This is a genomic window from Streptomyces sp. ASQP_92, from assembly GCF_025399895.1.
Classification (GTDB): Bacteria; Actinomycetota; Actinomycetes; order Streptomycetales; family Streptomycetaceae; genus Streptomyces.
The window spans coordinates 1-57,671 of the sequence record NZ_JAODUA010000027.1 but is presented as its reverse complement, the minus strand read 5'-3'; the positions used below and the strand labels follow the sequence as shown (position 1 = coordinate 57,671).

Sequence of the window (57,671 nt, the reverse complement as noted above, 5' to 3'; positions counted from 1 at the left end):
TGCTCCCGGCTGCTCCGCGCCGTGGACCTGCGCGGACGCACCATTCGTCAGCGCACCACCCTGCTCGCCCACACGCCACTGCCGGGTGCGACCCTCCAGCGGTACGGGTACGAACTCGCCGTGGCAGGCGAGACGTTCTACACGGGAGAGGCTGTCCACGGCTTCTTCACCGAGCCGGTCCTCGCTCGCCAGCAGGGACTGGACGGCGGCCGCCTGGTGCCGCCCTGGCTGAAGCTCCAAACGCCCCAACCCGTGGCCCGGCCCCTGGATCCGGCCACCGGTTGTTCGGCGGCCTCGGGGCGCCTCGCCTTCCTGGCCAGAGCCACCACGGAGTTCGTCGAAAACGGGGGACGGTACGGGCTGGGCTATCTCCTCTGCGAAATGCCCATCGACCCTGCTGACTGGTTCTTCGACCAGCACTTCCTGCACGATCCGGTCATGCCCGGATCGTGCGGGGTCGAACTGCTCGTACAGATGACCCGGGCCTGCGTTCGCTCCGCCGGCCTCATCGCCACTCACGAGCCGCAACCGCAGCCGCTGCTGGGTGCCGAACTGCGCTGGACCTATCGCGGCCAGATTCAGCCCCACCACCAGCGGATCCAAGCCGAGGTACATGTGCGCGAAGTCGTCGACGAAGCAAGCGGACGGGCCGTCACGGCGGAAGGCAGCGTCTGGCGGGACGGGCTGCGCATTTACGCCGTCGACAACATCGCCCTGCACGTTCCCGCGCTCTCCTCGGCGAGGGGGACTTCATGAGCGTACGTTTCGACGCCGCCGGGGTGCGCTCCGTGCTGGCCGACCTTGAAGGGCCCTGTTACGTGGTGACGGCCGAGGGGCGGACCGGAGTCTGCGACGAGCGACCCGGACGCGGCGCACGCGTGGTGGCTATGGCGGCCCCCGTCAGCGTGCGGCACTTGGGCGCGCCCGCCTTTCTCGACCGCCACGGGGCGCGCTTCCCCTACATGGCGGGCTCGATGGCCGGAGGCATCTCCTCCGTGGAACTGGTATCGGCCATGGCCCGGGACGGCTACCTCGCGTCCTTCGGGGCGGCGGGGCTGTCCGACGATCGCGTCGATGAGGCCCTGGGCCGGCTGCACCGCGATCTGGCCGGTCTGCCGTGGGCGAGCAACCTGATCCACAACCCGGCCGATCCCGCCGCCGAACGCCGGTGCGTCGATCTGTATCTGCGGCACAGAGTGCCGTGCGTCGAGGTGTCCGCTTTCCTCCAGCCCACCATCGACCTGGTCCGTTACCGTGCGACCGGAGTGCGCCGCGATCCCGACGGTGACGTGCGCACCGCGCACCGGGTCATCGCCAAGGTCTCTCAGGCGGCAACGGCAGCCTTCTTCCTGCGCCCCGCCCCAAGTGAGCTGTTGGCGCAGCTCGTCCGCGACGGCGACCTCACCCCCGATCAGGCCGAGCTGGCCGGCCGGGTACCACTGGCCGACGACATCACCGTCGAGGCCGACTCGGCGGGGCACACCGACCGGCGTCCTCTCGTCACCCAGCTCCCCCTCCTGCTGGCACTGCGCGACCGAGAACGCCGCGACGGAGACCCCGGCGGTCGCGTCGCGATCGGAGCGGCGGGAGGAATCGGCACCCCCCAAGCCGCCTTCGCCGCCTTCTCGTTGGGCGCCGAATACCTCGTGACCGGTTCTGTCAACCAGTCCTGTGTCGAGGCGGCCACGTCCTGGCGGGTCAAGGAGATGCTGGCGTCCGCCGATATCGCCGACTGCGCCATGGCTCCGGCAGCCGACATGTTCGAATTGGGCGCGGATGTCCAAGTACTGCGGCGCGGAACCCTGTTCGCCGGAAGAGCTGCCTGGCTGTACCGCCTCTATCGGGCCCACGACGGCCTCGACGACCTCTCACCGCCGGACCGCCTGCGGCTCGAACGACAGGTTCTGGGCCGTCCAATCGACGAGGTCTGGTCCGAGGTGGTCACCTATCTGCGCGAGCACCGGCCCGAGCAGGCGGAGCACGCCGCCCGCGACCCGAAAGTGCACATGGCTCTGCTGTTCCGCTGGTATCTGGGGCTTTCCTCCCGCTGGGCGACCGCGGGTGAGCCCTCACGGGCCGGCGACTACCAGATCTGGTGCGGCCCGGCGATGGGCGCGTTCAACGCCTGGGCTCACGGGTCCCCCTGGCAGGACCCCCGCAACCGATGCGCCCCCGCCCTCGCGAAGGCGTTCCTCGACGGGGCCGCCTACCACGCTCGACTGGCACAACTGCGCTTCTCCGGAGTGCGCTTGCCGACGTGGTGCAGCACCTATGAACCACCCGGAGCGACCCCGCACCCGGCGCAGTCGGCCTCCCCACTGCCACGCCTCCCGTCACCCGTAGCCACCAAGCCCTGCGGCCAAGCGATGGTCCCTCACCCGTCTCCCGCAGAAGAAGTCAGGTCCTCATGGTCGAAGTAGATGCCTTCTGGGCCTACGCGATCGGAGCGGGCTGCGCCCTGTCGACGGCCGAGCAGCTCCAGCCGCCTATGCGCCCGGGCAGCCATCGGGCAGTACGAGACCGGCAGTTGGCCGCGACGCTGCTCTTCATGGGCCTGCTCTTCGCCCCGATGGGCATCTGGCTCGCCGTCCGCTTCCCCGGCTGGGAAACCATGTATCTCATCCGGGAACTCCCGCCGTGGGGAATGGGCTTGTTCAATGCCGGGATCACGCTGTGCGCCGCACTCGGCCACCTGTGCACGCACCGGCTGCTGGTGAGCGGCAGAACCTGGGCAGCGGTCCTTCAACTCCTCATGGCGTACACCGGCGTGTTCTTCGTGCTCATCCATGGTTGGGACGGCACCGGCCTCCACAGGTTCCTGGCCCCCGCACCGCAGGCGGAGTACTCCAAAGCGCCACTCCCCTCGTGGGCCGAGCTCGCAACCTGGCTGCGCTCCCCGGTAGCCCCCACACTCCTGGTCATGGGGGTCGTGCTCGTACCGTCGCTGCTCTGGCTGAACACGCGGTCCTACACCCAGGGACTCCGCCGTCTCGCCCCCGCGACGCTGCCCCGACGCCGACCCGGTCTGTTGGCCGTCAGCCGGATACTCCTCGTCATTCTCGGACCGTGTCCGGCCCTGGCCCTCGCGGCCGGACTGGCCATCACGGAAGGGGGCGTCGTGCTCGGAGGGGTCCTCTGGGCCGCTTGCGCGGCCGTCCTGTTCCGACCTCAGGGGGCCTTGGCCGCCCACTGCCGTCGCCTCGTCCTCCCGTCCGTTTACGGGCCACGCACGGCAGAGGGGCTCCCCGCCTCGACGGCCGTCGCGAACACCCCAGCACCTGCTCCCCGATCCTGACCCGTGGACAGCAAGCAACCAGCGCCTGGAGCAGCACCATGTCTCCGCTTCCTTACACCTACGAGGAGTTGCTCGGCCCCACGATGGCGCAAGCACTCTCGGCGGAAACCAGCCCGTCCACATTCACCGCACACGCCACCGTGCGCAGCCTCCTGTCGGGTCGTCCGCTGCCACCCCTCGCGCTGTGTACGGCGGCCGGTGCCCGCCAATCCATCGACCACGGCCGTGAGGCCCAGGGTGCGTGGCAGGCGACCGGACGGGCAGCCCGGCACACGGTAGTCATCCGGCTGCGCAGGGAAGTCACCGCCCGCCGGGCCGCCTTCGCGGAGGTGCTGCGCCACACTGCGGGCCTCGGCGCCACGGACACGGCTGAGGAGTGCCGGGACGCCGAACGAGTGCTGCGCCACAGCACAGCGAGCTCCCGCCATGGGGCTCGATGGTGGCGTTCACCTCTCGCACTCTCACCTTTGACGCGCCCCTCATGCGAGCCGCCTGGCTCCGTCCCCGCGGTCACGGTCTCCTACGGCGATGATGCCCGCCCCCTGGCAGCCCTGTTCGAGGGCGCGCTGCCCTCCCTCCTCAACGGCGGGGCGGTGATCACCGAGGTGAGTACCCGCAATGCGCCCGTCGCTCTCGCGGCAGCCGCTCTGGCCCGTGAGGCGGGCCTCCCCCCAGGTGTGTGGCAGGTCGTGGTGAGGGGGGAAGCGGTCGGCACGTCAGCTTCCGGCCTGCGCGCCGTCCTGGCCGAACACGCCGACGCTCTCGCCCCGTTGTGCTGCCCCCCAGGCATGGGCACGCCGGAGCGGACACGCTCACGACCCCCGTGTCTGCTTGTGCTGCGGCACGACGGCGACGCGCATGCTGCCGCGCGCGCGGCAGCACGTGCGTGCTTCGCGCGTGCGGGCCGAAGTTGCGCCGCCACACCGCTCATCGCCGTCCACGCCGCCCGGGCCACGGACTTCCTGGAGGCTCTCATCCGCGAAGCCCAGGGGGTCACGGTCACCACAGCACTTCCGGACGAACTACACCTGCGCCGCCTCACGACATGGGCCGAGGGCCTCATCGCAGGCGGCGCCCATTCCTGCCTTCCGCACTGGCGCCCTCCCACGCATCCCGTCGAGTTGGTGCCGCAAACGCCGAGACCACTTCTTTTGGTGGATCCCGGCGCCTTGAGCGATCCGCGTCCAGAGATCCCGCTGGGGCCGGTCGCTCTCGTGACCCGGTTCACCCACTGGGCGGAAATCCTGGAGCACGCCCACTACACGGGGCATCACCTCAGCGTCTTCACCCGCGCACCACTGTCCCAACTGGCCCCGCAGTTCGCCGGCCTGCCCGGCCGCCGTATCCACCTCAATCAACCGCCCCGGGCGGGGTTGCTCCCCTGAGCACACCACTCCGACGAGACACAGCTCTGACAAGGCTCCGAAAGGGACCCCCATGCGTTTTCCTCGCTTCAACCGCGCACCAGCTCAAGACCTCGGGGCGGGCGGCAGACCGGCATCCGGTGACATCCCCCTCGTGGAGCCCCCCACACAACCCCCACGAGGAACGGACTGGCGGCGCTTCGCCATCGTCGCGTCGATCGCCGCCGTCCTGGGTCTTGCCGTGGCGAGCACCACCACGGCGATCGCCCTGCCGGTGTCGTTCGCCGTCGCAGGCCGGTCCTTCCAGGTGTCCGCAGAGCGGCTGCACGGCAAGGGCGCCGTACAGTTCGCCGCGTTCACACAGGACGCCGCGGGCTCCCCCCGCCCTGTCGCGATCGTCGGCATCAACACCGCACGGATCACCGGGCTGTGCCAGTCATCCGTGGTTCACACCCCCTTCGGGGCCGTCACCCTGACCATTCGGTCGGACGACGACGAACCCGTGACGGGCAGCAACCTTGTGCTGGACCTCGACCACCTCGACGGGGACTTGCGCTTCGGCCACGCCCAACTGGGCCGTGACGCGGCGACGTTGGATGCCGTGCCCGGCGTGCACGGCATGCCCGGTGCCTACGGACAGCAGGCCCAAACCCTGGACATCGAACGGATGCAGCTCACCTCGTGGTCCGTGACCGCGGGCTCCTTCGACCTGCACGGGGCGCACATGGCTGTACAGAAGGGCGACCACTCATGTTTTTGAAAGGGCTTCTTGGCCGCCGACCTGCCGGCGCCGCACTCATCGTGCTCGCCTCCGCCCTCGAAATGGCCGCGTTCCCTCTCGGCAGACCCGCCTACCTCACCCTCCAAGGAGCCAGCGGCGCCGTCGCCATCGCGGTCGCCACGGCCCTGGCCGGGTGTGCCACACACATGTGGTTCGTCCCCGACCGCGCCACACGTAGCGGGTGGGCAGCCGTCACGCTCGGCGCGCTCTCCTACCCTCTGGCCAACCTCGGTGGGTTCCTGGTGGGTATGGTCCTTGCCATGCTGGGCGGCACGCTGGCCGTGGCATGGCGGACGAATCCCTCGCACGCCGTCCAGCAGCGATGAGCACCATTCGATCACGCGGGAAACGATGGCTGCCCCTCATCCTCGGAGCTCAGCTCATTCTGACCTGCACCATGCCGCCACCCCTGGCAGCGGCCGAACCCACAATCCCCCGGGGGGCCTTCGGCACGGGCGGCGTGACCTTGTACGCCGAGTCCCTCACCGTCCGAGGCATGCTCTGCCTTCCTGCGCCGCTGCGTCTCGGTTCCCCCGCCTCCTGCACGGCCGCGTCCATGGACGTCCGACGCCCACTCCTGATCGTCAACGACGACACGGGCAGGGTGTGTGTTCACGCAACGCAGGTGCTGCTCAGCGGTGGCGTCCGCTTTCACGCCGACGTCCTGAGCGGGCGACTCCTGGGTGTACTCCCCCTTGCCCTGCCCACCAGCGCGATCCCGCCTCTTCCGATCCCGTCCCTCACACTCGAAGCCGTCGAGGCGCACGGGGTGCAACTCACCGCTATGGACGTCTCATTGACTCGGCTGGGCATGACCACCCACGAACGATGCGATGCCCGACAGGACCCGAGGGTCCCTGAACTCGACCGCGTGCCCAGAACCACGGTGTCCTGAGTAGCGCTTTTCGCGGTGGCGGACAGAGAAGCGGACCACGTAGTAACTGATCGTTTCGTATCGTGGCACCGAGTACATCGCCACCGCAGGCAGAGATTCGGATGCCTTGGGCTCGACCGACGTCTGACGTCCTTCGCCGACTCCTCACCCGTGTCGCGGGGGCGCCCACGGCGTCAATCCAGTGCCGGCCCCCTTACTGACGGCAGGCACGCGTTGCATCTCGGCATGGGCGGCCAGGTATCGCGCGTATGTCTCCTGCTTGGCCTTGCGGCCTTGCGGTGTTCGACTCGTTCTCCTCTACGGTCGCGCCGATGTTCGACCAAGAGAGCTGAGGTGAGGGCGATGGCGGCCCCCGCGAGAGTCCCGAGCAGCGGCAACCACGTCATGTGCCGCGAGTAGGGCCGCAGACACTCTGGCCACTCGCTCCTCTATAGGAGGCTGACCGGAGCTCGGCGTCCACGATCAAGGGGAAGCTTCAGGCCGGCCCGAGACCCTGACCTCCCCACAGGGCCGCGTCGCGACCGCCGCGAGCACGAGCAGCGAACCACCGGCCGGCCCGCTGCGGGGAAAGCGGCGGCGTCCGAGCCGGGGGGAGGCGTGCCCGGCCCCGTCCTTCTCTCAGGCCGGCGCCTTGGTGCGACGCCGCACTTCTCCGTCGCCGAAGGAGCTGTGCAAATTGATGCCGACGGAGCATGGAATCGCCTGGAAAGGGCGGGGCTCGGGGAGTGTGGCTGATCCGGTGGACCGCAGGGCTTCGACCAGGGCCTCGCAGTGCCGCGGGTCGAGGACCACCTCGACGTGCTCACGGCTCTCGGCCGCCAGGCGGCCCATTTTGATCTGGATCCGCAAGGAGATGCTGCCGTCGGCATCCGTCTGTGCCGTGATGAGACCGTCCACGACACCCGGCACCGCCGGCAGGCTCGCCGACTGAACCGACGGAACCGGCTGACCGGACTGGACCGGCTGGACCGGCTGGTCGAGCCGGGCGACCCTCTTCATGGGCGTCCGATGCTGTTCTCTCATGTGGTTCCTAATTCGTGTGTAGGCGGTTCCAGATCAGCTCGTGGGTGAGCTGCTGGACTGTTGAAGCGGGTTGGGTTCGTAGCGGCCACGTGGGCACCGGGCAGACTCCTGTCGGTTCCCGGTCCATCGAGGCCTTATGAGAGAACGGTGGCGCCCGGTGTCTTCGGGCCGCTGCGGAACCCAGCCTGGCCTCCCGCACGTAGATCGTTGTGGTGTGAGCCCGTCGCAGGGCGCCCTCTTCGCTTCCTCCCGAGCCGCCGAGCTCTTCGTAAGACAGAGGCCCCTGCGGTGCGCTGGTGCCGCGAACGGCTAGTGAGATGGCGGACCGAAGAGTCCTGGAATTAGGTCGCCGCGTGGCCCGCACAGGCTCACCACCTGCGCACACAGCAAGAGAATGGAGAACCGTGTGACCGTGTTCTGCGGGATCGACTGGGCCGAGGACCACCACGACGTGGCGCTGGTCGACGACACCGGACACCTGCTGGCCAAGCGCCGCATCACCGACGACGCGGCCGGCTATCAGCTGCTGCTGAACCTGCTCGCCGAGTACGGCGACACCGCGGACACACCGATCCCGGTGGCCATCGAGACCGGACGCGGCCTGCTCGTCGCCGCCCTGAACACCGGAACACGGCCGATCTACGCGATCAATCCCCTCGCCGCGGCCCGCTACCGCGACCGTCACAGTGTCTCGCGCAAGAAGTCCGACCCCGGCGATGCCCTGGTCCTGGCGAACATCCTGCGAACCGACAGACACGCGCACCGCCAGCTGCCCGCCGACACCGACCTCGCACGGGCGATCACTGTCCTCGCCCGTGCCCAGCAAGACGCGGTCTGGGCGCGTCAGCAGCTGGTCAACCAGGTCCGCTCGCTGCTGCGGGAGTTCTTCCCTGCCGCCCTGGACGCCTTTCTGGGCAAGCAGTACGGCCTGGCCCGCCCCGAGGCTCGCGCGGTGCTGACCTCGGCACCGACCCCGGCCAGGGCCGCCAGACTCACCCCGGCCCAGCTGCGGGCGGCACTCAAACGCGCGGGCCGCACCCGAGGCATCGACGCCGAGGCCGATCGCCTGCGAACCATCTTCCGCGCTGACTACGCCCACCAGCCGCAGGCTGTCGAGGACGCCATGGGGCATCAACTTCTGGCACTGATACGCCAGTTGGATGCGGCCTGCACGGCCGCCGAAGACCTCGCGACGGCGGTAGGGGAGCATTTTCGCCGGCACCCGGACGCTGAGATCCTCCTCAGCTTCCCCGGCCTGGGAGTACAGCTCGCCGCCCGGGTGCTCGCCGAGATCGGAGACGACCGCACACGCTTCACCGACGCCCGCGCGCTGAAGGCCTACGCGGGATCGGCCCCCATCACCCGGGCCTCGGGCAAGAAACGCTACGTCGGACGGCGTTTCATCAAGAATGACCGGCTGATCACCGCCGGATTCCTCTGGGCCTTCTCCTCGCTGAGAGCTTCCTCTGGAGCTGACACGCACTACCGCCGACGACGCGAGCGCGGGGACTGGCATGCCCAGGCCCAGCGGCACCTGTTCAACCGCATGATCGGCCAGCTCCACCACTGCTTGCAGACCGGACAACTCTTCGACGAACAGCATGCTTTCACCTCCTCAGCTGCAGACCTGGCCGTCACGGCTTGACTTCTTAGACACGTGAGATGTCTCTCATGAGTGGCGACCGCGAAAGGCCGCGGCCGCCACTGCCGCGCGGCCCCCGCCTGTCCGCGGCCCTCGTCAAGACCGACGCCCCGACCATCACTCCTGCTGTCCTCACCCCATCCTCGAAGCATCCTCAGCCACAGCCCCGCACCGCGCGCCCCGCACACAGCACAGGAACCGCCGACGCACGGACATGGGCCTCAACAAGCTTCCGTGGGACGGCAGTTCCGGGACTCGGGACAACCTCCTGTGCGCGGGACAGACACCGAAGACGCGCTCCCGCGTCCCCTTCAGGCGCGGGCGGTCAGATCGCCTTCCATGCGGCGGCCAACTCCTCGGGGGCGTGCGGCGCCTCCACCCCCGCAAGGACATGGGCCAGAACGCCGTAGCAGGACACGTCCGCCGCGCCGACGGTCTCACTCTTGGCCAGGTTCTTCTGGAGGCGGTAGAGCTGGGTGAACGCCTGCTTGAGATCCTGGCGTTCCAGCAGCCCCTTGATCTGGCCGGCCGCCTTGGCGGTCTCCTGAGAGAGGTCCTGCCCGGCCACGCGCTCCCGCGCGGAGAGGCCTTCGTGCGCCTTGAGGAAGCGTTCGCACGGCTCGATGTGCTGCGGCTTGACCGACAGCGTGTCCAGCGGGCCGGCGCTGACGAGAAGAGCCAGGCCAAGGACGTCGTCCGGCACATCCGCGCCGACGCCCTTGGCGAGTTGCGCGTTGCTGACCACGACGACCTCGGGCGCGTTCTTGACGGCGGGCTCCAGCTCCGGTTCGGCGAGGAGGAGGCGCAGCGCGAGCAGGTCGTCCTCCACCCGGGTGGACGGCGTGACAACCGTGAGTTCGGACGACCGCACGTGCTGCTCCGCGCCCCGCAGGACGGGGGACAGCGTCACCGCGATCGAGTCGCCCCCGTCGCCTCGGGCGGCGAGCGTACGGCGCCGGGAGTCCCAGGCGAGGTCGACATCGCCCTCCGCGCCGATCGTGGCGATCGGGAACGTGCCCATACCGGAATCGGTGTACTCCTCCACCAGACCCCGCTCGGCGATGGCCGCGAAGTACCTGGTCTTGGCCTCGCTGAACGGCAGTCCGTCCGTGGCGCCGGTGCGGAAGGCGTAACCCGACTTGATGAAGGGAGGCTTCGGCCAGTCCGTCGGCGCGCCGTCGTAGTCCTTGGGCGCGAGCGAGAAGCGAACGGGGAGCCCGACCTTGCGGCTGAACTCCAAGTCGGCCGCGTTGTGGCCCGGGTTGATCAGAACCGCGCCCGTTCCGAACTCCGGCTTCACCCAGTCGGCGACCCAGATCGGCAGCAGGTCGCCGGTGAGAGGGTGCCGACAGAAGCGACCGGTGAACGCGGCCTGCTCCTCCGGTCCGAGACCGGTGCTCAGGGGGTGCCCTGGGTGCACCGCGATCGCACAGGAGCTCGGAAGTCCGGTCCAGTCGGTGACGAACGTCGTCAGGGACGCGGGGGTGTCGCTGTCCTGCCCCTCGGTCTCGAGGGGGAACTGGAAGACGGCACCGACGGAACGACGCGCCTGCTTGCGGTGACGGGAGACCAGGGCCGGCGCCCAGGCTCCGTCGTCGTCCGCCACGACCCGGTCGCGGGCGGCGCGGGTGGGCACGTAACGGACGTGCCCCTCGCCGCCGACAAGGCCGGCCGCCTCGGCGACCTGGGTCACCGTCTCGGACGACCGCGCGGCCCCCTCGATCAGCGTGACGTCCTTGCCCTCGACTCCACTCATGCGGCCCAGATATGAGCCCAGAGCGTCGCATCGAAGGTTCACCTCACGTGATTCCGGATCACGCAGGATCAGGACGGTTGTGCTGCTCACTCATGCCTCCAAGGCGCTTGATACATACGGAGGTTGACCCGCCACGCAGTGCCCGGGGCGGGCCGCGTGGAGTCTAACCTGGTCAATCCAGAGCGAAGTGCGCCAATGCCCACAACGACCCGCATTCCAGGCACAGTTGGCGTCAGTGGATGCGAAGACGTCAGCCACCGGTGCAGGCCACTGTCGCCCGAACCGGGCCACGGGCCGATAACTCCCGTAGCGCCTCGACCACTTGACCTGCCGGACGACGGTCGGCAAGCCGCGTCGCCACAGCGCGATCGTGCCCGCCGTCCGCCGCGTCCGTGACATCGGCGGCTTCCGCGAGCTGCGTGGCGTACGCATGGAGCAGTTCGTGGATGCGGTACCGGCCGGGGCCCGTCGCCTCGATCAGGTGAGCGTCCACCAGCGATTCGAGGAGTTGATCGACGCGCGCCGCCGAAAGACCGGTCAGCCTTGCCACTGCATGAGGCTTGATGTTGTCACTGGGCAGACGGCCAAGTACGCGGAAGACGAGCTGCTGACGGTAGGTCAGCCCGTCGTAGGACTGCTGGAACACCTGCGTGAGGCGGCCGTCCTCGTCATCGAGCACGGACAGTCGCCGTCCTTCGTCGGCGAGCCGGGAAGCCAGGTAGGAGACGGTCCAGGAAGGCCGGTGGCACAGCTTGGCCGCGGCTATCCGAATCGCGAGGGGAAGCCCCCCGCACAGTGCGACGATGTCGTCGACGGCCGCACGCTCCCGCCAGGCACGTTTCTCCCCGGCGATCCGGCTGAACATCTCCCCGCCCTCGGCCGGCGACATCTCCTGGAGGGTGAGCTGACAGGTGGACATGAATTCGGTGAGCCGATTGCGGCTCGTCACGATGGTGAGGGAGCCGGGCGCGCCGGTCAGCAACAGAAGGATCTGCTGCGTGTCCGCCACGTCGTCGAGCACGATCAGCGCGCGCCGGTCGGCCATCATCCGCCGCCACGTGGTCGCCCGCTGCTCCAGGCTTGTTGGAATACCGCGTGGCGGCACTCCGAGGCCGGACAGGAGAATGCCCAGGGCCGCCCACGCGGTCAGAGGGTGTTTGCCCGCCGAACAGGCGGACATGTCTACGTAGAGCTGGGCGTCCGGGTAGGAGTCCGCCAGCTGGTACGCGGCGTGGACGGCCAGGGTTGTCTTGCCGACCCCGGCCATGCCGTCGATGGCCACCACCGCGGGAACGCTCCCTGCCCCGCCCCGGTCGGCACCTGCGGCCCGCGCCGCCTTCTCGATGAGTCGCTGTTCGGGAATCCGGCCGGTGAAGTTTCCGCTTCTGGCCGGAAGATTGTTGTGCCGAAGGGACGGGGCACCAAACCCCGACCTGCGAGCGCCGTTCACCAGAATGTACTGATGAACCTCCTGCAATTCCGCTCCCGGATCGACGCCGAGTTCCTCTTTGAGTCTCTGACGGGCCTGTTCGTAAACGGTCAGGGCCCGAGCCTGGGAGCCGGAACGGAACAGGGCGAGCATCAACTGGGAAATCAGGCGTTCCCGCAGGGGATGCTCGGCCACCCATAGAGCGAGGTCGCCGACGATGGATTTGTGCTCTCCCTCGGCCAGCTCCAGTTCAAAGCATTCTTCCAACACGCTGAGGCGCAATTCGTTGAGCCCGTCCACCTGAGCCTGCAGGGCGGGCCTGTCAAGTCCGGCGAGCGCGGAGCCGCGCCAGAGGGAGAGGGCGGATCTGAATTCCTCCAGCGCCGCGGCGGCGAGCCCCTCCTTGACCAGGCGGCGGGCGCGGGTGACGCCGTGCGAGAAGACCTTCGCGTCCAGCCGGTCCTCATCGATCCTCAACTGGTAGCCGTCTCCCGCCATGAGGAGCTGTTCACCGATCTCCGGGTGGCTCCTGCGCAGGTCGGAGGCCGCGTTGCGGATCTGCTTGACCGCGGTGGCGGGAGCATGGTGACCCCACACCGTGTCGATCAACTGCGCGAGTGACACCGGCATACCGCCGGCGAGCAACAGAGCGCCGAGGAAGGCTTGCCGCTTACTCCCGGATAATCTGACCTGCCCCGAGGTGGTCCATATTTCGAGCGGCCCCAGGATGCGATAATTCAGCACTTTGACCCCCGTGTTGAAAGATGCTGACCACTGGCGCGTGAAGGTGGTCGTGAATTCCGCCGAGAAGGGTATCCAGGCCCACCGCGAGTCGATAGGGGCCATCCACTCCTTGGGACAGCCTGGGCCGGGATCGCCGAGCGGGCCTGCCCATGGGGGCGCAACCGGATCATTCCAGCGGGCATATGCGCGCTGCACATCGATCACGGAATCTGGCTGATTTTCGCCGTAGTAGGCGGAGACTGCACCAGAAGCGGAGCGAATTGGTCCGGTTATCTCGGCGCAACGGACGGCGAGGATGCTTCGAGGATGGGGCGAGGACAGCGGAAGTGAGGGTCGGGGCGTTGGTTCCGTGGGATCCGTAGAGAGGCGGTTGGTGTGTCCGAGACTATGGCGAATCCGGTGGGTGGGGTGCGGGCGCCACAGGGGCCGCGGCGCGAGGGGCAGCCGTGGTGGAACGCCCAGCGGGCATCGTCGATGCCGATTCATCGGTACGAGCGCGTGCCGGACCGGGTGCCGGCCGGGTCCGGAGCCCGGGGCTGGCCCGAGCGCGATATCAGGCATGCGCCGCTGTGGGCCTCGGTGGACCTGCGGGACGGCAACCAGGCGCTGGCCGTGCCGATGGACGCAGGCCGCAAGGGGCGGATGTTCGACCTGCTGGTGGGCATGGGCTTCAAGGAGATCGAGGTCGGCTATCCGGCGGCCAGCCGGGCGGAGTTCGACTTCGTACGGGAGCTGATCGAGCAGGACCGGGTGCCCGACGATGTGACCATCGTGGTGTTCACCCCGGCCCGCCCGGAGCTGATCGAGCGCACCTTCGAGGCGTTGCGCGGTGCCCGCCGGGCCGTGGTGCACCTCTGCCTGGCGACCGCGTGCCTGTGGCGGGAGACGGTCTTCCACCTGTCGGCCGACGAGATGCGGGACTTCACCCTGCGGGCCGTGGACAAGGTGGCACGGCTCGCGGAGACCATGCCGGGCACGCAGCTGCGGTACGAGTTCTCCCCCGAGACGTTCAACGTCACCGAGCCGGACTACGCACTGGAGCTGTGCAATGCGGTGCTGACGCACTGGGACGCCTCTCCCGACCGGCCGGTCACCCTCAATCTGCCCACCACCGTGGAGATGGACACGCCCAACGTCTTCGCCGACCAGATCGAGTGGATGCACCGCAATCTGGACCGCCGGGGCTCCGTGATCCTCTCCGTGCACCCCCACAACGACCGCGGTACCGCCGTGGCCTCGGCCGAACTGGCCCTGATGGCGGGTGCCGACCGCATCGAGGGCACCCTGTTCGGCAACGGCGAGCGCACCGGGAACGTCTGCCTGGCAACCCTGGCGATGAACCTCTTCAGCCATGGCATCGACCCCCAGCTCGACTTCTCCGACATCGACGCCGTGCGCCGCACGGTGGAGTCCTGCAACCAGATGCCGGTTCCCGCTCGCCATCCCTACGCCGGAGAGCTGGTCTACACGGCGTTCTCCGGAACCCACCAGGACGCCATCGCCAAGGGCCTGGCCGCCCTGGACGAGACGGCCCGCCGACAGGGCACCGGCCCCGGCGCCCAGCGCTGGCAGGTCCCGTACCTCCCCATCGACCCGAGGGACGTCGGCCGCACCTACGAATCCGTCGTACGTGTCAACTCCCAGTCGGGCAAGGGCGGCATCGCCCAGATCCTCAAGGCCGACCACCACCTCGACCTGCCGCGCGAGCTGCGCGTCGACTTCGCCCGCACCGTCCAGCAGATCACCGACCGCTCCGGTGCCGAGCTCACCTCGCAGGACCTGTGGAAGGCGTTCGCGGAGACCTACCTCGAACCGCGCCCCTGGCTCCTGCTCAAGGAGTGCCGTCAGGAGGAGACCGCCCCCGGCGCCGTCACCCTCCGCGTCACCCTCGCCGATGCCGACGGGCGCGAAGTCGACACCACAGGTACCGGCCGTACCGCTCAGGACGCCGCGGCCGACGCCCTGACCCGGGCCGGCCACCCCGTAACGCTCCTGCACCAGCACAGCCACCCCCACCCCGACCACGGCACCGTCGCCTACACCCACCTCACCCACGACAACACCGCCACACACGGTGCCGCGCTGCACCACGACCCCGCCACCGCGGCCACCGCCGCCGTCCTGAACGCGGTCAACCGCAACCACGCCGCCTCCTGACCGACGAGCTCGGCTTCCCGCGCGTACGCGCGCATCCACCCACGGTCCAAGGAGTGACGGCCATATGGCCCTGATCGGCAACCGCGTCCCGCTGCCCGCCGAACGCCTCACCCACCGCGTCTTCGAGGAACATGCCAGGACACATCCGGAACGACTCGCCCTGACCTGTGGCGAGGAACGCCTCACGTACGGCGAGATGAACGCCCGCGCGAACCGGCTCGCGCACCACTTGATGGCACGCGGCATCAGCAACGGCGCCATCGTCGGGGTGTGCGTCGACCGGTCGCCCGAGCTCGTGTCCAGCATCCTGGCCATCCTCAAGGCCGGTGCCACCTACGTACCACTCGACCCCACGTACCCCGCGGAGCGGCTGCGGCTCATGCTGTCCCAACTCCCGCAGATGACAGCGGTGTTGGCGGCGAAAGACACGCTCTCCCTGGTGGAGGGGTGCCACGGCGACATCGTCGACGTGAACGACCCCGAGCTCCGACTGGAGTCGCGCCCCACCACGGATCCCCAGGTCGAGATCGGCCCGGACGACCTCTGCTACGTGGTCTTCACCTCCGGATCCACCGGAACGCCGAAGGCCACGGCGGTGCGGCACGAAGGCTGGTACAACCTCCTCAACTGGCTGCGCCTGGAGTACGAACTGGACCACGGCTCCAGCAACATGCTCCTCAGTTCGTTCGGCTTCGACATCAGTCAGCGCAGCATCATGGCTCCCTTGTTCATGGGGGCCGCCCTGCACCTGCTGCCCAGCCGCAGCTTCGACATCAGTCTGGCCTACCGCCTCATAGGGGAGCTCGGCGTCCGGACGCTCCACTGCGCGCCCAGCACGCTGTATCTGCTGGTGGACCGGGAGATGGACCGGGGCACAGAAGTCCTGACCGGCCTGCACTACGTCTTCATCGGCGGCGAACCCATGTCGGCGGCCAGGGTGGCCGACTGGGCCACCCGCGAGGGCAACAGGTGTGTGCTGCTGCACCAGTACGGTGTCGCCGAGTGCACGGACGTCGCGTCGTCACACCGCATGGTGGACTACCCGGGGTACGCGAACAGCCGTATGCCCGCCGGGGCTCCGGTGTACAACACCGAGATCCGGATCCTGGACGACGCCCTGGAAGAGGTCGCCGACGGAGAGGTGGGGGAGATCTGCATCACCGGCACCAGTGTCGGGGCCGGCTATCTCAACGCCGACCCCGCGCGGCAGAGCAACTTCGTGACGACGGAGCGCGACGGCCGGCCGGTGCGTTTCTACCGGACCGGGGACCAGGGGTACGCGACACCGTCGGGCGAACTCGTCGTCGTGGGCCGGGTGGACCACCAGGTGAAGGTCCGGGGCATGCGGATCGACCTCGGCGATGTCGAACACGCCGTGCGCCGCCACAAGAAGGTGCGCGACGTCGTCGTCCTCCCCGTGTCCGACGGCGAGCAGGATGCCCGGCTCGTCGCCGTGGTGATCGCGGCGGCGGAGCCCATCGACGAGCGGTCGCTCCGCCAGGATCTGCTCGAAACGCTACCGCGCAACATGGTGCCGCAGGAGTTCGTCGAGGTGTCGGCCTTTCCGCTCAACCCCAACGGCAAGATCGACCGCAGGGCACTGGCCGAAAGTGTGCGATCCGGCGCCTCGCCCCAGGAAGGCCGCGCGCGTTAGGCGTCCCCCCGCTTCCGCGGGATCGACGGCACATGACCGCTCACCACCTCTGGGAGAGACGGAACGTTGGAACTACATCGTTTGGCATCCGGGTCCACCGAAGCAGTGACCGAACACGTCCTGGTCTCTTTGGCCGTCATCCTCGGCGCGGCCTATGTCTTCGCCCGGCTGGCCCGGCGAGTGCGGCAGCCGGTCGTCGTCGGAGAGATCATCGCCGGCATCGCCCTGGGACCGAGTGTGCTCGGCCTGGTGCCCGGCAACCCGGTCGACGTGATCTTCCCTCCGGAAGTCCGCCCCTACCTCCAGGTTCTTTCGCAACTGGGCCTGGTGCTCTTCATGTTCGGCATCGGCTACGAGTTCGACGGTTCCCATCTGCGGGGACACGGCCGTCAAGTGACCGCCGTGTCCCTCAGCTCGGTCGCCCTGCCGTTCGCCCTCGGTGTCGGGCTGCTCTGCGTCCTGCATCCCTGGCTCACCGACACGGGCACCACCGTGCCGGGCCGGCTCGTCCCGGCCCTCTTCCTGGGCGCGGCCATGTCCATCACCGCGTTCCCGGTCCTGGCGCGCATCATCTCCGAGCGCGGTCTCCAGAAAGACCGGATCGGAGTCATGGCCGTGGCCTGCGCGGCCATCCAGGACTTCCTCGCCTGGGTGGTGCTCGCCGTGGTCGTGGCCCTGGCGCAGAGCACGGGCGGCTGGCCGCTGGCGCGCATGGGCCTGATCTCCGTGGGGCTGCTGCTGTTCCTGTGGTACGCCGTGCGGCCGGGACTGATGTGGCTCTTCGCGCCGGGCCGCCGGTGGTCCAATCGCGCGCTCATCCACGCCGTGCTGGTCGTGGGTCTCCTGCTCTGCGCCTGGGCCACCCAGGCGCTGGGACTGCACGCGGTGTTCGGGGCCTTCGCCTTCGGCGTGATCGTCCCGCGCGCCGCCATCGACAGGACGGCTCCCGAGGTTCCCGAGCGCATCGAACAGACGAGTCTCTTCCTGTTGCCGGTGTTCTTCATGGTGACCGGCCTGTCGGTGAACCTCGGGGCGCTCGGCGGGCAGGGCCTGCTCATCCTGCTGGCGGTGCTCGTCACGGCCTGCTTCGGCAAGTTCGCGGGCGCGGCCGGAGCGGCGCGGCTGACCGGTGCGACCGGCCCGGAGGCGGCGGCCCTCGGTGTGCTGCTCAATGCCCGCGGGCTCACCGAACTGGTGATCCTCAACGTCGGTCTGTCCCTGGGCGTTCTGGACAGCCGCCTGTTCACGGCCATGGTCGTGATGGCGGTGGCCACCACGGTCATGACCGGTCCGCTGCTCGATCGCTTCCACCGTGCCGCGCCGCCGCGTTCGGTGCCGAGTGACAACGCGGAGCAGCGGCGCGAGGGGCAGGACCTGGTGGCGGTGCGGGAGGAGACGTCGTAAGGCCCGCGCGACGCGACAGGGTGCGCCACGTGGAGACACCCACGTGGCGCACCCTGTCGCCGGCCCGGCCCCGCGTCACCGCGTCGCAGGACCCGCTTCCCGTACCGACTTCGTGCCGGGCTCCTGCGCCCGGGTGTCGTCGGGCGTCCGCGCGGCGACGCCCGCGGGCCGCTCGGGGTCCTGCGGCGCGTCCGCCGGAACCGGCTGCTCGGCGCCGGCGGGTTCGGTGGCGGATTCGGTGGCGGGTTTGCGTCCCGTGATGACGGCGAGGAACGCGCCGCCCACCATGATCACCGCAGCCGCTCCCTGGGACCAGGTGAAGGATTCACCGAGGGAGATGAAGGAGAAGATCGTGCCGAAGAGAGGAACGGCGAACATCATGACCGAGGCCGCGGACGCGCCGACGTCCCGGATGCCCCGCACATACAGGATGTACGCCACGGCGGTCGGCCCGATCGCGAGGTAGACGGCGTTGATCCAGAACCCGGTCGACAGGGAGCCCCAGGCGACGTCACCGAAGTGCGGGGTCGCCATGGCACCGAGGGCGATGGAGCCGGCGACCGTGGAGTAGGTGACGGCCTGCACGGGGTCCATGCCCGCCACCAGACGGCGGTTCAGCAGGGTGTAGGTGGACCACACGGCGGCGCCGACGAGGAAGATCGTGTCGCCCATCAGCCGGGTCGAGCCCGGGGCTCCGTGCGCGTTGGTGGTGAAGAAGAACAGGGCGGCGCCGCCGACGCCGAGGACCAGACCCATGACGCGGGCCGGCCTGGCCGTCTCACGGTGGCTCAGGATGAGGACGACCGCGGTGATGACGGGAGTGAGCGCGGGGAAGATGACGCTGCCGTCACTGGCCGGGGCCAGCGTGACGCCCCAGAAGAACAGCGAGTTGTAGCCGCAGACGCCGATCAGTCCGGCCACGCACGCGCCCACGATGTCCTTGAGTTTCGGGGACTGCTGCGGCCGCCGGAAGAACGTGATGATCAGAAGGACGACGGCGCCTCCACCGAAGCGGAACAGGACGGCTATCGCATGGGGTACGTGCTCGGTGGCGTACTTGGAGGAGGGAAAGGCGCTGCCCCAGAGGATCATGGTGAACAGCAGCCAGCCGAAGGCACCGAGGGGCTTGGTCTTCATCGCGCATCACACTCATTCGTCTTTCGCTGCCGCTGGGCAAAGGTCGGGACGTTCTTGGTCGGTGGGGCTTCCTGAAGGGGATGCCGGGGCCGGCGGCACGGGGGTCGCCGCCGGCCCTGACCCCCCGTCACGCGGTCCGCAGCGCCTCGGCGATGGCGCGGTGCACGGCGGACGCGTGCGTGAAGAGGGCGAAGTGGTCACCCTCCAGCGGGTGGAGGGTGAATCTGCCGGTGGTCTGCTGTTCCCAGGCGGCCAGTTGGGCCGTCGTCGCCCGGGGGTCGTCGCTCGCGGCGAACGCGGAGATCGGCAGGTCGAGCGGGGGCTCGGGGGTGTAGGCGTACTCCTCGCTGACGGCGAAGTCGGCGGTGAGCAGCGGATGCAGCATGCGCAGCATGGCCGGGTCGTTGAGGACCCAGTCGGGCGTGCCGCCATGCCGGCGCAGCACATCCGCCAGCTCGTCCAGGGTCAGCTCATCGAGGCGCGAGGAGTGCTCCTCGACCTGGGGTGCGCGGCGCCCGGCTATGAAGAGGTGGACCGGCTGGGGTGCGCCGATCCTGCGCAGCTCCCGGCACAGTTCGAAGGCGCAGATCGCACCGGTGCTGTGCCCGAGCACGGCGTAGGGCCCCTCGACGGTCGCCACGATGTCCCGTGCGAGCGCCGAGACGAGGGGGCCGACCTCGCTGAACGGCGTTTCCTGCCGGCGGGTTTCACGCCCCGGCGGCTGGACCGGGCACACGCCGATCCAGTCGGGCAGGTCCGCCCCCCAGGCCCGATAGGCCGAGGCGCCCGCACCCGAGTGCGGCAGGCATAACAGCCTGACGTCCGCCGCGTCGGCCGGACCGAAGGGCAGCCAGGGGGTCGTGGTGCTGTGCATGCGCATGGGCTTCTTTCCTCGCGTGTGTACGTGGGGGCACGCCCAGGACTCGATGAGGTGGTGGGGTGCGGCCGGTCCGGCGGGTGACCGGTCAGACGGGGGACGTCCGCGATGGGCCAAGCTGTCCGTCGACACCGTGGTCCGTGGGTATTGCCGACCGCTGGATGAAGTGTGGCAAGGGTTTCAGCTCCTCTGCAAGGACTCCGAAATAGCTTCGCTAGACTGGGAGTTGTGGCGAATTTTGACGAGATCAATCGAGGGTTGTTACTGGAGCTCCAGAAAAACGCGCGCCGCTCCAACCGTGAGTTGGCGCGCGCGCTGGGCATCGCGGACTCGACGTGTCTGGAGCGGGTGCGTGGTCTGCAGCAGAACGAGGTGATCCTCGGGTACACGGCCGAGGTGAATCTGGACGCCATGGGGCGCGGGCTGCGGGCGATGATCGCCGTACGCATCCACCCCAAGAGCCGCGACGCGGTCGAGTCGTTCCGGGAGTTCGTCCTCACCCTGACGGAGGTGCTGGACGTCTTCGTGGTGTCCGGAAGCAACGACTTCCAGGTACTGGTGGCCGTGCAGGACGCGCAGCACCTGGAGGACTTCGTCCTGGACCACATCGCGCAGTACCCGTCGGTCGCGGATCTGAGCGCCTCGCTCGTCTACGAGCACCTACGCCGGCGGCCCGTCGACATTCTTCAGAAGCGGCCCCCGCGGCGCCGCCGGTCGGAGCCGCCTTCCTGAGGCCGGGCCGCCGGGCCGCGCCTCAGCGGCGTCACACCGGGGCTCTGTCCTCCAGGGCGAACGCCGCCAGGGTGGCGGCCGTCTCCGCCGGGTCGTTGAAGAGGGCGTAGTGGCCCCCCGATCCCGCCACGTGCAGCCGCGCCCCCTCGACGAGCCCGGCGGCCCGTCGTGAGTTGCGGTGCCCCACCATCGCGTCGTCCTCGCGGGCGACGAACAACGCCGGCACGGAGAGCCGGGCGCAGGCCGCGACCGGATCGTAGGCGCAGGTCGCGGAGATCCCCCAGGCGAAGCGCGTGAGTTCTTCACGGCCCTGGCGGTAGGGGAGCGTCAGCATGCGCACCAGCGCTTCGTCCTGGACCCCCAGCGCGGCGCCCTCGTTGCCCCGGGGCCGTACGACGTCATGGAAGTACGCGGCGCGGTCGGTGTCGGCGGCGATCTGCGCACACATGTCGAACACCGCGTTGCCCACCGGCGCTCCGGGCACCCCGTCGAACAGGAGGGCACCGTCGATCGAGGTGAACGACAGGGCGCGCTCCCCCAGCGCGTGCGTGACGAAGAGCGCGATGGAGGCGCCGGTGCACCAGCCCGCCACATGGACCCGGGTGAGCCCGAGGGCGTCGACCACGGCCAGCGCGTCCTGGGTGTGCTCCCCCAGACTCACCTGCCGCGCGGGAGAGGGGCCGGGGCTCCCCCGCAGCTCCCAGGTGACGAGGTTCATCCCTGAGCGCAGGAACTGCTCCGCCAAGCCCTCCAGGAGGCGGTTCTCCATACCGACGGCGTTGACGAAGAGCACCGTGGGCAGGTCTTCCCGGCCGGCGACGGCCACGTCGAGGGTGATGTCACCGTTGCGCACCCGTTCACTTCGCACCGCGCATCTCCTCCAGGGCTTCCGCGAGCCGGGCGATGCCCTCGGCGATGACCGTCTCGTCCGGGCTCAGGCTCAGCCTCACGCAGCGCGTCGCGTGCTCCGCCAGGAAGGGCGAGGCGAACGGCTCGACGAAGAAGTGGCGGCCCGGCACAACGAAGACCTTCTTGCGCTTGAGGGCTTCGTAGAGCACCAGGTCGGAGAACCAGGCGTGGTCGATCCACAGCCAGCAGAACATTCCGCCGTCCGTGCTGTGCAGCCGCCAGTCGAGGGCGTCGGGCAGGAGGTCGTGCAGCAGCTTCTCGGCCGCACGGCGTTTGTCGCGGTAGTAGGGGCGGATCACCTCGTTGGTGAGCGTGTCGATCGCTCCGCCGTTCAGGGCGAGCGCCGCCGTCGCCTGGATCAACTGCGGTGCGTGCAGATGGGAGTTGGCGGTGAAGGACAGCATCGCGTCGATCGCCTCCCGTGGCCCGATCGCGAAACCGAGACGCTCTCCGGGCAGGCCGGCCTTGGAGAAGGTGAAGCAGTTGATGACGTTCGGATGCAGCGGCGGGTCCACCGCACCCTGCGCGACGCCGGGGAACGGATCGCCGTACGCGTGGTCGAGCACCAGCGGGATCTCGCGTTCCTCGGCGATCTCCATGAGGCCGGACAGATCGTCCCGCAGGAGGGTGCGGCCGGTCGGGTTGCCCGGACTCGACAGCAGCATCATCCCCACCGAGGACTGGGCGCGCACGGCTTCGAGGTCGAAGCTGTACCGGAAGTAGCGTCCGTCCTCGAACTCCACACCGGGCTCGACTCCGACGATGCCACCCGCGTCCAGACCGAGTCCCTGGTAGCCGGTGTAGTCGGGGACGGACGGCAGCACCAGCCGGCGCGGCCCGTCGTCGCACGGCCCGGTGAAGACGGTCGTCGCCATGAAGGCGAGCATCTGGCAGCCCGCGCCGACCAGGATGTTCCGCGGTCCGATCCCCCAGCCGTAACGGGCGTTGAAGTACCGCACGATCGCCTCGACCAGTACGTCGGAGCCGCGCGAGGGTCCGTAGCGGCCGCTGAACTCGGCGAAGCCGCTCGCCACGGCTTCATCGTGCAGCCGGCGCCAGGTGTCGGTGACCTGAGGGATGGCGGCAGGATTTCCCGGACTCAGGTTGAGCCATGTGTCGCCCGAGGTGTCGGTCGCGGCCAGCGCGATGTCCTCCATGATGCTGCGGATTCCCGACAGGGCACTCATCTTCGTGCCCCTGGAGGAGAGTCGCACCGGAGTTCCTTCCGTAGCGAGGACGCGTCGTCGTCCCATGGTTGTCGGTCGTGCGGCGGACGCGCGGCGGTTGCCGGAGCCTGCCGCGACAGCTCAGCGGCGGGGGCACCGGGGTGTGCCCGGTGCCCCCGGACGCGGTGGCGCGAGGCGCGGCTCGCCGCCCGTGCCGTCATCCGGCGGACGGGAGCGAACCACGCGGGATCAGGACACCGCGAGGCGCGACTCGGCGTAGGCGGAGATGCTGCGCACCGTGGGGTGCCGGAACAGCTCGTCCATCGGGATCTCGATCCCGATCTCGTCGTGGATCGCCGTCTGCACCGTCGCCATGATCAGCGAGTGGCCGCCGAGGGCGAAGAAATCGTCGTCGTCGGAGATGTCTTCGAGCTTGAGGGCCCGTCCCCAGATCTGGTTGATCTTCTGCTGGATCACGCTTGCGTCCTCTCTGCCCTTCGTCGTCCGGAATCCCGGTTCATGGACGAAGTGAGTCAGTGGGTGTTCTTGACGGCGAAGGGCTCGCCGTGAGCGTTGGTGGTACGGATCCGGTTGTGCCCGAAGGTGTCCCGGCCCGAGACCACGACGGTGCCGTAGTCCTTCAGGTCGAAGTCCTGCCCGTGCGCGGTGTACGCGTCCTGGTCCGGGTAGACCCGGACGTGCGTCGGCACGTAGCGCGAGGTGATGGCGAACCGGGTGTCACGCTCGGTGATGTTGGGCAGTGCGCCGTGGACGCAGGAGGCCGTGAAGATGAGCGCTTCGCCGGGCTGCATCTCGACGTCCACCACGTCCTCCGGACGCGGCTCCCAGTTCGGGTCCACGGCGAAGTCGGAGAAGTCGTACCCGTAGAACCCGGTGTCCTTCGTGAACGTCGTCTCGTGGTCGTTCTCGTAACGGCTCTCGCGGCCACGGGCGGGCGACTTGCTCTCGTCGAAGATGCGGTCGCGGTGCGAACCACGGACGAAGCGCATGCAGCCCGTCTTCTTCGTCGCCGGGGTGAACGTCGTCCACACCGTGATGTCGATGTAGGCGTTCCAGTCCGACTTCGTCGGCAGCAACTGGGGCTTGCCGGTGGCGTAGCTGTAGTCACGGACCTGGTGCCACTCGGTGCCGCGGGAACCCGGGAACTTGGCGAAGAACTCCGTACGCCACGACAGCACGTCCGGGCCGAGGATGGCGTTCAGGTACTTGAGGATCGTGGGGTGGGTGACATGGCGTGACAGCTCAGGGATATCGAGGTGCCGGTCGTAGTTCATGCTGTTGTGGAACACCGAGTGCGTGGTGTCCTGATTCTTGACGCGGACCTCGCGCAGGATCTCGGCCGCCTCGTCGGGCTCGTAGAGCTTGATGGGGCCGATGAAACCGTCCTGCATGAACTGATCGATTTCACCCTTGATGTCCTCGGGCACGATCGCGTTGTCGGCGATCGCGATGTCGGACCCGCTGGGACCGATATGGGTTTCGGTCATCGTGAGGTCACGTCCTTTCGCTGCAATATCGAATCGGTCCGTAGCTGCCGAAGCCTGCGTACGGTCGAAAGGCGCGGGCCGCCCGTGAGTCGACTGTCACTTTCACTGTCACCCTGAAACCACTCGACGGGCCGGTGGCGCCTTCCGGAATCATCGTCAGCGGTGTGGTCCTCGCCGGATCCTCGTCATGTCCTCGCCCGGGATCACGGGGCGGGGCGGCCGCTCCCGTCGCACGTCCGGGGCGCGTGGGCAGCAAATCCCCGCGCGTGGACGGGACTTGACAGGACGTGAGGGGCCTTTGATGCTGTGACGGTTTGAGCGGCCCCGATTCCGCTCCCGCTCCCGTCGGATCGCGCATTCTCCAACGCCACCGACCGCGGGGTTGCGGCACGGCAGGGGGCCGTGACGCGCGGATATCAGGAGGAACAATGGCCAGACCCGACATGCCCGTGAACGTCACCGAGAAACTCTCCAAAGTCACCGAGTACTGGTCGCCGAAGACGATTCTCGAGGCCAATGGCTACGAGATGAAGGCGGTGAAGGTCAAGGGAGAATTCGTCTGGCACGATCACCCCGAGGGCGACGAGCTGTTCATCGTGGTCAAGGGGGAGCTGACCATCGATCTGCGTGACCGGGAGAGCGTCACGCTGGCCGCCGGAGACATGTTCGTCGTGCCACGGGGCGTACAGCACCGCCCGGTAGCGCCGGAGGAGTGTGAGGTCTTGATCATGGATGCGGCCGGGGTGGTCAACACCGGTGCTGTATCAAGCGAGTTGACCGCTCAGGACGAGTGGATCTGACGGACAAAACCCCCGCGCCGACAAGGCCCGCGCGGACCGGCGAGGGTTCACAGTCCTGGCAGCCGCCGGGATCAACGGGTGGCCCTGATCCTGGGTTTCGAATCCTCCGCCGGGCTCGGCCGGCGCGAAGACGATGCTGTTCCTCCTCGGCACCTTCTACCTGGCCATGGACCTTGCCGGATACATCGTGGAGTTCGCCTTCGGAGGACTCGGCCTGATCCCCGACCAGGCCGGCGCGAAGATCCCTATGGAGGGCATCTCCTGGAACTACACGACTTGGCTCAACATCGCCTTCCTGATGCTGGCGCTCGCACTGGTCGTGCGCTTCTTCCGGACCGGTGGGACGGACATGCTGAAGATGATGGGCGGGGCGCCCGGCAACAGCCACGACCACCACGGCCACGGCCCGGACGGCCCAGGTCGGACACGGACACATGCATGACCCTTCACAGCGCAGCCCTGGCGACATGAGCCCCCGGCCACATGAGGGAAACCACTGACCCCGGGGGTTCTCCACCCGGGGGTGCACATCGCGCTCCACCCCCGGGCCGATCCATCCCGCCCTCCACCCATGCTCAACTGGCAGACGTGAACGCCACGTTGTTGCCTCGCACACTGCCCAGTCCGGACGGCAAGCCCCTCCCGCCCAACGAATCAGCGGGCCTCTTCCAGGCCTTTGCCCGCGATCTGGCCGCAGGCCGGCGCCCCTGGACACCCGAGGCAGCCCGCTTCCTCTCCGACCTGTTCGACCAACTCGCCGCCTCCTGGGACACCGACCAGGCCACCGGCCGCGACGACCCGCTGCGCGACGCCCTGACCCGAGGCGGCCCCATGCCGGACGGCCCCTGCCTGGAACTCGGCTCCGGCACCGGCCTGTTCACCCCCGTCCTCGCCGCCGCACTCCCCACCGTGATCAGCATCGACCTGTCGGAACAGATGCTCCGCCAAGCCGCCGGACGATCACCGGCCCGCGTCCGCGCCGACGCCGGCGCCCTGCCCGCCGCCAACGCCTCGGCGGCCGTCATTGCCGCCGTCGACATGCTCCTGTTCCCCGACGAGATCGCCCGCGTCCTAGCGGCGGACGGCGTACTGCTGTGGATCAACCAACTCGGCACCTGCCGGCCGAAGAGGTCGCCGCCACCCTCCCCGGTCAGTGGACCTCGGTCGAGGCCCCCGCGGGTTGGGGAAGCTGGGCCGCACTACGGCGTATCCGCTGATCTCACCGAGCAGAGCATGGGCGAGAGCGGGACCAGCGGCACCCGCCCGCACCCCTGGTGGGCTTCAGGCGCCGGCGATCTCAGCTGAGGTCGGACAGCAAGAGGTCCAGCTCCCTCTCCTCCTCGACGCGTACGCCGAGTTCCGCGACGGCAGCCGCGAGCGCGGGTTCCCAGGGGGTCTCGGTCGGGGTGCCGACGAGCGGTGACGGCAGGGGTGAGGCGTTGCGGGACACGGCGGCGCGGTAGTCCGCAACCGTGTAGCGCCAGGGCCGCCAGGGGACGCGGCGGTGAAGGACGCCGGCGATCCGGAGCCCGCCCCAATCGAAGTCACCGTGGTAGCGCAGGGTCGCTCCGTGTTCGTGCAGCCCTCGGAGCAGGGTGAGGGCAGCGGCGGAGGGCTGCCCCTGGAGACAGACCAGGGGTGGGCACGCGGGGCCGAGGGTGTCGGCCGCCGCCGCGAGGACGGTCGGGTTCTCGCAGATCCACACCGCCGGCGGGGCGATGTTCGGTGGCCGGCGGGTGAGCTGACGCAGGGTGAGGGCGAACGGTTCGCCCTCTTCGGCCATCCGGTCCAGGGCCGGGGTGCCACGCAGGTTCAAAGTCAGGACGGTCGAGGACAGCTCGTCGCGGAGCAGTCCCGCCGAGGCCCACGCCTCACGTCGCCATTCGGCGCCCTGACCGTCGGGGAAACCGGTCAGCGCTCGGGCCCCGGACAGGGTGAGCGTGGCCAGCGGTGTCCCGTCGTCAAGGGCGTGCGCCGAGCCGAGGACCTGGGCGGCGAAGGCGGACAGCGAGACGGCCGGATCGGCGGGTAGTACCCGCAGAGCGGCGCACGCCCCGGCGAGCAGGGTGCGCGTGCTGTCGGGGGCACGGCCGAGCCGTCGCGCGAGGCCGTCGGCCCGTACCCGGGCGGCCCAGCCCGCCAGCCGAGGGACCGACGCGGTGAGCTCGTCGAGCGGGGCGTGCGCCCGCTCCCATGCCGCTTCCTCCTCGTGTCGGGCCTGGGCAAGCGGCGTGACGGGGCCGGTGAGCGCTTCGACGGCGACGGCGAGGCCGTCAGGGCTGACGCCCGAGCGGCGCAGTACGGCGTCGACCGCATCCAGCCGTACGGTCAGAGACCTGCCGCCACCGGGGGCTCGGGCGAGAAGCCGTTCGGCCGCCGCCCGCTGGGCCGGAGTGGGATCGCCCAGAGACACGGATCCGGTCAGCGGCTGCCCGTTCACCAGACGTCGGCGCGCTCGTTCGACGAGCCAGGCGAGGTCCGGTGTGCCGAGCAGCCGGGCAAGACGCGGGCCGTCGATCGCTCCGTTCTCGGGCTCAGCCCCGTGCGTCAGTTCCACTGCGGCTCGGGCTCCTTTACGCCGGGCATGTCCTGGGGCACGTCCCGTACGGGGTCCTCGCGGCGCTGCCGTCGCGTACCGTCCCACTCCCAGCGGGTGACGAGGACCGCCGCCACCTCGTCGATCCGGGACAACTGGGCGATGGCGATGCCGGGCACCTGCGGGTAGCAGGCCCACTCCCGTTCGCTGGTCATCACCACGTCGAGGTCGAAGGCGCTCAGCAGGCCGAGGCATTTGGCGCGGGAGTCGTCGTCCACGCCGGCGAACGCCTCGTCGAGGGTGACCAGGCGGGGCGCGTACGGGCTGCCCGCGCTCGCGTAGTGCGAGGAGGCGGCGGCGAACAGCGGTACGGAGACGGCGAGGACGCGTTCGCCGCCGGAGGCGGGGCCGGTGGCCGGGACCCACCGTCCGTGCTGGTGGCGTTCGACACCGAACTCGTGCCAGGAGCGGTAGTCGAGCGCCGCGGTGAGGTGTTCGAGCCAGCTGCCCGAGCCGTCGTCGGACTGCTGGCGGGCGATCTGGGCCTGGAGGAACTCGCCGACCGCCGTGCGGTCCTCGGCCGTCCAGGCGTCGGCGGACTGGCGCAGCCGGTCACGGGCCTGGGCGAGTCCGGGCGGGGCCTTGCGTGAGGCCCGCCACACCAGGCGGAGCTTCATGCCGGTGGAGGTGGGGCGCTCCTCCAGTTCGGTGTTCATGTCCCGCACCTGCCGTTCAGCGGTGCCGATGAGTTCCTGGAGGGTTCCGGCGACCTCGGTGATCAGGTGGGTTTCGAGGATCTCGCGTTCGTGCGCGGACAGGATGCGGGTGAGCTCGCCGACCTCCGTGGCGAGCGCGTCGGCGAGTTCGGGTACGGCCCGCTCGCGGCCCTGGTAGACGATGTCGACGACCATGCCGTCCTCGACCATGCGGGCGGATGCGCTGTGCCCGTGCCGGGACAGGGTGTCCTGCAGGGTCTTGAGTTCCTCGCCGAGCCGTCGCTGGACGCGTTCCCAGGCGGCATCCGTGTCGTCGGTGGCCGACAGACCGGAGTCGATGGCGCGGGCGAGCGCGATGGCCGGGGTGGCGGCCCAGGGGCCGTCGTCCGAGCCGGGGATGGTGAGCTCCGGCAGCGCGACCGCGACGAGTCCGGTGGCCGTGAAGCGCTGGAGCGCGGCGATGGCCTCCGCACGTGCGTCGACGGCTTCGGCAAGGTCCTTATCCAGTTGCTCGATCCGCCCCTCGGCCCGCCCGACCTCCCGGTCCGCCTCGGTGTGACGCCGTCGGGCGTTCTTCTGGTCGGTCTGGCAGGTCCGCTGCGCCTCGGTGGTCTCGGCGAGTCGTCGTTCGAGTTCGGCGACGGCGGCGCCGACGGTGGAGCGCAGGGTCCGGTGGCGCTCGTCGGCCGCCGCCGCCTCGCGCGCCGCGTCCTCGGCCCGCTCGGCGAGGTCGATGAACCGCTGCTCCGCCTCGGCCGCCTCGGCACGTTCGTCGTCCGCCTGCCGTGCGGCCTCACCTCGTTCGCGTAGCGCGGGCCACAGAGCGGCCAGCGTGGCGGCGAGGGAGCCGAGGGCGTGACGCACGGCGGTGAGTCCGGCCCGGTCGGCGGGCAGCCCCAGATCAGCGGCGACCTCGGCGAGTTCGGCGGCGGCCCTCTCGGCCCGCCCGCCTGCCTCGATGACCTCGCCAGCCCGCTCCTCGTACCGCGTGCGGGCCTTGCGTACGGTCTCGGCGGCGGCGCTCACGAGCGCGTGTGCCCTGGTCAGCGATGACTCGTCGGGGACGTCGGCGAGCTCGGCGTCGAGTGTGCGACGGCGTGCCGCGATCATCTCGGACCGAGCCGCGAGCGTGTCCAACTCCTCGCGCAGGGAGGCGAGTTCGACGCCGAGCACAGCGGCGCGGGCCCGGCGCGCCGCCTCGCGCGCGCCCTCGCCGATGTACGTGGCGGCGGGCTTGGCCCATGTGCCGGTGAGCGCACCGACCCTGAAGCGCCCGTCGGGTGCCACCCATGTCCCGGCCACTCCCCCGCCGTCGAGGCCGACGGCGGCGAGCAGTCGGGTCACCGTCGAATCGTCCAGGGCAGCGGCCTGCCCGCCGCTGTGGTCCACGGCCGGGCACAGCACGTCTGCCAGCGAGGGACCGCTGACCGGTCCGTTCGACGGGGAGAGCAGGACGTCGTGCCCATCGACGGCGAGGGCGGAACCGTCGGGCAGCACCCAGGCGTCGAGGAGACCGGACGCTTCGAGTGCCGCTTCGAGCCCGGCACGCTCTGGCTCGGGCAGACCGTCACGGAAGTCGACCAGGCGCCAGAGCGGCGCGCCCGGCATCTGTTGCCGAAGCCCGGGGGTACGCGTCGCCGGGGGCTGAGGCTCGCGTCCGCCGCCGGCTTCCAGCGCGGCGAGCTCCCGCCGTACCTCGTCGGTGCGCGCCGCCAGATCGGAGGTCCTGCGGGCGGCTTCAGCCGCCTGGTCGGCGAGGTCCGCCGAGCGGGCAGTGTGGGCCCGGGCGGCATGGACCCGCGCCGGGTAGGGACCGTCGAGGTGACGGGTCCATTCCTGGAGTTCGTCCAGGAGACCGGTCTCGTCGGAGTAGGCCAGCTCCTTCCAGGCGCGGGCGCGTTCGCGTACGGCGTCCAGGAGGGTCCGGCCTGCCCGCGCCGCACTTTCCTCCGCCTCCCCGTGTGTCTCAGCGGCCAGCGCGAGGTCGGTCTGCGCCTCGTCGAGACGGCCCGAAGCGCGGCGGTGCGCGTCGGTGGCCCGCTCGGAGGCTTCGAGGAGGCCCTCGACGTGGACAAGGGCTCGCTGGGCGCGGGTCGCGGCGTCCTCGACGACGCGCCGCAGTTCGGGCTCGGGCAGCCGGTCGTCCCCCGGCAGGACGACGCGGGCGGCGGCCGCCTGCTCCCGCGCGTGGACGAAGGTCTCCTCGGCCCGGAGCCGCGTGGCACGCAGCCGGTTCTCGGCGGCGCCGAGCCGCCTGAGCGCCTTGGTGTGGAGGGCATCCGCCTGCTCCCGGTCCCCTTGTGCCCGGTCCGCCGCCTGCGCCGTTCGCGTCACGGCCTGCGCGGCGTGCTCAAGCTCGCGGGCGTCGCGCATCTCAGGCGCCTCGCGCAAGGCTGTCTCCTGGGCCCGCAGGCGTTCCCCGGTCTCAGCCAGGGAGCCGATCTCCTCGTCGGCTGCCGCTCGCTCCTCCTCCGCGCGGGTACGCCGCTCCTGCGCCTCGACCAGATCTCGCTGCACGCGCTCGTAGCGGGAGTGCTCAGCGCGCGGAAGCCGGGCACGGCGCCGACTGGCGATCCGGGCGTACCGTCGGTAGTGCTCCAGGAAGGCGGAGGCGGCCCGCTCGGCGGCGGACGCGGCAGCCAACTCGTCCTTCTCCTCGTCCAGGGAGCGGAACGCCTCGGCCACATCGGCGATGACGGCCTGGTCCATGGGCGGCAGCGCCTCGGTAAGTGCGCGGGAGAGAGCCGCCTCGTTGGGCCGCTTGGACAACTGGGGCTGGCGCAGCTGGATGAGCAGGTCGACGAGGGCGGCGTACCGCTGCTCGCCGAGGCCGAAGAGGGCTTCGTCGACTGCCCTGCGGTACGTCTTGGCCTGGTCGTACACCATGCCGTGCCCGGCGACGGCTTCGGCGAGGCGGTCCCGGGACAGGGCCGTGCCGGTGGCGTCGAGCAGCCGGAAGGTCTCCTCCGTGCGTTCGATGGACCCGTGGTCGACGCGCTGGCGGGTGACGGCGTACCAGTGCCGGGCGATGCCCCGCCCGCTGACGGCCTTGAGCCCGCACAGCAGCGTAAGGAAGTGCTGCTCGCCGGTCGTGTCGTCGAGCCTGCCGAACTCGACCCAGGTGTATCCGAGCCGTTCGGAGTGCGGGTGCTCGCCACCGAGGAGCAGGTTCCACTCCATCCGCTTGCCCGGGTCGCCGTCGGGTTCGACACGGCGCGGGCTGAGGTCACCGTCGAGCAGGAACGGCAGGGTCAGGGCGAGCACCTTGGACTTGCCGGTGCCATTGTTGCCACGCAACAGCAGGCGCCCGTCCCGGAAGTGGAACTCCTCCACGTCGTAGTGGAACAGGTCGACGAGCCCGACGCGCAGGGGCTGCCAGCGGGAACGCCGCGGGGTGGGGAGGCGGGTCACGAGGTGGCCTTTCGCTGCGGAGGCACGGGGGCGGAGCCGGGTTCGCGGATGACGGTCTCGCCGACCGCGTACCGGGCGAGGGCGGGGCGGGCCGCGACAGCGTCCGGGGTACGGGAGGCCAGACCGAGCGCGCTGAGCCGGGCGACGGCCTGTTCGACGAGCTCGCTCTCCATGCCCGGCTCCCGGGCGGACTTGGACCAGAAGCTGCCGTGCTGGGCGGCGAGTTCACGGACCCGGAGGGCTAGCTCGTCGAGGGTGACCGGCCTGCCGGCGCCGGCCAGGTGCTCGGCGAGCAGCAGGGTGACGTGGCCGTGGGTGCCCTGTTCGGGCATGCGGAGGTCGGTGAGGTCGTCATCGGGGTCGACCATGGCCATCCCCTCGGCCCGCACCTCCGCGACCATTCCGGTCAGCTCGGTGATCCGGGCGGTGAGGAAGCCGCGCTGCCGGGTGAGGTAGCCGAGTTCGGCATCGGTCAGGTCGTCGTAGTACACCACCGGGTCGTCGAGCAGCCTGCGGGTGAGCGAGCGGCGCATCGCTCGGAAGCGCAGTTCGTCGCTGTCCAGGGCGGTTTCGGCGACGAGTTCGGCGAGGCGGTCGTCGAGGGTTTCGGCATGGACGGTGGAGGGGCCGCGGCGGGAGGCCAGTAGTCCGGCGAGGACCCGGCGTTCGACGTCGTACAGGACGTCGCCCGCCCCGCTGACGTACGCCTCCTCCTCGCCCGCCACCCGACGCAGCACGCCGAGGTCGAGCAGAAGCCTGACGACGGCGGCGAGGTCGAGGCGCTCGTCGCGGCGCTCCAGGGCGAACTCGATCCCCGTCGCGGCGAGTCGGGGATCGGCGGCGTCGAGGACGATCTGGTCGGCGAGGCGCCCGAGGGCGATCTGGGCCTCGCCGCGTTCGAGGGCGGCGAGCGCGAGGCAGAGCAGAACGTAGCGGCGACGGGTGAAGGGGGTGCTACCGCGGCTCGCCTCGCGGGCCGGATGCGTGGGGTCGGTAAGGACGCCGGGTATCTTGCGCAGCCGAGCCGTCTCGGCGTCCACGTGGAGGGACCAGCCGGTGTTGCGGTCGAACCACTCACGGAGTTCGGGCGCGTGCCGGCGGACGAGGCGGAACTCGTCGGCGTGCCGGCCGCGCGCCAGGAGGAGGGGGTGTCTCAGCAGGGCGCGCGCTGCCTTGCGCAGGTCGGCGGCGTGCTGGCCGTCCAGCAATTCGGCGAGGGGGGTGGTCATCGGCCGGGGGTCCTGTCCGTCAGGTCGTCACTGTCCGTCAGGTCGACGATCTCGATGAGGTGGTCCGGGCCGCTGAAGACTCCGCCGAGCGTACGGACCTCTGCGGTGGTGCCGTCGGCGAGCGCGGTGAGCCGGATCTCCATGGAGCCGTCGTTGCTGGTGGCCACGGTGTGCCTCATCCCTGGGCGCCATGTGGCCAGCGCGTCGCCGAGAAGTCGGAGGAACAGGCCGAAGGAGGCCGGGTCGAGCTCGCCGAGTTCGGACAGGCGCGTGACGCCGTCGGTGACGAGCCGGACGCGGGCGGCGGCGGTCTCCGCAGCCTCCTTGGAGGCCGCCTCAGCCAGAGCGCGCCGCCTGGCCTCACGGTCCTCCACCTTGCGTGGCTTGCCACGCCGCTCGTAACTCCCGGTGCGGCGCAGTTGGGGGCTGATCCGCAACGGCTCCGCCCCGGCCCAGGGTGTGGCTGCCGACACGGGCTTCGCCGCCCGGGCGGCGAGGGTGTCGGCGTCGACGGTGAGGTGCCGGGCCGGGTAGAGGCCGAAAGCCGTTCGCCACAGCCTGTGCCGGGCGTCATCGTCGGGTGCCTCGGCGAACCAGCGGGCCAGGGTCCGGAAGTCGGCGGACCGGTCCGAACGCCCTGCCCTGCGCTCGTTCAGCGCCCGTACGACCGCCAACAGCTGCGGAATCGCCCCCAGTGCCCTGCCGCGCAGGAGCCGGGCCTGCGACTCACGTCCGTCCCTGCTGATGAACCACGCCCCGAGCCCCTCCCAGCGCGCGGCCCACCGCTCGTACACCTCCCGCTCGGCTTCGGCGGCCTCCTCCGGCGAGGCGTCGGCGGCCTCGCGTCCGGCGGCGGCCCTCAACAGCGGACCCACCCTGCCGCTCTGCTCCAGTTCCAGGATCAGCCGCGCGATCCGCCCGCCCAGCGTGATCAGGTCCTGGATGAACCGCTCCAGATACTGGATGAGCCGGTCCTTGTACGCGAGGAAGATCTCCTCCTCGACGTCGTGCAGATCGATGGTCCTCTGGAGCGATCCCATGAAGGCCCGGGCGTTGTCGGCGAGCGCGGCGAAGCGGCTGGCCAGCGTGTCGAGTACCAGGTGTGTCTTGGCCGGGTCGGGCTCGTCCTCGGCGGCCAGGACGAGCAGCGCGCGCAGCTGGGTGACGATGTCGTGCAGCGCGACTGCCTGAAGAGCGCCGCGGCGGCCGAGCGCCTCGTCGTAGGCGGACAGCGCCGCCTCGGCTGCCTCCCCCGCGCGCGTGAGCTGGTAGATGAACCGCTTGCGGTAGAAGTCCTCGACGGCTGTGACCCGCGCGGTGTCCGGATCGGCCCGCAGATTGCCCCAGACGACGAGCTTGTCGAGCGCGGCGACGACCGCTTCCGGCTCGGCAGGGCGGATGTCCGCCGGCAGGGCGGCGTGCACCTCCTCGGGGCGTAGATGGACGGCGAACCGCTCCTTGGCCACGAGGAACACCCGCATCACCTGGCGGTAGAGCGGGGTATTCGGCACGGTGAGGTGGGCGAAGGGGCCGAATCCCTCCGGCTCGGAAGCCGGATCGGCCGAGGTGGTGACGGTCATCGCCCCCATTGTCGCGCACCCGGGGCAGCCGCCGGCAGGGACGAACGCACCTGTCCGATTCCTGCGAAAGTGACCGGATCAATGCGGTTCTCGTCGTCCACATCCACCGGGCCGACCACGAGGCGCGCCCGGCCTCCCGTCGATGACGCCACCCAACAGATGGGGGGTGGCACGGATGGGGGTGGCACGGAAGCCCTCTGCCAGGCTCGTCCTCAAGGAGAGCCACGACTTTGCAGCGCCACGGCAGCATGGCGGCTCCTGAGGGCATCAGCGGACGACGGGGCCACTCGCGTTATACGTCACCCCAGCTCCTTCGAGCGAATCCCGTCGCACAGCGCCCGTCGTCGACTGCCAAGGCTGCCAGCATCCGTTCGTCGAACGTCAACCACCAGTCGAACAAGTAGCATTGGAGCGGCAGGTCAACCAACGTCAGCTTGCGGTGCCGCAGTGGGTGGGGACGCCGGGGGCCGGATCGTCGAGAGCGGCAGGGGTCCGGTCTCCGTGAACTGGCCGTCCCGCATCGCCGCGGCGCGCAGATCCGGAAGGATCCCGAAGACGAGGGAGTCGTACGAGGGCTGGTGCCGTGACGGGTACGAGATCAACCTCGTCGACATCCCCCTGGCGCCTCGCCAGACCCGTCCTCTCCCGGCTCACCCGCCCGCACACCGTGGTCCGGACCATGCAGAACGCACCCGAACCGCTGGGCCTGACCAAGTCGGTCCAAGGACGCGCCTTGCGGCTCGGTCCAGGCACTGATCACCGCTGAGGTCGTCCGGCCCCGACGCTGCCGACCATGCGCTGGATTGGTTGCGTCCGGAGACTGCGGCGGATCACAGCGCCGAGGCGTACTCACTTCACTCAGCGTCGAACCTCGGTACGCAGTCCGGTGAGCAGCGTAGTGAGGGACGAGTACCTCCCCCTGGTTCACGCTGGGAGGCACATGAGGAGGATCCCAGCGCGCCCTTTCCATGATCAAGATACAACGCACAGGGGGGCTTGCGGCAAGGCCCCGGGGTTGCCGCAGAATCGCCCAGGTAACCCTGAACGACGAGGCCAGGCCGTCCTGTTGGCGCAATCTGATGTGCACTCACATCCCCTGTGGGCAGCGAGTCGCCTTGCGCCACCTGACCTGCGTTGGTCGCTGCCGCTGACAGCTAGGCCGGCCCCCGCCAGGCCGAGCCTGGAAACCCATGAAATGAGACTTACATGCGCGTGCTGCTGATGGCCTACGGGTCGCGCGGAGACGTCGAACCGCTCGTAGCGGTTGCCGTGCAGCTACGGGAGCTCGGAGTGGAGGTGCGGATGTGCACGCCTCCGGACTTCGCGGAGCTGTTCGACTCCGTCGGCTTGCCGCTGGTGCCGATCGGCGAGCCGGTGCGCCCCTTCGTCAAGGGGGTACTCACCGGGAAGACGAAGGCTCCCGCCGAGGGGCTGCCCGCACGCGCGGCGGCGATGACCGCCACGACATACGAGGCGGTGGTGACCGCCGCCGAGGGATGCGACGTGGTCGTGGCGACCGGTCTGCTCCCCGCCGCGGCCGGCGCCAGGACGGCAGCCGAGTTCCTGGGCCTCCCGTACGTGTTCGTCGCCTATTTCCCCGCCTACCTGCCCTCGCCGCACCACCCGCCGTTCGAGCGGCCGGGCCGACCGTTCCCGCCCGGTGTGACCGACAACCGAATACTGTGGGACCTGGACACCGAGACCATGAACGTGCTGTTCGGGACCGGTCTCAACACCCACCGGGAGTCGATCGGTCTGGCCCCGGTCGGCCACTTCCGCGACTACGTCCTCACCGACCGCCCCTGGCTGGCCACCGACCCGGTCCTCAGTCCGTGGCAGGAGCCGGCGGACCTCGACGTGGTGCAGACCGGCGCGTGGTTCCGGACGGACGACCGTCCGTTGCCCGCCGACGTCGAGGCGTTCCTCCGCGCCGGCGAACCGCCGGTGTACGTGGGGTTCGGCAGCATTCCCATGCGCGACGCGGACGAGGTGGCCCGGGCGGCCGTCGAAGCGGTGCGGGCGCAGGGCCGCCGGGTGCTCCTCTCCCGCGGTTGGGCCGACCTGGCCGTGACCGATGACCAGGACGACTGCTTCGCCGTCGGCGAGGTCAACCACCACGCTCTGTTCCCGCGTGTCGCTGCCGTCGTCCACCACGGCGGCGCGGGCACCACGACCACGGCGGCCCGGGCCGGTGTGCCTCAGGTGGTCGTACCCCAGATGGCGGACCAGCCGTACTGGGCAGGGCGCGTGGCCGACCTCGGGATCGGCGCGGCACACGACGGCCCGAACCCGACCTCCGAGTCCCTGTCGGCCGCGCTCGGTGTCGCGCTGACTCCCGAGACCCGGGCTCGGGCAGCCGCTGTGGCCGACACCATCCACACCGACGGCGCGACGGTGGCCGCGAAGCTGCTGCTGGAGAAGGTCGTCTGAGATCGGCGCCCGCCAACGTACGGTGCTCCGCCCCCGTCGAACCCGCCGCCCCGCACGGCGAGGGTTTCCGTGTCACCGCGCACGGCCTTGACCGAAGGTTCGACGCCGCCGTCCTGGCCTTGGACACGAGCGGTCTCCAAGCACTCGCCACGGACAGTCCGGCGATCGCCGACGCTCCTTGGCACCAGCGCGTCGCCCGGCTGAGAACCGCTCCCCCCTTCCTCGTCTCCCGGCTGTGGCTGGACCGCTCCGTACGGTCCGGTCGGCCGGGCTTCGTGGGCACCAGCGGCTTCGGCAGCCTGGACAACGTGAGCGTGCTCGAGCGCTGGGAGCGGGAAGCCCTGCGCTGGTCACGCCGGACCGGGGGGCGGTGGTCGAACTGCACGCCCCCAAACCTCGACGCCGCAGGACAGTTTCATCCTCATGACGCCGAGCCCGTAGAGAGACTGTAAGACGTTCGGTGTAACTCCCGATCATGGAAGATGCATCGATGACCAGTGAGAACGTGTCTGCGTCCGAAGCCGTCGAGCCCACGAAGGCTTCATCGACGAAGGCCGTGGACGACCAGTTGATCGACGAGTTGGTCGGCCGGGCTCAGGCAGAGGGACTGCAGCTGACCGGCGAGGGCGGGCTGCTGCAGCTGCTGACCAAGCGGCTGCTGGAGTCCGCCCTGGAAGGCGAGCTCACCGACCACCTCGGCTAAGACAAGCACGATGCGGCCGGGAAGAACGGCGGCAACTCCCGCAACGGCAGACGCTCCAAGACGGTCCTGACCGATGTCGGTCCGGTGGAAATCACCATGCCCCGCGACCGTGACGGCTCCTTCGAACCGAAGATCGTCAAGAAGAGGCAGAAGCGCCTGACCGGCGTCGACGAGATGGCCATCTCGCTGGCCGAGAAGAGCCTGACCACGGGCGAGGTGAGGGGACGTGACGCCCCGGATGTGATGCTCGCTGTCCCGTCGCAAATGATCTGCCTCTAGAGCCGGGCTTTGACCTGCGGCGACCAGTCCAGTTTAGATATTGGGATGCCGGACGTCTCTGGTAAGGCGGGCCTGGGCGGGTGAATACCGAGTGCTGTCTCAGCAACCCTGGCAGGCATAAAACTGAGCAAGTGGGTTCCTCTGTCCCCCAGAGAGGAGGAGACTCCAGCCATGGGGGGTACATCGTCTTCCGGGCACGAAGGTCCACTGGCAGAGTTCACCGCTCTGCGTCAAGAGATTGAGCGGCGCAGCACCGCGTCTCATGCTCTTCTAGGGCTGCAACTCACCACAGCCGCCGCCGTCTTCGGCTTCGCAGCGGCTTCCCCCAGCAGACTGGGGCTGTTGGTGATCATCCCCTTCAGTTCCTATCTCTTGGGTACTCGGTATGCCGCTCAACTGCACTTCTCCTTCCTTGCCGCGCAATACATCGCGACCGAACTCAGCCCGCGAGTCCCAGGGGGCCTGGGCTGGGAACCATGGTTGGGTGACAGGGCGAGCCAGCACCGCGGCCAGAAGGCCGTACGGTTGACGGGGCTGTGGCTGGCCTTCCCCGCTGTCGCCAGCGCCGCCGTCATCTGGTCAGCCATGTACTTCTACGGCAACGGTCAGCTCGGGGGAACTCGGCTCGTCGTAGTCACCGTCCTGTGGCTCTTCGCCTTGGCCGCAGTTCCAGCGACCGGATGGGTTCTGTGGCGGCTGGTGTATGTGATCTGTGGCCACCCCGCGAGCACGACATCGAATCTGCCGGATTGACCCAGCAGCCGACGGTGCGAACGACGTCGCTCGGCGAACCAGATGGTGGGACTTCGCCGGGCAGCTCCCCGGCGCGACGCCACCGCAGACCTGAAGCGCGACGGGGTCGGCCCTTCGCGATGATCCGAGTGATGTCGCAGGAGGGCACTTCCTCAGCCAGCCGGAGCGGCGGCTCCAGGACGCCTTCGTACACCGGGTCGGTGTGGGGCGGACCGTGCTGAGTCAGCAGGCAGCCGGCGGCTTCGTCCTTGGTCCGCAGGTGCGCCGCGTCCTCGTCGGCGGAGAACTCCAGGACCAGGTCCATCCCATCGTCCACGCCGTCGCGCACCTTGGCCCACGGACGCGCTGTGTCCTCGCGGCCGTTCGGGATGCCACTGCGGTGCGCGCGCTCGGGCAGGAGGTCAGCCACCGGGACCGACAGGGCTTCGAGCAGCCGTCCCAGGGTCGGCTCCTGACAGAGCTCATCTCCCGCCGTGGCCATCAGGGGCGGATTCGCCTCCGCGACGCGCTGCAGCACGGCCACGCCCAGGACGAGCGCGGCGGCCCCGTACCGCCTGGCGGTCCACGGCACCTGCCACTCGTACGCGGCCGCACCGTTCGCAACCTCGTCGACGGCGTCCTCCAAGAACAGGAACGCCGTCTGCGCTGTGCGGAGTCCGGTGATGGCGCTGGCGTTGAGGAGGCAGTCCCACATGGCGCATGCCGTCTGCCACTCGTAGCGCGAGGGTCAGGAACGCCGCGTTCAGCGATAGCAGCGCCTCCACCTCGGTCGTCGTCGGCGTGCCGCGCTCGTCGAACTGTGGAAACCGCATCGCCACTCGCCACCCCGGGGCCGGATCAGTCCCCGGCAGGCTACCCGGCGCTGCGGCACCGGGTGACGACTGCGAGCGGCGGATACGCGCTGCTACCCGGGTGGTAACTGGTGGATACGGCCACTCGGGCCGCGCGTTCGCGGCACACTCGGCCCATAGTGCGTGGACAAGGAGCAGTGCGATGCCCGTCAAGATCACCTCCAACGACGTGTACGACGACGCGAGCGCCACCCTGCGGGTTGGGCGGCACGACCTGGAGCGGCTACTGCTGGAGTTCCCTGAGCTACTCCGGGAGCAGCAGCCGGGCATCTGGAGCGACATGCAGGACTACGACCTGTCCTTCGAGCGCCTGGCCGACCCCGTCGACGTTGCCACCGAGGCCCGGCGAGCCGCTTGCCTGACTGCCACGAGTGCCGCAGCGAGGTCCAGCTCGGTGCCGCGGCCGCTCGTGACTACCGGGCGGCAACGCGTTGGCTACCGGTGGATACGGCCGTGGCCACGATCGGAGACAGCCAGTTACGATGCCGGGGTCAGGGGCGTTGTCTGCTGACTGAGCGCTGGAGTTGGCTATTTCGGCATCGGCAGCTTCTCCTGAGGATCCGTCTATCGGCTGGGGCCGCTTCGTTTCACCACCATCAGGGCTGGTTCTTCGCCCCCTGGGCAGGACACGAAAGCGGGGGCACCGCAGCGCGTGAGTATCAGCGCTGCTCGCGGCTGATCATCGTTACCCGGTCGGCGGGTAGGGGGAGGCGGGGGCCCGTGATTGAAGCGCAGTCGATGTGGACCACAGTCATGCAGGTCATACCTACCGCGGCAATCACGACCGTCGTCTTCGGGGTTCTCCTGGCGATGATCGTCGCGCGCCGCCAGGAGATCGGGAAGCAGCGAGCCACGGCCGAGGCCGAGATCCGGGTGACAGTCCGGACGATGCGTCAGGAAGTGGCCGGCGCTCATCAGCACTACGCGCACGGCGGAACCGGCTGGCCGCCGCCGGATCTGGCGCCGCTGGACGTGGGGGACTTCACGCTCACCGTGGTCGACTCCGCCTGGCACCTCAACCGGCGCCGCCAGCGGAAGGTGCGCACTGTTCTCGCGCTGTTGGTAGGTGAAGTCCGCGTACGGATGGCTGAGGAGTTCGGACCGACTTTGGGCCCGCCCGGGCACCCGTTGGGTGAACCTCTGAGGATCATGGCAGAGCGTGAGCGTCGGGCCCGGGACGCTGCGTTGCGAGATGGTGCGGAGCAGCGGTCGATCTGGGACCTGCGGGATCCGGAGGACTACGCGGCATTCGTCGCGTCGTCCTGGGGCTCCGACCACAGCGAACAGGCCGGTGCCCAGTACGGCGGGCTCTTCCTGGAGCTGGAGGCCCATTTCCTGGCTGTGCGTGCCAGCCCCACCGTCCGGCCCCTGGACGTTGAGCACAAGGTGCAGCCCGTTCTCGATGCCCTCGACAGCCTGTTGGCCTGCTCAGGCGGATCCAGGCAGCTCGGTCAACGACCGCGACGAGGGCTACGCCACTTGGCCAGCCGGGCGTTTCGACTGTGACTGGAGCGCCCCAACTTGTCACAGGTGGCTATCCGATCCAGTTTACGGCGAGGACGGACAGGCGGCCCAGGAAGTGGTTCACCCTGTAGGTGAGGGAGAGTTGGCCAAGGGGGCCGACGGGCGTCACCGCCCTCGAGGTCGTCGGCATTCCACTGCCGATAGACCCACAGTTCGCCGGCCGCGGCGTCCAGGACGTTCCACACCATTGCTTTGACGTGATCGGGCAGGGTGTCAAGAAGTCCGTGGCCGGGGCCGTCGTGACGGTGGAGGCACTGGTGCCCGAGGGCGAAGAGGCGGCCGACGCCGCGGTGCGCGAGAAACTCGGCCTGCGCTATAACACTGTGCGCCCGTTCCTGTCCCTGCTGGGCGAGTCGAAGGCACTGGACGCCGCCCTCGCCGGGCGGCGCATCCTCAACGGTGCGCCGCCTGCCGGCGCTCTCGCGCCGTCGGGTCAAGGACCGGCCGCTACTGCCCCGCAGGGTCGAGGCTGACCTGGTGCCCACGATGTGGCGCCGGGCGGGTGGCTCCAACGCCAAGCTGCCCCGGGGCTCCGTCGACCGGGACGCGTACGTGGTGTGCGCGTTGGAGCAGCCGCACCACGTGCTGAAACCGCGCGACATCGTCGCGACCCCCTCGAACCGGTGGGCGGACCCGCGCGCGAGGCTGCTGGACGGGCTGCGGTGGGAGGCTGCTGGACGGGCTGCGGTGGGAGGCCACGGGCCCGGACGGGCTGGGGACCTGTCCCTGACCGAGGACGCAACCGAGCATCTGGCCCAGCTCACACGCGGGCTGGATGCAGCGTGGCGGCAGATAGCCGACCGCTTTCAGGAAGCCGGCGCCGACGCGAAGGTGGAGATCGTCGTTCCCGAGAGCGGGGACGTGCCCGGCTGAGCGTAGACAAGCTCGGCGCGATGGGCGAGCCGGAGTCGCTGACCTGGCTGGCGGCCACCACAGAGGCGATCCTGCCCGTCAGCCCGGCGTCTGCGCAGGTGCTCGTGGTCGGGATCGACGAGACTGGCGCGGTATTTGGGGACGGAGGATGCGTTCGGGGTCGGTCGGCGTGGGCGTAGCGTTTGACGGTGTTCAGGGACAGTCGCAGTCGGCGGGCGCATTCGAGCAGCCACGTGCTGCTGGAGGAGGACGTGGACCTGGTGCCAGGGTTCGACGGTGGTCTGGGCTCGAGGTCCTGCAAAAATTGGAGTGTCCAGCACGGCGGCCCAGCAGGTGCTGTGTGCCTTGACCTCGCTCAGGGCGGTTTCTCAGAGGCTGTGCCACACATGCCAGCGGTCGGCGACCTGCACTGCGTCGGGCAGGGCCGGCGGGTGACCTCGGCGTAGGTCGCGGAGCCGCCGCCGCATACGAGCTCGACGCCCGGATGCCCGCGCAGCCACGCTTCCAGCGTGTCGGCCGTGCGGTCGGGCAGTACGTCAATCCGCACATGCGTTTCTGCGTCGACCACGACGGTGGCGTAGCGGTGCCGCCGGCGTAGGGCGAAATCGTCGACACCGATCACGCGGGGCACCCGCCCGGCGGGCAGTGCAGTGCGGAGCACGGTGCGCAGGGCCGTGTGACGCGACAGGCCATGGCGAGTATCGCAAGCAGACGCGATCCCGCACGGCCCGCAACTCTTTGACCACGGCCTTGATCTGCCTGTTCAGGCGGGTTGTGCGTCGCTGATATCGCTCCAGCCCCCCCGGGCAGATGCTCGCGAAAAGTGCGGCGGCAGCCGCGGGTAGGACACACCAGACACCGTACCCGGACACGGACGACGGCCCTCCGACCGTCGACCGGCAGGTCAGCGACCGTCCGCCAGTGATAACCGTGCACCCGCCGCGACAACGCCCCGCACACCGGGCAGACCGCGGTCATTTCCGGAGTCCGTGCCCTCACGACCACGTGCTCGCCCTCGTCGAGCACATCCTCGATGATCAGCGGGGATACCCCCGAAAACACCGTCACCACCAGCTAGTTGAGACTCTCCACGCTCATATCAAGGACCTGCGCCACTCTGCGTCACCACCTCATGCGAGACGGGGCCGTTCTTCTGCAGTCCCAGTCCTCGATGCGCCGCAGGAAGGCAGTCGCTTCTGCGACGGCCATGCCTCGCCGCGCGTACTGCTTGGCGAGGTCCATCGACCAGGGGGCCACGGCGGCCGGGTCTGGGCTGCGGCTCAGGGCGTCGAAGATCGCGCCTGCCAGCCAGGCGGCGATCCGGGTAGTCCAGAGTGTTGTGAAGTCCCCCTCGCCCCCATCGAGGCCGAGGAGCACACACTCGCGCTCTGCTCGGCCATTCGCTCCCGGGTGGCCTCCCGTGCCGTGGGCATCAACTCGCTTACCAGCAGGCGGACTTCGAGCCAGCCAGGACGGCACTCGTCCCTTTCGTCGAGTTCGTCCCAGCCCGCCGTCCACTCCGGCGGTGGCTCCGGCGAAGGGCATACAGACACCCCAACACGACTGGTCTGCAACGCCCCTGCCTCGGCCCGATTACCTCGGCGCGGGGAGCTCCCCAGTCTGCGCGGGACGTCAGCTTGACGTCGAGTGCGCCCGGACCGCGGGTGGATATTCTGTCAGGATGCTCATCACGGGGGTCCTACTCATAGCCCTGGCCGGTACAGGATGCGCCTATCTGTCGTGGCAGTTGGTGAACCGGCTGCGTTCGGTGTTCGGCGGCATAGCCGTGGAAGGCCGCTGCGTGCGCCGCTACTCCACGGACAGCAGCGACAACGGCACCCAATGGCACCACGTGCACGGCTTCACCACCCTTGAGGGCCAATACCTGGAATTCGAGGAAGACGTCCTGCTGCTCGCCGAGGGCGACTCACTGACGATCCGGTACCGCCCGGAAGACCCCAAACGCTCCGCGACGGTCATGGGCTCCGGCGGAGCCTGGTCCCCCTTGTTCGGCCATCTGTTCGGCATCACGATCACCGGCGCGTTCGCGCTCTTCGGCCTGCTGTTGGTCTGGCTGTACTTGCGGTACTGAGCACAGCCTCCTGCCGAGACCGCATGACGTGTGACGCAGGCGCCGGACCCCGGCTGCGGGAACATCTGCCAGCCGCGGTCGTGACACGGACAGTGTTCGGCATGGGAGCCTTCACCACCGCACATGCAACGTCTGACGGCTTCGGCCCGTACAGAGTGAGGCAGGCCGCATCCCCTCAGAAGTTGGGTCGCCCGGGGGAATCTCACCCGTGGGCGACCCGACTTCTTCGCGCCCGAGGCCGCCAGGTCGACATCGACACCTGCACGTCCATCTGCCGCACGTCCTCAAGGCGACCGAAACCAGCAACGGAGCGAGCGCATGACCACCACGGCCCCGTACGAGATCGAGACCAGCGAGGGCGACGACCGCACCCGGCACATCGTCGAACAGCTCTGGACACCCGGCGAGGAGGGTGGAGAACGGCTTCGTCGTCCCTCGCGGCCTGCGTGTCACCGGGATCGACGTCCCCACCGACGGCCACTTGTACGTGCGTACACCCTTCCTCGCTCTTTCTTCGTCAAGAACCCAGTCAATGCCATTGACGGACACGTCCTCGTGGCGCCACCGCCGACACGGCCGTCACTCAAGAACAGGCACTGCGGCGCTCACCAGGAAAGGCGTGCCTGCCTGCCCCGGGTGGCGCTGAGGACACCGAGCCAGACGAGGCGCGGCCAGGGGGCCCGCCCCTGTTCAGGCGACGGGCGGAAAGCTCTCGTCGTCCGCCAGCGCGCCGTCAGGGACGGGCAGGCATTCCATGAGTAGTTGACTCCCCTGCTGCCTCACAGGGCGGAATCCCGCCTTTGCCCAGGCTCGGATGGCGTGGATGTTGGACGCTTCGGGGTCGACGGTCACCCCCTTCCAGCCCAACACGGTATGAAGATGCCGGACGAGGGCGCGGGCGCCTTCGGGCCACTCTCTCGGCAACGTGGCCTCGGGTAACACCCCGTCCCCGCAGCCGGGTTCGGTGGTGGCGGCGGCCTGAGCCAGGCGGCGAGCCCTGCCCCCGGCCGGACGCACCCGCACGACCGGGAGGTGCGAACGCATCGGCCGGGGGGAACCCTGGCGCCAGGCCACCTCAGTGAACGCCTGCCGTCCGCGGCTGCCTACTGTGCGGTGTAACCGCCGTCGACGGGCAGGGCGATGCCGGTGACGTACCCGGCGCCGGGGCTGGACAGCCACAGGACGGCCTGGGCGATCTCCTCGGCGGTCCCGAGCCGCGGAATGGCCTGGCCGGCTGCGGCCTGGTCGCTGTCGAGTTCGCCGCCTGCGAGCATGGCGTCGACCATGGGGGTGGCAATGGTGCCGGGGCACACCGCGTTGACCCGGATACCGCGGGAACCGTATTCGAGGGCTGCGCTCTTGGTGAGGCCGATCACGCCGTGCTTGGAGGCGTGGTAGGCAGCGCGGCCGGGGTTGCCGACGAGGCCGCCGAGGGAAGAGCAGTTGACGATCGCACCGTGGCCCTGGGCACGCATGTGGCGCAGTTCGTGTTTCATGGCGGCCCAGACGCCGCGCAGGTTGATGTCCTGGACGCGGTCGAACTGCTCGGCGCTCTCGTCGGCGGCGTCGGTGGGCGGGGGCATGATCCCGGCGTTGTTGTAGGCCATGTCGAGCCGTCCGAAGGTCTCGACGGTGCGGTCGACGGCGGCGGCGACCTGGTCCTCGTCGGAGACGTCGCAGACCAGGGCGAGAACCTGGTGTCCGGCGTCGGTGAGGTCCCGGGCCGCGGCGGTGACCGCGCTCTCGTTGATGTCGGCGAGGCCTACGGCGGCGCCTGCTTCGGCGAAGGCACGCGCGGCGGCCAGACCCATGCCGGAGGAGGCGCCGGTGACGAAGGCGACCTGTCCGGTGAAGTCGTAGGCGGGGTTCATGGGGACGGCTCCTCACATGGGGTTCGCCGGAGTACGGGGTTCCGACGGGGGCTTGTCATACGGGGGTGCCGGTCGGGTCAGACGGTCTGGCCGCCGTCGACGACGAGGGCGGCGCCGGTGGTGAAGGCGGCGTCGGTAGAGCACAGCCAGAGCACGGCGGAGGCGACCTCCTCGGGTTTGCCGAGACGACCGACGGGTTCGTCGGTGATGAGTCCTTCGCGTCCGCCGGGCCGGGTGTCGCCGAAGCGGCGGATCATCTCGGTGTCGATGATGCCGGGGCAGACGGCGTTGACGCGGATGCCCTGTGCGGCGTGGTCGAGCGCGGCGGAGCGGGTGACGCCGATGATCCCGTGCTTGGCGGCGGCGTAGGCGGCCTGGCCCTTGAAGCCCTTGACGCCGGCGCCGGAGGAGACGTTGACGATCGCGCCGCCGCCGTCCTGCCGGAGCATCTGCCGGATCTGGACGCGGGTGCACAGGAACGCTCCGGTGAGGCTGACGCCTAGGATGCGGTCCCAGTCCTCCTTGGCGGTGTCGGCGGCCGGCTGGACGGGCTGCTCGACACCGGCGTTGTTGAAGGCCGCGTCCAGGCTCCCGAAGCGTTCGACGGTCCGCTCGACCGCGGCCTGGACGTCTTCCTCGCTGGTGACGTCGCAGGTGAGGGCGAGGGCTTCGCCACCGTCTGCCTCGATGAGGCGGGTGGTCTCGCGCAGGCCGTCGGCGGACAGGTCGGCGAGGGCGACCCGTGCGCCCGCGCGGGCGAAGGCGAGGGCGGTGGCGCGGCCGATACCGGAGGCGGCGCCGGTGACGAACGCGGTCCTGTCGTGGAAGTCGTAGGTGGTGCTCACGTGTGTTGTCCCATCGGAAGGTGGGCCGTCGAGGAAGGAGCCCCGGGGAGTGGGTCAGTGCCGCGGGGGCACTGATGCGGTGGTGCCGTCGGGTACGCGGGCCGGGTAGTTCACTGGGCCACGATCCGGCACGGGTTGCGGGTGTGGGGAGGGGACTTGGGCGTTCGCCCAGGGTCAGGGGTCAGGAAGCGGCTTCGATGGTGATGCGCGTCGCCCGGCCGAGCTGGTCGGCGTCGACGTCGAGGTGGCCGAGGAGGAGCAGGTCGGCGGAGGGGGCGGGCCCATCCTGGTAGAAGAGGGCCAGGTTGCCCCAGGGCGCGTAGTAGGCGATGTCGCCGACCTTGGCCGCGGCCGGTTCGGGGGCGCCGGAGGTGTCCAGCTTGCGCGGCAGGTCGGCGACCCGTTCCGTGCTGTGGAAGTCCTTCAGGTCCAGGGTGAGCGGGAGCAGGTCGGTGAAGTCGCGGGCGGCGGGGCTGTTGTTCATGGTGGCCTCGACCGGGTGGCCGTCGAGGGTGACCCGGATACCCATGACAGTGCTCCTCTCGGAGGTGGATGGCGAGGTGGTGGCCGACGTCTCCTGCTGACCCGGGGGCGCGGAAGCGGAAGACGCGACGACGGAGGACGAGGCGGCCGAGGTGGCTTCCTGCGCATTGCTGGAGCAGGCGGTCACGGCCAGCAGTAGGGAGGCTGCCGGAGCGACGCGGACCAGACGGCGGCGAACTGCGTAGTTCACGAGGGGCGTCCCGGAGTGATCAGGTGGGCATGGGTTCGGCGTAATGCCGGAAGGTGCCGCGTTCGGTGTGGATGCCGTACAGCCGTTCGGCCAGTGCGTCGGGGCTGGAGTGCTGAGCGTCCGGGCGGATCGCACCGGGAACGATCAGCTGTGCGACGTGGATGTTCTCGGGCGCGAGCGCGTCGTGGAGCATCGCCGCGTAGGCGCTCTCGGCGGCGAACGCGATCGAGGTACCGGCCACCTTCGGGTTCGGGCGTACGGCGCTGCCGCCGTTGACGAACAGCAGCGTGCCCCGGCCCAGCTCCCGCATTCCGGGCAGGACGGCGTTCACGCAGGTCACCGGGCCCTTCACGGAGAAGGCCACCGGGTCGTCCAGGTCGGCGGCAGTCGTGTCGAGGACCGGCTTCATGAAGTCGCCGCGGGGTACGGGGCTGAACTGGAGGACCTCGACGGGACCCAGCGTGTCGGCGGCTTCGTGCAGAGCCGCGGTGAGGGAGGCGGGGTCGAGGACGTCGGCGGTGAACCCGCGGGCGTGGACGTCGTCCCGGGCCAGCTCGGCGGCCAGGGCCTCCTGGTGCTGGGCGGTGCGTGAGATGAGGGCGACGCGGTGGCCGGCGGTCCCGAAGCGGCGGGCAACTGCCAGGCCAAGGCCGGGGCCGGCGCCGATGAGGGCGAAGGTGGTCACGATGTTCCTCCTCGTTCAGGCGGTGGCCGGGGCGGCGTGGTACTCCTCGTCGGTGACGGGGTCCAGCCAGTGCACGACGTCGTGGTCGTCGTCGCCCTCGTTGATGGCCAGGTGGACCATCAGCCGGTTCGGTGCGGCACCGTGCCAGTGCTCCTCCTCGGCCTCAAACAGCACGCGGTCACCGGGCCGGATGACCTCCACCGGTCCGCCCCGGCGCTGGCACAGGCCGACCCCTTCGGTGACGAAGACGGTCTGCCCCAGTGGATGGCGGTGCCAGCGGGTACGGGCGCCGGGCATGAAGTGGACCAGGTTCGCGGTGACGCGGGACGGGGCCGGAGCGGCGGCGACGGCATCGATGTAGACGTCGCCGGTGAACCAGTCGGCCGGCCCCTTGGCGGTGTCGATCGAGCTGCGGGTGATCTGCACGGTTGCTCCTTCGGGCGGTGGGAGGGTCAGGGCTTGAGGAGGGTCTTGATGGTGCGGCGCTCGTCCATCGCCCTGTAGCCCTCGGCGACCTGGTCCAGGGGCAGGATCTGGTCGAAGACCTTGCCCGGGTCGATCCGGCGAGTGAGAACCAGGTCGATGAGGTCGGGGAGGTAGCGGCGCACGGGGGCGGGGCCGCCCCGCAGGCCGACGTGGGAGAAGAACAGCTCCTGCCCGTCGATCGCAACCTCGTGGGGGACGCCGACGAAGCCGACGTTGCCGCCGGGCCGGGCCGCGTGCAGGGCCTGCCGCATGGCCTCGGCGGTGCCGACGCACTCCAGCACGCTGTCCGCGCCGATCCCGCCGGTCAGTTCCTTGATCCGTTCGACGCCCTCCTCGCCGCGCTCGGTGACGATGTCGGTGGCGCCGAATTCCCGGGCGAGCTTCTGGCGGCTCTCGTGCCGGGACATGGCGATGATCCGCTGCGCTCCCCGCTCCTTCGCGGCGATCACTCCGCACAGGCCGACCGCGCCGTCGCCGACGACCACGGCGGTCGAGCCGGGCCTGACCTCGGCGGCGTCGGCGGCCCACCAGCCGGTACCCATCACGTCGGACACGGCCAGCAGGCCTGGCCAGAACCCCTCATCCGGCACCTCGCCGGTGGCGACCAGAGTGCCCTGGGCGTTGGGGATGCGCACGTACTCGGCCTGGCAGGTCGACATGAACTCGCGGTGCACGCAGTTCGACTGGAAGCCGTTGCGGCAGTTCACGCAGGTGTTGTCCGAGGTCGCGAAGGAGCCGACGACGAACTGGCCCGGCTTCACCGAGGTGACCTCGGAGCCGACCTCCTCCACGAAGCCGACGTACTCGTGGCCCATCGGGTGGGGGTCGCCGATCGGCTCCGCGCCACGGTAGGGCCACAGGTCCGAGCCGCACACACAGGTCACGGCCGTCCGGATGACCGCGTCGGTGGGATGAATGATCTTGGGGTCGTCCATGGCCTCGAACCGGACATCGCCGGGAGCATGGATCACTGCGCCGCGCATGAGCAGGACTTCCTTTGCGTGCCGAGGCGTACGACCGCCAGATGGCCGGGACCGTCGCCGTGTACAGAGCGGGGTGCACGCCCGTCGTTATGGGACGGGCGGAAAGCACCACGTCATCCAGGTAACCCCGTCCTCGCGCCCGTAGCGAGACACCATCAAGGGGTGTACTGCCAGTACATCCCTATGAACGCGGGCAGGACGTACCGTCGAAGGCGTGGACAACCAGGCAGAAGTCCGCGAGTTCCTCACCTCGCGGCGCGCGAAGATCAACCCCGAGCAGGCAGGACTACCCGCAGGCAGCCGTCGGCGCGTGCCCGGCCTGCGCCGCAGCGAGGTCGCCGCGCTCGCCGATGTGAGCGTGGAGTACTACGCCAAGCTGGAACGCGGCCACCTCGCCGGAGTCTCCCCGGCCGTCCTCGAAGCCGTCGCACGCGCTCTCCAGCTCGACGACGCCGAACGCGCTCACCTCATGAACCTGGCACAGACCGCCGACGGCTCCGAGGCCCTCACCCGCCCCCGGCGGCGTACCCCTCAGTGGAAAGCGCACCGCAGCCTGCAATGGGTCCTGGACGCCGTCACCGCCGGCCCGGCCTTCGTCCGCAACGGCCGCATGGACATCCTCGCCACCAACCAGCTCGCCCGCGCCTTCTACGACGACGTCTACGCCACGCCCCACAACCAGGCCAACCTGGCCCGCTTCAACTTCCTCGACCCCTCCTCACGGCGCTTCTACCCCGACTGGGACCAGGCCGCCGACGTCGCCGTGTCGATCCTGCGCACCGAAGCCGGACGCAACCCCCACGACAAGGGCCTGCACGACCTCGTCGGCGAACTCTCCACCCGCAGCGACGACTTCCGCACCCGCTGGGGCGCCCACAACGTCCGCCACCACGGCACCGGCACCAAACGCTTCCACCACCACGCCGTCGGCGAGATGACCCTCGCCTACGAGGGACTCGAGATGGCCGCCGAACCCGGCCTCACCCTCACCATCTACACCGCCGAACCCGCCTCACCCTCCGACGAGGCACTGCGCCTGCTCGCCTCCTGGGCCGCCACCGACCAGCCCACCTCAGCCACACCCCGCTCCCGCACCTGACCGACACCACTCCCACCGGTGCCAGTTACCGCACGCCACGGTTCTTATAGCCCCTCACCGGTAGGCAAACGTGACGAATGATGACAGAGGCCTCATGTGTCCGGTGAACCCCTACATTCCGGGGCTTCACGAAGGCACAGATCCAATCAGATCCGATGACGGCTGACGAGCCGGTTTGATGACACCTGGGTCCGACCTGCCGACAGGAACGGGGAGAGTCCGGATCGCGGACTCACCGTCCCAACTCACTCTCACTCACAAGTGAACCCAGGCATTTTCCGGGAATGGTTTGTGCCACGATCCGGAGTCATGACGGGCCCGCAAACCGCACGCGCACTCCACTGACATCGAGCCTGCACCGATTGCCAACGAAGTGGGATCGCAGCACAGTTGACTGCTCGGGTCTCCTGACCCTGTCGCACTGAACCTTGCCTCTTTTCACCGAAACCTGAGCACCCGCTACGCCACGGGCCAGAGGAGCGCCTCCCTATGAATGGGACCCATCACTTGCGCGTTCTGTAGCCGCTGCCGACTCGGCAAGTACGCGGACAGCGAGCAGAGCCGTTACCTCGTCGCGGATCCCCGTCGACTCCCCCTGCTCCACGATCATTTACGCCGCTGCATGCCAGGGCCTCGGCGTAGTCGCGTTGCGTCCGGTTTGTGATCATCCGAGGCCGAGGAGCGAGGGGCCATCGAGGATCGCGGGGGTTGCGTCGCAGGTCCGCGACCCAACGTTGGAGCACAACTAGAGCTCCGGGCGGGGGTGGGATCCGGTAGCGGTGCGTCGGTTTCCGGCCCGTCTGGGGCGTGGGTTTGCGGGAACAGTACGCACATGATGAATTCGCAGCTGGCCGCGGTGAACAGCCATCCCACGGCGCTTCCGGTGTGGGGGCAGGTGGCGTTCGTGGTCGTCTTTCTGGTCGCGACAGTCTTCGTTGTGACTGGCTTGATCCGCAGACGAAGGAAGTAGCGCGCCCAGGTGGGACGTTGCGGGGTGCGAGCAGTTGGCATACAGGGAATCCCGTAAGAACGATCTTGTGTCGGACGGCGACGTCAGAACGTCCTGCCATTGAGGTTGGACGGATGCGGGGGCCGCATCGGGACCCTCGGACACGCCGCGTTCCGGAGAACCAGGTGTCCGGGTTCGACTATTGGGCGATCCCCGGCCCCCGCAACGACGGTTGAGTCCGCCTCAGCGCTGTGCGTGGGTCTGTCACTCCCCCATGACAGGCTCAATCCATGAGCCCCGGCAGACTCCCGCGTGCCCGGGGGTGTTCCGGAGCTGGAGGACACCGGGCAGATACTTGGGTCCGTGGTCGAATGGCTGCCTTGTCGGAACCGGGAGATCAGTGTGGCGGGTCCACCCGGAGTGGCGGGGCGGACGCCCGGTGCACGGCGAGCACGCGACGGCGTCCACCTCGCCGTCCAAGCCGTCGCCACCGTGGCAACCTCGCCTGGGCAGGGTGAAACAGCAGGTAAAACGCCACTCCGGCCTGCCCGATAAGGATCTTCCGCAACGGCGTTCAGGGCGGGCACACCTCGTGCATCTCATCAGCGGACCCCACCGGATGAAACCCGCTTGACCGGCGCCGTGCGGATGGGAAGGTGTGAAGATCGCATCCGATCGCATCCGCCCAACGGAAGAGAAGCCCGGCATGGCCGTCATCCACCACACCGTCCTCAAGCCGACCAAGCTGGAACTGCTCACCTCCTGGCTTCCCTCTCGGCCCTGGTACGCCGGCGGTGCGGGCGCACCGGAACTGGCCAAGGCAGGCGGCTTCCGGCTGGATGACCCGCAGGGTGAGGTCGGGATCGAGTTCGTGGTGGTCACCGACACCTGCGGCGCTCAACCGGTCGCCTACCTGGTGCCGCTCACCTACCGGGGTGCCCCGCTCGACGGGGCGGAGCACGCCCTCGTCGGCACCATGGAGCACGGGGTACTGGGGCGGCGCTGGGCCTACGACGGCTGCCACGACCCGGTGCTGACCGCCCAGTTGCATGCCCTGATCGAGGGCCGGATCCAGGCCCAGGACCAGAACACCAGCGACGTCCCCGACCGGGAGATCACCCGCTCCTACACCGGTGACGGCTTTGTCCCCGCGGACTTCACTACCACGGCGACCGACGACCGAGAGGGCACCGAACTGACCTCACCGCACGGCACCACCCTCCGCCTGAACCGGGTCCTGCGCCCCGCCCCGGACGACACGTCCCTCCTGCCGCCGCACGCGACCGGCCACGTCGCCGGTGCCTGGCACATGCCGGACGGTACGAGCGCGCGGGGGTTGTTCGCCGTCCTGTACACCGGCCCCCGCGGCTAGTACGGCAACGGTGCTTGCCGTGACTGGTGGAGGGGCCGGTCACCGGTGTGGCTATGGGAGGGAGCCTTGCCGGTGCAGACTGTGGGTGCGTGAACTGGGCGCGATGCATGAGCGGAGTGCAGCGCGGCCGCGGCCGCCGTGAACGCGGCGGGACAGTGCCTCGTCCCCCAGGGACTCCGCTCTCCTGGACCATCAAGATCCAGGTCTCTCCGGTGTCCAGAACCTGGGGTTACGGCCTGCGGGCCGCTACCCCGCCTGCTTGACGCAGGTCCGGTCCCTCGCCGGCAGCTTGCCGGTGGCCAGGTACCGGTTGACCTCGTCGTCCACGCACGCGTTGCCGTAGCGCCCGAAGAGGGCGTGCCGGTTGGCGCCCGCGAGGGTGACCAGCCTGGAGCTGGGCAGTTGCTTGTGCAGTTCGACGCTTCCCTTGTAGGTCGTTCGCGGGTCGCCGGTCGCGGCGACGATCAGTGCAGGGGCGTCGCGCCGCACCCGGGTGGGCTCTTCGCGCGGGGAGTCCCAGAAGGCGCACGGGTTGATGTTGTTGGTCAGAGCGCCGAACAGGGGGTGCGCGGTGCGGTTGCGCTCGATGTCCCGCCAGTAGAGCTCGGGGTCGCGCGCGGCGGCCACGTCCCCGCAGATGACGGCGGACTGCGCGCCGGTGGGCTCGCCCTCACCGCGCAGCACGTACCGCAGCTCCGGGACGAGGGCCGGCGGCACCGTCGTCGGCCGGCCCTCCGCGGCTTTGGCCAGTACGGACAGCAGCTCGCCGAACGACGCCCGCGCCGGGGCAGTGTCGTCCGCGATGCCTGAGAAGAGCAGGAGCGGCACCTGGCTGTCGTCGATCCGGAAGGCATCGGCGCCGACACCGATGGTCAGCGGACCGCGCGCGGCCGCCGCGACGATGCGGTCGACGGTGGTGAGCACCTCGGCGCGGCTGCGGCCGAGGCCATAGGTGCCGTGGTGTTCCGCGGCCCACTTGGCCCAGTCGGACAGTGCCTTCTCGTTCTCGGGCTCGGTGCCCTTCAGCAGCCGAGGGCGGTAGTCGCTCGGGTTGATCGCGCCGTCCAGCACCATCCGGTCCTGGCGGCCGGGGAACATCTGCGTGTAGACGGTGCCCAGGTAGGTGCCGTACGAGTAACCCAGGAAGGAGATCTTCCGCTCGCCGAGCGTGCCGCGGATGACGTCCATGTCGCGGGCGGTGTTGCGGGTGGTGATGTGCGGGAGCACCGCGGCGTCGGTGGCCCGGCACTTGTCGGCCAGGCTTTTCTGCAGCGCGACCTGGCGGTCGAAGCCCGCCCGGCTGCTGCCGGCGGACAGCCACGTCATACCGACGGGCAGACCGCAGTCCAGCGCGGTGCTGCGCCCGATGAAGCGCGGGTCGAAGCCGACGATGTCGTAGCGCGCGCCGACCTCCTTCATCGACGCACGCGCCTGCGGCGGGGACTGGAGCGCGGGACCGCCCGGACCGCCGTTGTTGAGGAGGATTGCACCGATGCGGTGGCGTGTGTCCGTGGCCTTGAGCCGGGAGACCGCCACGGTGATCGTGCGTCCCCGGGCATCTGCGTAGTCCAGGGGCACCGTCACGTCCGCGCACTGCACGCCCGCCCGGTCCAGATCGCGGCCCGTGGTGTCGTCGGGGCCCTTGATGCAACTGCCCCAGTCGAGGTGCTGACGGTAATACCGGTCCAGCCCCGCCCCAACCCTGTCCGGGGCTCCGGGGCCGGCGGCCGCGGCCAGGACAGGCGAAGACGTAAAACAGGCGGCGAGAGCGAGACCCACGGCCAGGACACGGCGTGCGCCGGGACTGACAGCAGTGGTCACGGGGGCTTGGTGAGCATCATCCACTTCGTGTGATCGCATGCCCCGAGGCTAGAAACCCAGCCCGGCAGGCCACATCGCCCAAGGGGACGAGGACCCCGGTCCCGCCCACCCCCCATCCGGGACCTGCGTCCCGGACCGCTCTCCTCCCGCGGGAGGAGACCCCCGGCGGGGCTGCACTGGGGGCCGGCTCCGGCCATGCGCCCGTCGTAAGCGGAGAAAGCCGCACCAGCACGCCGTCAGGAACCCGTCTACGCAGCACCAGCAAACTTACGCACCACTCCCCCACCAAGAGCGGCTGTCACCTGAGGGCTTGCAGTCCGCTCAGGTAGTTGGCGACCGGGAGGTGTTGGCCGCGATCGTGTTCGTGGCCACCTCGGGTTGTACCTTGCAGCAGTTGTCTTCCCCGTCGTTCGGCCCTTCCGGACCTATTGCCCGCTGGTGGTGTTCGGAGTGGTCGCAGGCCAGAGCGCGGCCTAGCTCCACCGCCTGGTCCTCGACGGTGAGTGTGTGGCGATCGGGCGGGCGCCACCTGCCGAGGCCTGCCGTTCGGGACAGCGGTCCCCGCCCTCTGCGCAGTGTGCGGTGACCGGGGTTCCGTCCGCGAACCTCCAGCCGCGCTGGAGGGAGACGACGTAGCGGCGGTGGTCGTCGGTGTGGAGTTCGTCCACCATCGCCGGGCGCAGCCGCCGTCGGTTCCGTAGTCGTACAGGTCGGTGAAGAGCAGATCGATGACGCGGCCGCCGCAGGGAGGCACGTAAGGCCGGGGGATCAGGGAGTGCGGGAGTTGTTCCATAGGCGTTGGGCGACTTGGAGGGCGGCGGTGTTGGCGATGCTGAGGGTGCCGCCGTGGCCTCGGACGGCGGTGGTGCCGCCGATGAGGTCCCAGTTCTCGTTGCCGCGTTTGAGGTGGATCGTGTCGACGGGAGCCTTTTCGAAGGCGGTGAGAGCTGACCAGGGGAGCTCGGTGGTGGTGCCGTCCTTCGTACGGAGGAAGCCGCGGTCGGTGAGGCGCAGGTTGCGGCTGTGCTCAAGGGCGTATTCGCCGGTGCGGTCGAGTGTGTCGAGTACGTCCTGGACCTTGGCGCGGACGGCAGCCGTGGTGATGGCGTCCAGGAAGGCGGGGTCGGCGGGACGGCCTGAGATGGTCAGGGGATCGCGGCGGCCGGTGATGCGCAGCTCCAGGATGACGAAGCCGTTCCACTTACCGTCGGTGAATACCCTGGAGCTGAGTTGGGTGATCTGGTCCCATTGCACCCAGTGCACGGCCTTGTTCTTGTCGACGTATTTCAGCGCGTGGGCGTGCAGGGTCACGCTGGTACGGGACTGCAGCGGGACATGGAGTTCCTGGGGGCCGACGTCGTCCGGCTCGGGGCAGGTCCGGGCGGCGCCCGTCCGGACCCGGGTCACCTCTCGAGAGGCGGAGGCCGCGGCGACGGCCGCCCCGATAAGCAGCACGGAGCCGATGCCCAGGGCGCCCAGTTGCATCTTCTGGCGGTGGTCGTCGACGCGGCCTTCGATGTCGTCGTAGTCGTATGACTCGCCGGTCTGCAGGTTGCGGCAGGTGTCGCCCTCTTGCATCACCTTTCCCTCGCAGCGGTCGATGTCACCGTCCCAGGGGACTGCGAACCCCCCGAAGACGACCAGCGCACCGAGGAGACCCGCGACCACAGATCCGGTGTATCGGCCCACAGCACTTCCCCATTCACGTTTCCGGATGGGCGACTTGGCCCTGACGGATGCCGATCATCCTGTCAACTGGACTACGGGGCAAGGGTGTTGGGGTTGCCTATGCCTTCACAAGGGATATGACCAGACCATCATCCACACCGTCCTGGCCGCACCCGCCCGCCTCAATCACGGGGAGCGATGAGCACGCTCCCGGATAACGATCTGTGCGGCCGTCCAATCCCCCAGCCCAGGCCTACTCGTGAACAGCCTTCGACAGACCCCGTCCCGGCAGCGTCCTCGCTCAGTTCGACGTCTTCAAAGGGCGCCGCCCAGCCGCCCCAGGTGGACCCGGCCGTCGCGGAGGCGGTAGAGCGGCAAACCGCTGCGACGCGCGCGCTGTCCCGCCGCGCGTTCTCGAGCCCGCCGTAGTGGTCCCGGACGACGCGGCGGCCCCGATCGATCCCCGCATACGCAGGGAGCAGGAAGCGGCCGTTGCGGGACCCATCATGCTTTGAGGGTCTGTCCGTGCACGCGCCGGGATGGCCCCCCGCCCAGTGCTCCATCCAGCCCCAGGTCCCTCAGCTCCCCGTGCGCGGGGATGGACCCGACTCCTCGAAAGCCGAGAGCACGGGGTAATTCTGTTCCACGCACGCAGGACCGCGACATCGAGGCGGTTGAGCTGCTCCCCGCGCGCGCTGAGCAGTCGATGCCAGCGCCGGGCCAGACGATCACGAGATGCCCGTCGGCCAGCGCACGCCCAGGGGGGGTGGGCACCGGCCTACCTCGTATCCCAGGTAGGAGGCGTTAACCGCTGGTTGCCGCGTCGTGACGTTTGCTGGTTTCGGCTATGGCAGGGGGCTTTGCGTTGGTGTCGCCCGAGCTCCACGGCACTTTGCCCTGTGTCACGGC

General features: G+C 69.6%; 44 protein-coding genes and 5 pseudogenes (1 of these 49 running past the window's edge). 25 read left to right on the top strand and 24 right to left on the bottom strand.

Annotation, left to right across the window (positions count from 1 at the left end):
- The 6 genes from N4G70_RS33740 to N4G70_RS33715 all read left to right on the top strand — a co-directional run.
- Positions 1–756 carry the 3' end of a 3-hydroxyacyl-ACP dehydratase gene (locus tag N4G70_RS33740; RefSeq protein ID WP_261716591.1) on the top strand. The gene continues 1,239 nt to the left of window position 1, outside the view, so only the last 756 of its 1,995 coding nucleotides appear in the window; its start codon lies beyond the left edge, outside the window; the stop codon is at positions 754–756.
- Positions 753–2,420 carry a PfaD family polyunsaturated fatty acid/polyketide biosynthesis protein gene (locus N4G70_RS33735; RefSeq protein ID WP_261716590.1) on the top strand — a complete coding sequence of 556 codons (1,668 nt, stop codon included), beginning with the start codon at positions 753–755 and terminating at the stop codon, positions 2,418–2,420. The genes N4G70_RS33740 and N4G70_RS33735 overlap by 4 nt, the downstream gene beginning before the upstream one ends.
- Positions 2,408–3,295 (top strand): hypothetical protein, encoded by an 888-nt coding sequence (locus N4G70_RS33730; RefSeq protein WP_261716589.1) that lies wholly within the window; start codon positions 2,408–2,410, stop codon positions 3,293–3,295. Before N4G70_RS33735 ends, N4G70_RS33730 begins: the two co-directional genes overlap by 13 nt.
- A 38-nt stretch (positions 3,296–3,333) precedes the next feature.
- A complete protein-coding gene (locus tag N4G70_RS33725) occupies positions 3,334–4,680 on the top strand; it encodes an aldehyde dehydrogenase family protein (RefSeq protein WP_261716588.1) in 1,347 nt (448 codons plus the stop codon).
- A 133-nt stretch (positions 4,681–4,813) separates the two neighbouring features.
- Positions 4,814–5,419 carry a DUF6230 family protein gene (locus tag N4G70_RS33720; RefSeq protein ID WP_261716587.1) on the top strand — a complete coding sequence of 202 codons (606 nt, stop codon included), beginning with the start codon at positions 4,814–4,816 and terminating at the stop codon, positions 5,417–5,419.
- Complete coding sequence (locus tag N4G70_RS33715) at positions 5,410–5,766, top strand: DUF6114 domain-containing protein (RefSeq protein ID WP_261716586.1); 357 nt, start codon at positions 5,410–5,412, stop codon at positions 5,764–5,766. Before N4G70_RS33720 ends, N4G70_RS33715 begins: the two co-directional genes overlap by 10 nt.
- Positions 5,767–6,953: 1,187 nt before the next feature.
- Here N4G70_RS33715 and N4G70_RS33710 read toward each other — a convergent pair.
- Positions 6,954–7,358 (bottom strand): hypothetical protein, encoded by a 405-nt coding sequence (locus N4G70_RS33710; RefSeq protein ID WP_261716585.1) that lies wholly within the window; start codon positions 7,356–7,358, stop codon positions 6,954–6,956.
- Positions 7,359–7,752: 394 nt separating this feature from the next.
- Between N4G70_RS33710 and N4G70_RS33705 the strand changes: the two genes are divergently transcribed.
- The gene (locus N4G70_RS33705; RefSeq protein WP_261716584.1) at positions 7,753–9,003 is read left to right on the top strand and encodes an IS110 family transposase; all 1,251 of its coding nucleotides are present in this window, start codon (positions 7,753–7,755) and stop codon (positions 9,001–9,003) included.
- 322 nt (positions 9,004–9,325) lie between these two features.
- Here N4G70_RS33705 and N4G70_RS33700 read toward each other — a convergent pair whose 3' ends face one another.
- A complete protein-coding gene (locus N4G70_RS33700; protein WP_261716583.1) occupies positions 9,326–10,756 on the bottom strand; it encodes a class I tRNA ligase family protein in 1,431 nt (476 codons plus the stop codon).
- A gap of 250 nt (positions 10,757–11,006) precedes the next feature.
- Positions 11,007–13,031, bottom strand: coding sequence for a BTAD domain-containing putative transcriptional regulator (locus N4G70_RS33695; protein WP_261716582.1), 2,025 nt, complete (start codon positions 13,029–13,031; stop codon positions 11,007–11,009).
- Positions 13,032–13,403: 372 nt separating this feature from the next.
- Between N4G70_RS33695 and N4G70_RS33690 the strand changes: the two genes are divergently transcribed.
- The 3 genes from N4G70_RS33690 to N4G70_RS33680 all read left to right on the top strand — a co-directional run bounded on the left by N4G70_RS33690 (position 13,404) and on the right by N4G70_RS33680 (position 18,144).
- The gene (locus N4G70_RS33690) at positions 13,404–15,086 is read left to right on the top strand and encodes a 2-isopropylmalate synthase (RefSeq protein ID WP_315904327.1); all 1,683 of its coding nucleotides are present in this window, start codon (positions 13,404–13,406) and stop codon (positions 15,084–15,086) included.
- Positions 15,087–15,150: 64 nt separating this feature from the next.
- The gene (locus N4G70_RS33685; protein ID WP_261716581.1) at positions 15,151–16,740 is read left to right on the top strand and encodes an amino acid adenylation domain-containing protein; all 1,590 of its coding nucleotides are present in this window, start codon (positions 15,151–15,153) and stop codon (positions 16,738–16,740) included.
- A 105-nt stretch (positions 16,741–16,845) separates the two neighbouring features.
- Positions 16,846–18,144: a cation:proton antiporter gene (locus N4G70_RS33680; RefSeq protein ID WP_261716580.1), complete on the top strand. Its 1,299-nt coding sequence runs from the start codon at positions 16,846–16,848 to the stop codon at positions 18,142–18,144.
- A 75-nt stretch (positions 18,145–18,219) separates the two neighbouring features.
- Here N4G70_RS33680 and N4G70_RS33675 read toward each other — a convergent pair whose 3' ends face one another.
- Together N4G70_RS33675 and N4G70_RS33670 are read right to left on the bottom strand one after the other, a co-directional pair.
- Positions 18,220–19,281, bottom strand: a complete 1,062-nt coding sequence (locus N4G70_RS33675) for a DMT family transporter (protein ID WP_261716579.1) — start codon at positions 19,279–19,281, stop codon at positions 18,220–18,222.
- Positions 19,282–19,408: 127 nt separating this feature from the next.
- Positions 19,409–20,155: a thioesterase II family protein gene (locus tag N4G70_RS33670; protein WP_261716578.1), complete on the bottom strand. Its 747-nt coding sequence runs from the start codon at positions 20,153–20,155 to the stop codon at positions 19,409–19,411.
- Positions 20,156–20,386: 231 nt separating this feature from the next.
- Here N4G70_RS33670 and N4G70_RS33665 point away from each other — a divergent pair, with 231 nt between their 5' ends.
- Positions 20,387–20,890 carry an Lrp/AsnC family transcriptional regulator gene (locus N4G70_RS33665; protein WP_261716577.1) on the top strand — a complete coding sequence of 168 codons (504 nt, stop codon included), beginning with the start codon at positions 20,387–20,389 and terminating at the stop codon, positions 20,888–20,890.
- Between the two features lie 31 nt (positions 20,891–20,921).
- Here the strand turns inward: N4G70_RS33665 and N4G70_RS33660 are convergent, their stop codons facing one another.
- The 4 genes from N4G70_RS33660 to N4G70_RS33645 form a co-directional block, all read right to left on the bottom strand.
- A complete protein-coding gene (locus N4G70_RS33660) occupies positions 20,922–21,758 on the bottom strand; it encodes an alpha/beta fold hydrolase (RefSeq protein ID WP_261716576.1) in 837 nt (278 codons plus the stop codon).
- Positions 21,748–22,986 carry an aminotransferase class I/II-fold pyridoxal phosphate-dependent enzyme gene (locus tag N4G70_RS33655; RefSeq protein ID WP_261716575.1) on the bottom strand — a complete coding sequence of 413 codons (1,239 nt, stop codon included), beginning with the start codon at positions 22,984–22,986 and terminating at the stop codon, positions 21,748–21,750. Before N4G70_RS33655 ends, N4G70_RS33660 begins: the two co-directional genes overlap by 11 nt.
- 228 nt (positions 22,987–23,214) lie before the next feature.
- The gene (locus N4G70_RS33650; protein ID WP_120720241.1) at positions 23,215–23,442 is read right to left on the bottom strand and encodes an acyl carrier protein; all 228 of its coding nucleotides are present in this window, start codon (positions 23,440–23,442) and stop codon (positions 23,215–23,217) included.
- 56 nt (positions 23,443–23,498) lie between these two features.
- Positions 23,499–24,473: a chlorinating enzyme gene (locus tag N4G70_RS33645; protein WP_120720242.1), complete on the bottom strand. Its 975-nt coding sequence runs from the start codon at positions 24,471–24,473 to the stop codon at positions 23,499–23,501.
- A 428-nt stretch (positions 24,474–24,901) separates the two neighbouring features.
- Between N4G70_RS33645 and N4G70_RS33640 the strand changes: the two genes are divergently transcribed.
- The 3 genes from N4G70_RS33640 (at position 24,902) to N4G70_RS33630 (ending at position 26,578) form a co-directional block, all read left to right on the top strand.
- On the top strand, positions 24,902–25,273 hold the full coding sequence (locus N4G70_RS33640; protein ID WP_261716574.1) for a cupin domain-containing protein: 372 nt from the start codon (positions 24,902–24,904) through the stop codon (positions 25,271–25,273).
- 133 nt (positions 25,274–25,406) lie between these two features.
- Positions 25,407–25,715 (top strand): hypothetical protein, encoded by a 309-nt coding sequence (locus N4G70_RS33635; RefSeq protein WP_399037770.1) that lies wholly within the window; start codon positions 25,407–25,409, stop codon positions 25,713–25,715.
- A gap of 146 nt (positions 25,716–25,861) precedes the next feature.
- Positions 25,862–26,578 carry a methyltransferase domain-containing protein gene (locus N4G70_RS33630; protein WP_261716573.1) on the top strand — a complete coding sequence of 239 codons (717 nt, stop codon included), beginning with the start codon at positions 25,862–25,864 and terminating at the stop codon, positions 26,576–26,578.
- Here N4G70_RS33630 and N4G70_RS33625 read toward each other — a convergent pair.
- Genes N4G70_RS33625 through N4G70_RS33610 form a run of 4 tightly spaced genes read right to left on the bottom strand, consistent with a single transcriptional unit; the run spans position 26,571 to position 34,745 of the window.
- The gene (locus N4G70_RS33625; protein WP_261716572.1) at positions 26,571–27,830 is read right to left on the bottom strand and encodes a TIGR02679 family protein; all 1,260 of its coding nucleotides are present in this window, start codon (positions 27,828–27,830) and stop codon (positions 26,571–26,573) included. The two genes, N4G70_RS33630 and N4G70_RS33625, sit on opposite strands and share 8 nt — an antisense overlap.
- Positions 27,821–31,936 carry a TIGR02680 family protein gene (locus N4G70_RS33620; RefSeq protein ID WP_261716571.1) on the bottom strand — a complete coding sequence of 1,372 codons (4,116 nt, stop codon included), beginning with the start codon at positions 31,934–31,936 and terminating at the stop codon, positions 27,821–27,823. The genes N4G70_RS33625 and N4G70_RS33620 overlap by 10 nt, the downstream gene beginning before the upstream one ends.
- Entirely contained in the window at positions 31,933–33,165 is a 1,233-nt protein-coding gene (locus N4G70_RS33615; RefSeq protein WP_261716570.1) for a TIGR02678 family protein, read from the bottom strand. Before N4G70_RS33615 ends, N4G70_RS33620 begins: the two co-directional genes overlap by 4 nt.
- Positions 33,162–34,745 (bottom strand): TIGR02677 family protein, encoded by a 1,584-nt coding sequence (locus N4G70_RS33610; protein WP_261716569.1) that lies wholly within the window; start codon positions 34,743–34,745, stop codon positions 33,162–33,164. Before N4G70_RS33610 ends, N4G70_RS33615 begins: the two co-directional genes overlap by 4 nt.
- Positions 34,746–35,951: 1,206 nt before the next feature.
- On the opposite strand from N4G70_RS33610, the gene N4G70_RS33605 reads away from it, so the two are divergent.
- From N4G70_RS33605 to N4G70_RS33595, 3 genes and pseudogenes are all read left to right on the top strand, one after another.
- Complete coding sequence (locus tag N4G70_RS33605) at positions 35,952–37,175, top strand: glycosyltransferase (RefSeq protein WP_261716568.1); 1,224 nt, start codon at positions 35,952–35,954, stop codon at positions 37,173–37,175.
- A 17-nt stretch (positions 37,176–37,192) separates the two neighbouring features.
- Positions 37,193–37,563: pseudogene (locus tag N4G70_RS33600) on the top strand (isorenieratene synthase); the annotation flags it as partial.
- A gap of 102 nt (positions 37,564–37,665) precedes the next feature.
- A pseudogene (locus tag N4G70_RS33595) lies at positions 37,666–38,097 on the top strand (transposase); the annotation flags it as partial.
- 694 nt (positions 38,098–38,791) lie between these two features.
- On the opposite strand, the gene N4G70_RS33590 reads toward N4G70_RS33595, so the two are convergent.
- Positions 38,792–39,604, bottom strand: coding sequence for a hypothetical protein (locus N4G70_RS33590; protein WP_261716567.1), 813 nt, complete (start codon positions 39,602–39,604; stop codon positions 38,792–38,794).
- Between the two features lie 299 nt (positions 39,605–39,903).
- Between N4G70_RS33590 and N4G70_RS33585 the strand changes: the two genes are divergently transcribed.
- The 4 genes from N4G70_RS33585 to N4G70_RS33570 all read left to right on the top strand — a co-directional run bounded on the left by N4G70_RS33585 (position 39,904) and on the right by N4G70_RS33570 (position 42,158).
- Positions 39,904–40,272 carry a hypothetical protein gene (locus N4G70_RS33585; RefSeq protein ID WP_261716566.1) on the top strand — a complete coding sequence of 123 codons (369 nt, stop codon included), beginning with the start codon at positions 39,904–39,906 and terminating at the stop codon, positions 40,270–40,272.
- 209 nt (positions 40,273–40,481) lie between these two features.
- Entirely contained in the window at positions 40,482–41,267 is a 786-nt protein-coding gene (locus tag N4G70_RS33580; protein ID WP_261716565.1) for a hypothetical protein, read from the top strand.
- A 215-nt stretch (positions 41,268–41,482) separates the two neighbouring features.
- The gene (locus N4G70_RS33575; protein ID WP_261716564.1) at positions 41,483–41,758 is read left to right on the top strand and encodes a hypothetical protein; all 276 of its coding nucleotides are present in this window, start codon (positions 41,483–41,485) and stop codon (positions 41,756–41,758) included.
- Positions 41,759–41,762: 4 nt separating this feature from the next.
- Entirely contained in the window at positions 41,763–42,158 is a 396-nt protein-coding gene (locus N4G70_RS33570; RefSeq protein ID WP_261716563.1) for a hypothetical protein, read from the top strand.
- Between the two features lie 77 nt (positions 42,159–42,235).
- Here the strand turns inward: N4G70_RS33570 and N4G70_RS33565 are convergent.
- Positions 42,236–43,232 (bottom strand): annotated as a pseudogene (locus tag N4G70_RS33565) (ISL3 family transposase); the annotation flags it as partial.
- A gap of 607 nt (positions 43,233–43,839) precedes the next feature.
- Between N4G70_RS33565 and N4G70_RS33560 the strand changes: the two are divergent.
- Entirely contained in the window at positions 43,840–44,250 is a 411-nt protein-coding gene (locus N4G70_RS33560; protein ID WP_261716562.1) for a DUF3592 domain-containing protein, read from the top strand.
- Between the two features lie 891 nt (positions 44,251–45,141).
- On the opposite strand, the pseudogene N4G70_RS33555 reads toward N4G70_RS33560, so the two are convergent.
- The 7 genes and pseudogenes from N4G70_RS33555 to N4G70_RS33525 all read right to left on the bottom strand — a co-directional run.
- Positions 45,142–45,348 (bottom strand): annotated as a pseudogene (locus N4G70_RS33555) (IS701 family transposase); the annotation flags it as partial.
- Positions 45,349–45,353: 5 nt separating this feature from the next.
- A complete protein-coding gene (locus N4G70_RS33550) occupies positions 45,354–46,121 on the bottom strand; it encodes an SDR family NAD(P)-dependent oxidoreductase (protein WP_261716561.1) in 768 nt (255 codons plus the stop codon).
- Positions 46,122–46,198: 77 nt separating this feature from the next.
- A complete protein-coding gene (locus N4G70_RS33545; RefSeq protein WP_261716560.1) occupies positions 46,199–46,966 on the bottom strand; it encodes an SDR family oxidoreductase in 768 nt (255 codons plus the stop codon).
- A 181-nt stretch (positions 46,967–47,147) separates the two neighbouring features.
- Positions 47,148–47,495 carry a cyclophilin-like fold protein gene (locus tag N4G70_RS37225; protein ID WP_399037758.1) on the bottom strand — a complete coding sequence of 116 codons (348 nt, stop codon included), beginning with the start codon at positions 47,493–47,495 and terminating at the stop codon, positions 47,148–47,150.
- A 223-nt stretch (positions 47,496–47,718) separates the two neighbouring features.
- Positions 47,719–48,384 carry an SDR family NAD(P)-dependent oxidoreductase gene (locus tag N4G70_RS33535; protein WP_261716558.1) on the bottom strand — a complete coding sequence of 222 codons (666 nt, stop codon included), beginning with the start codon at positions 48,382–48,384 and terminating at the stop codon, positions 47,719–47,721.
- A 15-nt stretch (positions 48,385–48,399) separates the two neighbouring features.
- Positions 48,400–48,810, bottom strand: a complete 411-nt coding sequence (locus N4G70_RS33530) for a cupin domain-containing protein (RefSeq protein ID WP_261716557.1) — start codon at positions 48,808–48,810, stop codon at positions 48,400–48,402.
- A gap of 26 nt (positions 48,811–48,836) precedes the next feature.
- Positions 48,837–49,853, bottom strand: a complete 1,017-nt coding sequence (locus N4G70_RS33525; protein WP_261716556.1) for a zinc-dependent alcohol dehydrogenase family protein — start codon at positions 49,851–49,853, stop codon at positions 48,837–48,839.
- Between the two features lie 214 nt (positions 49,854–50,067).
- Here N4G70_RS33525 and N4G70_RS33520 point away from each other — a divergent pair, with 214 nt between their 5' ends.
- A complete protein-coding gene (locus N4G70_RS33520) occupies positions 50,068–50,952 on the top strand; it encodes a helix-turn-helix transcriptional regulator (RefSeq protein ID WP_261716555.1) in 885 nt (294 codons plus the stop codon).
- Positions 50,953–52,607: 1,655 nt separating this feature from the next.
- Entirely contained in the window at positions 52,608–53,273 is a 666-nt protein-coding gene (locus tag N4G70_RS33515) for a maltokinase N-terminal cap-like domain-containing protein (RefSeq protein ID WP_261716554.1), read from the top strand.
- A gap of 246 nt (positions 53,274–53,519) precedes the next feature.
- Here the strand turns inward: N4G70_RS33515 and N4G70_RS33510 are convergent, their stop codons facing one another.
- Complete coding sequence (locus tag N4G70_RS33510; RefSeq protein ID WP_399037752.1) at positions 53,520–55,133, bottom strand: alpha/beta hydrolase; 1,614 nt, start codon at positions 55,131–55,133, stop codon at positions 53,520–53,522.
- A 292-nt stretch (positions 55,134–55,425) separates the two neighbouring features.
- On the opposite strand from N4G70_RS33510, the pseudogene N4G70_RS33505 reads away from it, so the two are divergent.
- Positions 55,426–55,592, top strand: a pseudogene (locus N4G70_RS33505) (IS5/IS1182 family transposase); the annotation flags it as partial.
- 270 nt (positions 55,593–55,862) lie between these two features.
- On the opposite strand, the gene N4G70_RS33500 reads toward N4G70_RS33505, so the two are convergent.
- Positions 55,863–56,762: a hypothetical protein gene (locus N4G70_RS33500; protein ID WP_261716552.1), complete on the bottom strand. Its 900-nt coding sequence runs from the start codon at positions 56,760–56,762 to the stop codon at positions 55,863–55,865.
- Positions 56,763–57,671 lie beyond the last annotated feature (909 nt).

Coding starts and splice junctions, on each gene's coding strand:
- N4G70_RS33735 (WP_261716590.1), top strand. CDS start 753: ATGAGCGTACGTTTCGACGCCGCCGGGGTGCGCTCCGTGCTGGCCGAC.
- N4G70_RS33730 (WP_261716589.1), top strand. CDS start 2,408: ATGGTCGAAGTAGATGCCTTCTGGGCCTACGCGATCGGAGCGGGCTGC.
- N4G70_RS33725 (WP_261716588.1), top strand. CDS start 3,334: ATGTCTCCGCTTCCTTACACCTACGAGGAGTTGCTCGGCCCCACGATG.
- N4G70_RS33715 (WP_261716586.1), top strand. CDS start 5,410: ATGTTTTTGAAAGGGCTTCTTGGCCGCCGACCTGCCGGCGCCGCACTC.
- N4G70_RS33710 (WP_261716585.1), bottom strand. CDS start 7,358: ATGAGAGAACAGCATCGGACGCCCATGAAGAGGGTCGCCCGGCTCGAC.
- N4G70_RS33705 (WP_261716584.1), top strand. CDS start 7,753: ATGGAGAACCGTGTGACCGTGTTCTGCGGGATCGACTGGGCCGAGGAC.
- N4G70_RS33700 (WP_261716583.1), bottom strand. CDS start 10,756: ATGAGTGGAGTCGAGGGCAAGGACGTCACGCTGATCGAGGGGGCCGCG.
- N4G70_RS33695 (WP_261716582.1), bottom strand. CDS start 13,031: ATGGCCCCTATCGACTCGCGGTGGGCCTGGATACCCTTCTCGGCGGAA.
- N4G70_RS33690 (WP_315904327.1), top strand. CDS start 13,404: ATGCCGATTCATCGGTACGAGCGCGTGCCGGACCGGGTGCCGGCCGGG.
- N4G70_RS33685 (WP_261716581.1), top strand. CDS start 15,151: ATGGCCCTGATCGGCAACCGCGTCCCGCTGCCCGCCGAACGCCTCACC.
- N4G70_RS33675 (WP_261716579.1), bottom strand. CDS start 19,281: ATGAAGACCAAGCCCCTCGGTGCCTTCGGCTGGCTGCTGTTCACCATG.
- N4G70_RS33670 (WP_261716578.1), bottom strand. CDS start 20,155: ATGCACAGCACCACGACCCCCTGGCTGCCCTTCGGTCCGGCCGACGCG.
- N4G70_RS33655 (WP_261716575.1), bottom strand. CDS start 22,986: ATGAGTGCCCTGTCGGGAATCCGCAGCATCATGGAGGACATCGCGCTG.
- N4G70_RS33645 (WP_120720242.1), bottom strand. CDS start 24,473: ATGACCGAAACCCATATCGGTCCCAGCGGGTCCGACATCGCGATCGCC.
- N4G70_RS33640 (WP_261716574.1), top strand. CDS start 24,902: ATGGCCAGACCCGACATGCCCGTGAACGTCACCGAGAAACTCTCCAAA.
- N4G70_RS33635 (WP_399037770.1), top strand. CDS start 25,407: ATGCTGTTCCTCCTCGGCACCTTCTACCTGGCCATGGACCTTGCCGGA.
- N4G70_RS33615 (WP_261716570.1), bottom strand. CDS start 33,165: ATGACCACCCCCCTCGCCGAATTGCTGGACGGCCAGCACGCCGCCGAC.
- N4G70_RS33610 (WP_261716569.1), bottom strand. CDS start 34,745: ATGACCGTCACCACCTCGGCCGATCCGGCTTCCGAGCCGGAGGGATTC.
- N4G70_RS33605 (WP_261716568.1), top strand. CDS start 35,952: ATGCGCGTGCTGCTGATGGCCTACGGGTCGCGCGGAGACGTCGAACCG.
- N4G70_RS33590 (WP_261716567.1), bottom strand. CDS start 39,604: ATGTGGGACTGCCTCCTCAACGCCAGCGCCATCACCGGACTCCGCACA.
- N4G70_RS33585 (WP_261716566.1), top strand. CDS start 39,904: ATGCCCGTCAAGATCACCTCCAACGACGTGTACGACGACGCGAGCGCC.
- N4G70_RS33560 (WP_261716562.1), top strand. CDS start 43,840: ATGCTCATCACGGGGGTCCTACTCATAGCCCTGGCCGGTACAGGATGC.
- N4G70_RS33550 (WP_261716561.1), bottom strand. CDS start 46,121: ATGAACCCCGCCTACGACTTCACCGGACAGGTCGCCTTCGTCACCGGC.
- N4G70_RS37225 (WP_399037758.1), bottom strand. CDS start 47,495: ATGGGTATCCGGGTCACCCTCGACGGCCACCCGGTCGAGGCCACCATG.
- N4G70_RS33525 (WP_261716556.1), bottom strand. CDS start 49,853: ATGCGCGGCGCAGTGATCCATGCTCCCGGCGATGTCCGGTTCGAGGCC.
- N4G70_RS33515 (WP_261716554.1), top strand. CDS start 52,608: ATGGCCGTCATCCACCACACCGTCCTCAAGCCGACCAAGCTGGAACTG.
- N4G70_RS33510 (WP_399037752.1), bottom strand. CDS start 55,133: ATGCGATCACACGAAGTGGATGATGCTCACCAAGCCCCCGTGACCACT.